This window comes from Stenotrophomonas sp. YJH_SMC_133, from assembly GCF_059370655.1.
Genome location: NZ_JCAFTW010000008.1, coordinates 1 through 57,671, shown reverse-complemented (window position 1 = coordinate 57,671; position 57,671 = coordinate 1). Strand labels below are relative to the sequence as shown.

Sequence of the window (57,671 nt, the reverse complement as noted above, 5' to 3'; positions counted from 1 at the left end):
GCCGCCGATCTGTTCGAAACCTACGCGGTGACCGTCATCGCAACGATGCTGCTGGGCAGCCTGATGCTGGCCGAAGCCGGAACCAATGCGGTGCTGTATCCGCTGGTGCTGGGCGGCGTATCGATCATCGCCTCGATCATCGGCGCGCTGTTCGTCAAAGTGAAGCCTGGCGGCTCGATCATGGGCGCGCTGTACAAGGGCGTGATCGTCTCCGGCGTGCTGGCCGCCATCGCCTTCTACCCGATCACTACCGGCCTGATGGGTGACAACGTGCACGGGCCGATGGCCCTGTACGGCTGCGCGTTGATCGGCCTGGTCCTGACCGGGCTGATCGTGTGGATCACCGAGTACTACACCGGCACCCAGTACAAGCCGGTGCAGCACGTGGCGCAGGCCTCGACCACCGGCCACGGCACCAACATCATCGCCGGCCTCGGCATCTCGATGAAGTCCACCGCGCTGCCGGTGGTGGCCGTGTGTGCGGCGATCTGGGGCGCGTTCGCGCTGGGTGGGCTGTACGGCATCGCCATCGCCGCCACCGCGATGCTGTCGATGGCCGGCATGATCGTCGCTCTTGATGCCTACGGGCCGATCACCGACAACGCCGGTGGGATTGCCGAGATGGCCGAGCTGCCCTCGGAGATCCGCGACATCACCGATCCACTGGATGCGGTTGGCAACACCACCAAGGCGGTGACCAAGGGCTATGCGATCGGTTCGGCCGCACTGGCCGCATTGGTGCTGTTCGCGGACTACACGCACAACCTGCAGGCTGCACATCCCGGGCAGGAATTCCGCTTCGACCTCAGCGACCACACGGTGATCATCGGCCTGCTGATCGGCGGCCTGATTCCCTACCTGTTCGGTGCGATGGCGATGGAAGCGGTCGGCCGCGCGGCGGGTGCGGTGGTGGAGGAAGTACGTCGCCAGTTCCGCGAGATCCCCGGCATCATGCAGGGCACCGGCAAGCCGCAGTACGACAAGGCGGTGGACATGCTGACCCGCTCGGCGATCCGCGAAATGATCGTGCCCTCGCTGCTGCCGGTGGCGGTGCCGGTGGTGGTCGGCCTGCTGCTGGGGCCACGCGCACTGGGTGGCCTGCTGATCGGCACGATCGTGACCGGCCTGTTCGTGGCCATTTCGATGACCACCGGCGGTGGCGCCTGGGACAACGCCAAGAAGTACATCGAAGATGGCCACTTCGGCGGCAAGGGCAGCGAGGCGCACAAGGCTGCGGTGACCGGCGATACCGTCGGTGACCCGTACAAGGACACGGCCGGCCCGGCGATCAATCCGCTGATCAAGATCATCAACATCGTCGCGCTGCTGCTGGTGCCGTTGCTGTAGATCCACGCCATGCGTGGATGACGGCCTCGATGGGGTCAGAGCCCTTTCCCAGAAAAGGGATCCGACCCCACCGTCAATCACCGCCCGCGCAGGAAGAACGACACCGGCACCATCACGTCCACCGGGTCGCCGGCCACTTCGGCCGGCGGCGCCGGTACCGGGCTGGCGCGCTGCACGGTGTCCAGCGTCTCCTGGTCAAGCAGCGCGAAGCCACTGCTGCGGCCCAGCTTCAACCCCGAGACCGCGCCATCGCGGGCCACGGCAAAGCGCACGTAGACCACGCCCTGCTGGCGCAGCCGCTCGGCCTGGCGCGGATAGCGGCGATGCTTCTGCAGGTGCCCCAGCAAGCGACCTTCCCAGCTTGCCTCGGCGCGACTGCGCTCACCCGCCGTGGTCTGCGGTGCGGTGTAGCGCGCGGCGGCGTCAGCGGCCACCTGTGGCGGTGCGCTGGTCTGCGCGACATTGGCGTCGGCGACATCCGGCGAGGGCGTCGGCTCCGGTGTACGCGGCGGTGGCAGGTCACCCTGCGGCTGCACCGGCGCCTTCGGTTGCTCGCGCAGGGCCGGCTTCGGCGCCTGCCGCTGCTGTTGCTGCTGCAGTGGACCGGTGGCGACCTCGCGCGGCGGCACCGGCGGTGCCTGCACCATCGGTGCCAGTTCCAGCATCAGCGCGGCGGGCGGCGCCGTCGCAGCCAGTACCGGTGCGCGCGTCGCCCACCAGCAGGCCGCGCCGATCAGCAGCGCGTGCACCAGCAGCACGATCGCCAGGCTGGTCGCCCAGCGTCGCAATCCGCTCATCGCGCGCCCTGCTCCAGTCCAACCAGTGCCACCTTCAAGTAGCCTGCGCCACGCAGCGCGTCCAGCGTCGCCATCAGTTCACCGTAAGGCACGCGGGTATCGGCACGCAGGAAGATGCGCTGCGCGGTGTCGCCGTGGGTGGCCGCCTGCAATGCAGCCGCCAGCCCGTCACGCGCCACCGCCTGCTCGCCCACGCGCAGCGACAGATCGGCCTGCACGGTCACATACACCGGCGCCTGTTCGGGCGGCGTGGCACTGGCGCTGCTGGCCGGCAGCTGCACCGGCACTGATACGGTAGCCAGCGGTGCGGCTAGCATGAAGATGATCAACAGCACCAGCATCACGTCGATGAAGGGCGTGACGTTGATCTCGTGTGCTTCTTCCGGTGCGTCGTCGCGGTCGGACGCGGTCCTGATCGCCATCGGCGCGCCTCAGTGCACCGCGCGCAGCGGTGCCGCTGCGGTACGCGGCACGGCACGATCAAGATCGCGCGAGACCAGCTGCTGCACGGCCGCCGACAGATCGCCGAGCAGGCCCCGCAGGCCGGCCAGCACGCGGCTGAAATGGTTGTAGACCAGTACCGCGGGAATCGCCGCGACCAGGCCGAGTGCGGTCGCCAGCAGGGCCTCGGCGATGCCGGGCGCAACCACCGCCAGGTTGGTAGTGTTGCTGTGTGCGATGCCGATGAAACTGTTCATGATGCCCCACACCGTGCCGAACAGGCCGACGAAGGGCGCCACCGCGCCGATGCTGGCGAGCACACCGATGCCGCGCCGCTGCACGCGCGCGGTCTCCAGTTCGATGCGGTCCAGGCGCGAAGCGATGCGTTCCTTGATGCCGTCGCGACTATCCAGATCCTGCGACAGACGCAGCTCGGTGCGGGCGGCGTCCAGCATCGCCAGCGCGGTGCCCTGCTGCAGACTTGCCTCTTCGCTCTGCGGCGGCAGCTGCGCGGACTGCAGCAACAGCGCGCGCGCCGCACGCAACTGCCGGGCCTGGCGGGCCAGTTCCCAACCCTTGGCCAGCAGTATGGTCCAGGTGGCCAGCGACGCCAGTGCCAGCGCGATCATCACGGCCTTCACCACCACGTCGGCGGCCAGGTACATGCCCCACGGGGTCAATGCGGGGGCGGCCACGGGGGCCAGGTCAGCAGGCAGCATCGTCTCGGTTTCCATCAGCATCAGGGGTCGCTGCGCGACGACGGGCCGCGCGCGGATCATTGGCGTCGTCCACTTCCACGACCGGATGGGGCTCCAGCCGCGGTGCCGGTCGGCTCAGCACGTAGCCGGCGCTGACCGCGAAGAACAGGCCCACGCCCAACAGCAGGCGCCAGGACGGATGCGCGCCCCAGCAGAACAGGGCAAAGCCCAGCGCCATGCCGGCACTGGCAAACGCCTTGCCCTTGCGCGATACCGCGCCCTGCTCGCGCCACAACCGCAGCGACGGGCCGTAGCGCGGATGCGCCAACAGGCGCTGCTCGAACTTCGGCGAGCTGCGCGCGAAGCAGCCCACGGCCAGGATCAGGAAGATGGTGGTCGGCATCACCGGCAGCAACGCGCCGATCACCCCGAGTCCGACCATCAGCCAGCCCAGCGCGAACCAGAGCCAGCGCATCAGCGCTGCACCTGTGGGCGCGCGCCGTGCATCAGGCGAATTCCACTTCGACGTGGCCGTGCACGCTGCGGAACGCAGCGTCGGCTGCATCGATCACCTGCTGCTCCTGCTCGACACTCAGCGGTACCGCGTCCAGCGCAGCGGTGAACTCACGCCAGTGGCGCGCCGCGCCATCCGGATGCGCGGCCAGGTGGCGGGCGCCAAAATCACGGTCCAGGCCGAGCTTGGCAGCCATCTTGTACAGAATGGTGCCGCCCAGGTTGGAGCCTTCAGCCACGTACAGCCACCCCAACGCGGCGGGCAGTTCCAGATCGGACGGCAACGCCGCGATGTCAGCCCCCGGCAGGGTCTGCTCCAGGTCCTGCAGGTCGCGCGCGACCTGGGTCAGGCGGCGGCGCTCGCCCAGGTCCGGCAGCAGTGCGTCCAGCGCAGGGTTGGCATACAGCGCATCGATGCTGCGGTGGAAGCGATACTGCACGCGCAGGAAACGGGCGAAATTGCTGCGGTCGGCGAAGATGTCGCCGGCCATGATGCGCTTGTCCAGGGCACCGTGGCTGTCGCGGGTGGCGGCCTTGAGCCGGAGGCTGCGGCTGTCTTCAGGGGCGATGTGTGCGTTCATGGGGGAATGCCAAGGGGGTCGTCGTGCTGTAGACGTCTGCCACGGGGCTTTCCCCAAGGCCGTCTACACCGATAATGGGCCATCCCCTTGTCCATCCGGAACCGACGATGATCACCACCGAACCGCGCATGACCAACCTGTTCCTGCAACTGGGCCTGGATGCCAGCGTAGAGGGCATCGCCCGCTTCATCCGCGAGCACCAGCTGGCCACCGATGTCGAAGTGGTCGAAGCACCGTACTGGAACGATGCCCAGCGCCAGTTCCTGTCCGAATCACTGCAGGCCGATGCGGCATGGACCACGGTGGTGGATGAGCTGAACGAGTCGCTGCACGAAGATGCGGTGAAGGCTTCGAGCGGGCTGTAAATAGACGCCGGGCATGGCCCGGCGCTGTCGATTGCACGGCAGAAGCGGTGCGGACCAAGGTCCGCGCCCACCGAGGGCGGTTGGGGCTCGCTGGGGTCAGAGCCCTTTCCGCAGGAAAGGGATCCGACCCCACCACTCATCCGCGACCGATCAGTACTTCCAGGTCAACGCCAGTCGCGCGGTGCGGCCCGGGGCCGGCATCACGCCCAGGGCCAGCGGGTCCAGGTAGTAGCGGTCGGTCAGGTTGTCCACGCCGGCTTCCACCGACAGCTGGTCGTTGAAGCTCCAGCTGGCGAACAGGTCCACCAGCGTGGTTGGCCGGTACAGCTGCTGGATCGCCGACAGGCCCACGTTCCAGTCCTTGTCCAGCTTGCTGATCGGGCCGGCGTTGTGGACCACGCGGGTGCCGAAGGTCAGGCGCTCGTCGAACAGGCGCGAGCCCAGGGTCAGGTTGACCATGTAGCGCGGTGGGTTCTGGGTATTGGTGTACGAGCCCTCGAAGCCGCCGTCCACGCAGTCGGGCGTGTTGGCCAGCTCGCCGTTCCTGCGCTGCGCCCCATAGGCACGGCGCTCGGCGGCGATGTCCGGCGCGCAGGTCTTGGCCTTGAAGTAATAGTGCGCGGACAGATCGGCAAATACCTTGCCGCTGTCATAGCTGGACTGGAACTCCATGCCGGAGACCTTGAACTGGTCGACATTGCGGATCAGGCCCGCCGACAGCGTGCGGTAGTCACGGGTGATCAGGTCGTCGATGCGGGTATCGAAGTACGCCAGCTTCAGCGCCAGGCGGTCACCGGCGGTGAACAGGTCGTAGCGGAGGGTGCTGGCACCGATTTCCCAGCTGCGCGCACGCTCCGGCTTCAACTCGCCCACCGGCTTGGCAGCGGTGAACAGGCCCAGCGTGGTCTCGAACAGGCTCGGCAGCTTGGTGCCTTCGGCGTACTTCACGTAGACCATGATGTCTTCGCTGAAGCGGTAGGCCACGCTGGCGGTCGGCGAGAACGCGGTGTCACGACGGCGGATCGGCTGCGACCAGGTCCAGCTGACCGGCACTTCCAGGTCCTGCGCCTTGCCGGCGTCGTAGAAGTTCCAGCCACCGATGTCGCCCACCGTGCCCTTCTTGTACGGTGAGGCCAGCAGCGATTCCTGGGTGAAGTTGCCGTTGGCATCCGGATACCAGTTCAGCAGCGCGATGCGCTTGGCCCGCCACGACGGCAGCGCCGGGTTGCCATTGAGCAGTTCGGTGTAGCGGTACTGGCCCTGCACCTCATAGGCATCGGGCGTGGCCAGGCGGTTGCGGTCATGCACATCCACGCGGTTCCAGCGGCCGCCGGCCAGCAGTTCCCAGTGCTCATCGGGCTGCCACTTCAGCGAGGCCACGGCGCTGTATTCCTTGCGCTCGGCGTTGCGCAGGAAACGGTTGTTGACCAGATCGTCGTGCATGACCGGGCCCGAGCTGCCCGGTGCGATGTCTTCGTCACTGTAGGACAGGCCGTAGTCGAGGGTGAACGCACCGGCGCGGGTATCGAACTTCGAGGTGTTGCTGGCATCCAGTCCGAAGCGCTTCTGTCGCAGCGGATTGCGGTAGGCATCCTTGTAGCCGGGGTCGCCACTGAAGCTGGGCGCGTCGTACCACTCGGTGCGGCGATCGAAGTACCAGGGGGTGATGCCGGTCAGGCTGTTGTACATCACGCTGTCGGTGTCGGTGTACGCGGCGTTGACGCGCAGGTCGACCAGCTCGCTGTCCGGGTTGAAGCGATAGCGCAGGGTGTAGCTGTCCATGTCGACGTGGCCCGGATCCCATTGCGGAATGCGGTCGCGATCGACGCGGATGATCTGCGAGGCCATGATCTCGCCGGCGGTGCCTTCGTAGCGGCGGTAGCCCGCTTCCAGGGTCTGTGCATCGTCGATACGCCAGGTGCCCTTGAGCAGCGCCGACTTCGAGCGCGACGAGGTGTTGAACACTTCGGTACGCGGCGGATTCAGCGGTGCCAGCGTGCGACGGGTCTGTGGGAAATCATCGTAACCGTGCTTGCCGGAGAAGTAGTTGCCATTGTCGCGGTAGGCGTAGGCGGCGACCAGATCGAAGCGATCCCAGTGTCCCGCAGCGGCCACGTTGAAGAACTGGCTGCCGGTGGCGCTGCGATCGTTGCGCGGCGCGGCACTGTAGGAAGGCAGGTTGTTGGCGCTGTTGTTGGCCAGGCCGCCACGCACGCGCACGCCGAAGTCGCGCTCTTCGCGCAGCACGTCGCCGATCTTCAGCGTCTCCATCTCGACCACGCCGCCGATGCCGCCAGAGGCGTTGGCCTGCAGGCTCGGGCCCTTGGTGATGGTCAGGCTGGAGATCAGGTCCGGGTCGAGGTAGGTACGCTGCGATTGACCGGCATAGCCACGGTAGGTATCCATGCTGGACTGGCCACCGTCGATGATCACCGGCACGCGGCCCTGGCCCTGGATGCCGCGGATGTTGACGTCGAAGCCATTGCCAACGCGTGGGTCACCGGCAGTGACGCCGGCCACGCCCTTGACGATGTCGCCGTTGGACGTACCGCGGAAACGCTCCAGGTGCGTGCGGTTGAGCGTGGTGGTGGAACCGACGCTGCGATAGCTGTCGAGCAGGCGCGCCTCGTCGCTGGTCGCGCCACTGTCGACGCGGTCGCCGGCCACGCTGAGCGTGTCGGTGACGATCACGCCGCTGTCGACCTGCGCCGGCGTTGCCGCTTCCAGCGTGACTGCATCTGCGCTGACCCGGCGCACCGCCAGGCCACTGCCCTGCAGCAGCTGCTGCAGCGCCTCGTTGGCCGGCAGGCTGCCATTGACCGCACGCGAGCTCACCCCGTGGGCCGGGATGGCCGGATACACGACCTGCACGCCGGACTGGCGCATGTAGCTGCGCAGCGCATCGTCCAGGGGCTGCGCTGGAATGTCGAAGCGCTGTACGGCGGCGTGATCGCCACGGGCGTTCTGTGCCAGCACGGATGGCGTGGCACTGGCCAGGCCGGCAGCCAGCAATGCAATGCACAGGCGGGACGGGCGCGGCGCGCGGCCCGGACGGTGGGAGTCGAACATGGGGAACCTGTCAGGTAATCGGTGCCGCAGGCGCGGCGTCATCCGCAACACAGGCGGACACGGCGACGTACGTGGCGGCGGCGGGTACGTTCGCGGGGTAAGACGGCTGGGCGCGCGGCAACCCCAAGGGCGATTTGCGGTCGCGGTGGGTGCCGACCGTTGGCCGGCACATCGGGAACATCATCCACGCATGGCGTGGATCTACTGATGGATGATGGCGACGCCGAGCGGCAGGCGGGTGACCTGCAGACCTGCCGTCGCCGCCAACGCGTCCAGCGCCTGTTCCGGGCGATCGATGCGCAGCGCCGCACTGATCGCCGGCAGTCGCGACAGATCACCGCGCACGAACGTCGGGCCGGCACGATAGCGCCCCACCCATTGCACGGCGTCGGCGACGCTGGCCTGCTCCAGCAGCAGCTCGCCCTGGCGCCATGCACCCACGCTGTCGGCCGCCACATCCTGCAGGCGCGTCACGCCGCTGCGCTCGCCATAGACGGCGCGCTGGCCCACCTGCAGGTAGGTCCAGCCACCGTCGGCCGGGCTGGCCACACGCACCCTGCCTTGCCCGACCTGGGTTTCCACCCGGTCATCGCCACGCGCGACGGTGAACGCGGTCGAGATGTCCTCAACCACGCCATTGCCGGCACGCACGCTGAAACGCCGCTGCGCATCCGGGCTGACCTCGAACCAGACGCGCCCGCGCAGCAGCTCGACCTCGCGTGCGTGCGCATCGAAGCGCACGGCGATCGCGCTGTCCGCATCCAGCACTGCGCGGCTGCCATCGGGCAGCGTTACGTTCTGCACGACGTGCGAGCTGCAATGGTCGGCCTGCAGCCGCAACCAGGCCTCCGGCCATGCCACCAGCATCGCCAGCACAGCTGCAGCGGCCATCGCCCAGCGCATTCGATGCGGGCGGCGGCGTTCGGCACACCGGGCCAGCGGGCGTGGCCCGACACTGCGCCACAGCGTGCGCTCGTGCTCGAAGGCCCGGCGGTGCCCCGGCTCTGCCAGCCAGCGCTCGAACTCGTGCATGCGTCCCTCGCCGATGTCACCCGAGGCCAGCCACGCAATCCAGCCCCGGGCCTGTTCGGCCAGGGCATCGTCATTGGCGGCGGGCAGCGTGTTCGGCGGGCTCATCGGCTGGCGGACAGGCGCATTCAAGCGCGGGCGGGGGAACTAGACCGCATCCACGGTCCAGTGATCAAGACGTTTCAGCGAGGGCCAGGCCCAAGCCGGAGCGATCATCGGCCGCTGCGCGCCCAGGCCAGGCGTTGCAACGCGGTGCGCACATGGTTCTCGACGGTGGTCACCGACACCCCGAGGCGGCGGGCGATCTCGGCCTGGGTCAGGCCCTGCAGGCGGTTGAGCCGGAAGATGGTGCGGGTCGGCTCCGGCAGGTGTCCGGCAGCATCCAGCACACGCTGCAGCTCGTCCTGGGCCATGGCCTGTTCCTCGGTCGAGATGACCTCGTCCGGCCCCCACAGGTAGTGGTCGGCCAGCAGGCGGTTGCGCCGGGTCGATTCGCGGCCGTGGTCGGTGGCCAGGTTGGCGGCCAGCCGGTACAGATAGGCACTCGGATTGTCGATGGCCTGGCTGTCATCGACGCCACGCGCCTTGAACCACACCGCCTGGATCACGTCCTCTGCGCCGTTGTCGCCCCCCAGGATGCGCTGCACCCGGCGCAGCAGCGCAGGCCGCTCGCGGATCAGCAGTTCGGTGAGGGAGGCGGCATTGGAGGACATGCGCGGAACCGGGACGTCAGACGGAAGGCGCCGCGCATGCTACTCCGTTAATGAGAATCAGTCACGTTCGCATCAATGGATGCACCCGGTCAGCCCGTCATAGACGCTCTGCGAGGTCCCCGGCAACGGGTCATGCAGTGGATTGCGGGCGGCGAGCGCGGCATGGAAGGCTTCCACCGGTGTGCCAGGCTCCAGCGGCAGGCGGCACAGCCAGGTCGGTTGCCGGGCGACGATCGCACCGTCTTGCCGCGACACAGCCAGGTCACTGGCGGCAAATGCCCACAGGCACTCATGCACCGTGCCGCGCACCGCGTCCACCGAGCAGCGCAGGCGCAGGGCGCGGATATCGCTGTACTCGCCTTCGCAGAATGTATCGCCGCAGATCGCGTCGAACCCGTAATGCAGACGTCCCTCCAGGGCAAAGAAGCGGTCCCAGTTGGCTTCCTGCCGCGGGTAGTCGATCAGGTCGACGTAAGGAGAGGCCTGGGCCAACGGCGCAACCAGCAGCATGCAGAACAGGGCGAACGGCAGGGCAGACACTTTCATCGGCGGACTCCTTGGCAAGGTCGATCCAGCCTGCGCCCCCGCACCGGCCGGCCCTATCAGCCAACCCCGGCCTGCCGCGTGGGTCCCTGCCCCACGCAGCGGTCAGCCCCTCCCTCTGCACAGCGCCCGGCAAAGGCATAAAATGGGGGGCTATCCGTCTATATCCCCCACCTGGAGCACGACCATGGGTCTGGAACTCGTCTCGCCCGGCAAGAACCCGCCGGAAGAAATCAACGTCATCATCGAGATCCCGAAGGACTCGGAGCCGGTGAAGTACGAAGTGGACAAGGAAACCGGCGCGATCTTTGTCGACCGCATCCTGTCCACCCCGATGCGTTACCCCTGCAACTACGGCTACGTGCCGAGCACCCTGTGCGGCGACGGCGATCCGGCCGACGTGCTGGTGGTGCTGCCGCTGCCGCTGGTGCCGGGCTCGGTCGTGCGCTGCCGTCCGGTCGGCGTGCTGAAGATGAGCGATGAGGCGGGCAGCGACGAGAAGATCCTGGCCGTGCCGGTCTCGAAGATCTTCAGTGGCTACGCCCACGTTGAAGACATCGCCCAGGTCTCGAGCCACTGGCTGGAGCGCATCGGCCACTTCTTCGAGCACTACAAGGACCTGGAGAAGGGCAAGTGGGTCAAGCTGGACGGTTGGGGCGGCGCCGCTGAGGCCAAGCAGATCCTGATCGAGGCGCACCAGCGCCACCTCGACAGCAAGGCCTGAGCCTGAACCGGATCGCTCCGGCGGTACCCTGCCGGAGCGATGCGGGTCACGTTTCATGATGACGGCACATCACTCTTGCTGCCGTATTAGGTAAATTGCGTCACTTCACACGTCATCGACATCCATCGTCGAGACAGCCAGGGGAATGTGTCGTGCGTATTCTGCTTGTTGGGGATGCAGCCAGCCTGCCGGCTGAGCTGACCGAATTCATTGCCGATCTTGGGGAAGACTGGCAGCCGCTGACCGCCACCGATGGCCAGACCGCGATGACCGCGGTTGCCACCCAGGGCGTGGACGCGGTGATTGTCTGCCCGCAGCTGCCGGACCTCAATGCCACCACGCTGCTCGGCCAGATCAGGACCCTGCGTCCGGAAACCATCCGCATCGCGCTGGTGGACGCACAGCATGGCAACCGGCCGCCGCCGGCACGCCTGATCGGTGTCGCTCACCGTTTCCTGCCGTTGCCACTGGCACCGGAAGTACTGCTGGAAGCGCTGACCAGCCTGGAAGAGCTGCGCGAAGTGCTGGACAGCCCGCGCCTGCGCGATGCCATCGGCCGCATCGAGAAACTGCCGTCGCCGCCGCACCTGTACCTGAGCCTGACCCAGGCGCTGGAGCATGATGACGACGCCGACAGCGCCGACGTGGCCAAGCTGGTGGCCGCCGATCCGGCCATCGCCGCCAAGGTGCTGCAGTTGTCGAACTCGGCGTTCTTCAGCCAGGGCCGCACCATTGCCGACCTGCGTACTGCAGTCACCCGGCTGGGCCTGGCCACGCTGCGTGACCTGGTGCTGGCCAGTGAAGTGTTCTCGGCGCCGACGCTGTCGACTGCCGAACGCAACTCGCTGCAGCAGCGCGCCCTGCTCGCCTCGCGCCTGGCCGCACGCCTGCTGCCCGAGTCCAGTGCCGAACTGGGCGCAACTGCGGCACTGCTGGCCGACATCGGCCTGCTGCTGCCCGGCGTACGCAACGAGCGCACCGAGCCGTCGCTGGCCGGTGATACCCGCCCGGGCCATGCCGAAGCCGGTGCCTACCTGCTGGGGCTGTGGGGCCTGCCGATGCCGATCATCGAAGCGGTGGCATTCCACCTGCAGCCGCAGCGCGCCAACACCCGCAGCTTCTGGGTGACCGGTGCGGTGCACGTGGCCCTGGCGCTGGTCAACGGCGACCCGGTGGATGAGGACTATCTGCAGCGCGCGGGCGTGCTCAACAAACTGCCGCAGTGGCGCGAACATGCCAACAGCCTGATGGGGCTTACGCCGAGCGAAGCCTGAGTTCCGCCGGCAATCCACACGATGAAGGCGCGTCCGCAGGGACGCGCCTTCGTTGCATCAGGGCTGCGCGCAGTGGTCGTACACGCAGCGCTCGAACAGGAACTGGCAGTACGCCGCATCCTCACCGGCCTTGATGCAGTTGCTGCGCACCTCCGCGCAATAACGGCCATTGGCACACACCAGCGGACCGGCCGACACACTGCCGGCCAGGCTCAGGACGGCGAGAACTGCAGCAGCAAACATACGTGGCATCGCGTTGTTCATTTCGCGCTCTCCTCGGTCCGGAATGGACCTCTGCGAACCTACCAGCGGTCCAGTTGCGACAAGCGTGACCTTTGTCGCTGAACTGCCCTATTCAGAATTTCCCGACCCGGCTCTGCCAAACGCAAAGAGGGCGGGCCTTGCGGCCCGCCCTCCTCGTCTTGCCTTCAGGCTTCGATGGATCAGAAGCGCTGGTTGTACTGGATGAACAGGAAGCGGTCGTAATCCAGCATCGGGTCCAGCTGCACGGCACTGGCGTTGGTCACCGCGTAGGTGATCGGCGGGGTCTTGCCGAACACGTTGCGGGCACCGACGGTCACGCTGCCGTTCCACGGGGCCTGCCAGGTGGCCGAGATGTCGTGATAGACGATCGCGCCCTTCTTGTTGGCACCCAGGCCACCGCTCCAGCCACCGTTCTCGGTGTAGTAATCGGGCTGGTTGCACTCCAGGCCATTTTCCTGGTCGTAGCAGAAGTCGCGGAAGCCGCCGTAGTAACGCATGGTCCAGGTGGCCGACAGGTCGCCCTTGGTCCAGGTGCTGGCCAGGGTGCCGCGGACACGCGGGTAGTTCCAGTAGCCTGCGTAGTCATCCCATGCAGCACCCTTGGTGGCCTGCTGACGGAAGCTGGTCAGGTAGTTGGTGTCCAGGTTGAACGACAGGGTACCGAAGCTGTATTCCGGCATGCGGTAGCGGACGCCGAAGTTGTAGCCTTCGGTTTCCAGCGAGCCCAGGTTCGCGTTGCCTCGGCTCAGGCCGGTGACCTGCTGGCCGTTGGCGACGTCGCCACGGCTGTACTGGTCACAGAAGGCCTGCACACCGTTCTGGTAGCACTGGTTCAGCACGTAGTTCGCCGACAGCGCGGTGATCACGTTGTCGACAGTGATCTTGTACCAGTCCAGCGAGACGTTCAGGCCGCTGACGAAGCTCGGGCTCCAGACCAGGCCCGCGGTGCGGGTCTTGCTGGTTTCCGGCTGCAGCTTGTCGTTGCCCACACCCGAGTTGAACGGGTTGTTACCCTGGGTGTCACGGGCACTGATCGGACGACCGGCAGCGTCGGTCTGACGGAAGTCGGACGCCAGGCCTTCAGCACCGCAACGGGCTGCAACGGCCGGGTTGCTGCGCTGGCCGAACACGGCATCACACGGATCGGTGAACTTGTCGAAGGTCTGCGAACCACCACCGAACGTGTCGTCCAGGGTCGGGGCACGGAAGCCCTCGCCGTAGGTCGCACGCACCAGCAGGTCGTCGATCGGCTTCCAGGTCACGCTGAACTTGCTGTTGACCGTGTTGCCGAACTTGTCGTAGTCCGAGTAGCGGCTGGCGATATCCAGCGACAGCTCCTTGGCACCCGGCAGGTCACGCAGCAGCGGCACCATCAGTTCCAGGTAGAACTCGTTGGTCTTGTACTTGCCTTCGGTCGGCTGCGCGGCCAGCTCGGTGGTGTAACCCGAGGAGGACAGTGCGTCCGGGTGATCGTAGCCCGACACTTCGCGATGCTCGTAACCGGCAGCGAAGGCGAACTCGCCCGCATCGCCCGGCATGTCGAACAGCGAACCGGTGATGTTGGCGAAGTACTGCTTGCTCTTGCTCTGGCCGGTCGAGTTCAGCAGGGTGTTGATGTACTTCAGCGCATCCGGGGTCGCGGCGCTGGCGCCGCCCAGCAGGTCGAACGGGACGCAGCTGCCCGGGCTGGTGCCCAGCGCGATCGGGTTGGCAGCGGTGCCGCACTGGGCGACGCCGTTGGCGTTGATGAACGACGGGCCGAGGGCGTTCTTCAGGGCCAGCAGGTTGATGTTGCCCGAGCTGGTCTGGGTCACGTCGAACTGGTTGTAGTTGATGCCCACATCCCAGTCGAACGGACGGTTGTTGAAGTCGAAGTTGCCTTCCAGGGCCGCGTCGAAGTGCAGCGACTTGACGTTGTTCTGGGTGATGCGCGGCAGTTCGAAGATACGACGGCCCCAGCCACCGATGTCAACGCCGGCGCCCGGGTTGGCCCAGTTGCCCAGCGGGTTGTAGATGCTGTCCTTGCTGATCGCCACCGGGAACTGCGGCTGCGAGGTGCCGGTCAGCGGGTAGCCGGCGATCTGGCGCTTGGAATCGCGCTCGGAGTACATCGCCGTCGACTTCAGACGCAGGTTGTCGTTGATGTCGTAGCTGGCCGAGGTGAACATGGTCTTCGACTCAGCGCCCTGGTTCAGCATCATCTGCTGCGAGGCGTTGTAGTAGTCGTCCAGACCAATCAGGTGGTAGTTGTTGAAGTTGTTCGACGGCTGGCCAACGCCGACCGGGGTGTCCCAGGAACCGGTGTGGTTGACCACCCAGGTGTTCGGGACCCACTTGCCAGCCTTGTTGTATTCGCCAGCACCGGCGGTGCCTTCGGCACGCGGATCGGTGAAACGACCCCACGGGCCAGCCGGGCTCAGACCGTCTTCCTTGTGGCCCTGGCCATAGGAGTACTTGGTCAGGCCACGATCCTTGGCCCACACCGGATCTTCCTTGATGTAGTTCGCGCCGAACACGATCGAGGAGCGCTCGCCGCTGGCACCCAGGGTCAGGCTGTACTGGGTCTTGGAACCGTCGCCGTGGCTGTTCTGGCCATAGTAGGCACTGGCCTCGGCGCCATCGAAGTTCTTGCGCAGGATGATGTTGACCACGCCGGAGATGGCGTCGGAACCGTAGATCGCCGAGGCGCCGTCCTTCAGGACTTCAATGCGCTCGATCAGCGAGGTCGGGATGGTCGACATGTCGGTGAAGCCGGCCAGGCTGGTGCTCCAGCGCTTGCCGTTGACCAGCACCAGCGTGCGCTGCTCACCCAGGTTGTACAGGCTGACGTACTGGCCGCCCTGTTCCGGGTTGGACGCCAGCACGGCCGCCTTGCTGAAGGTCTGGGTGCCCGCCACGGACAGGTTCTGCAGCAGGTCGCCGACGCTGACCAGGCCCGAACGCTGGATGTCCTCATGGCTTACGGTGAGGACCGGCTGGGAGGTTTCCACATCCACCGAGCGGATGCGGGAGCCGGTGACTTCCAGGCGATCAAGGGTGGTCGGGGCACTGGCTTCCTGTGCGGAAGCAAATGCCGGTGCCAGCGCCAGCGCGATGCCGGCGGGCAGCAGGCCCAGCCGCACGGCAGGGGTGCGAACGTTCATCAATCTCTCCAAGGTACGTGTTAGTAGCGTGTTAAAACGCTCCAGCACGTTACGATTGCGTTGCGATGCTGTATTTGCGCGACCCAACCGTAGACTTTGCAGAGTGTGGCGGGAGCAAGCCGCCGTTTTCCCTGAACCGGGAAGCAGACTGCCCGTAACGGGCGCGGAAGGCCCGCGCGAAGCTGCAGCAGTTGTCGAATCCGCTGGCCGCGGCGACCTCGCCCACCATCATGTCGGTGTCGCGCAGCAGATCTGCGGCCCGCTCCAGGCGCAACCGTGCCGAAAGCGACTGGGGGCTCTCTTCATACAGGCTCTGGAAGGTCTTGGAGAGATACCAGCTGGAGAAGTTGGTCAGCTCGGCCAGTTCGCCGATCCGCACCACGCGGTGGCTGTTGCCCTCCAGATAGAGACGGGCGCGCTGCATGCGGCCGAACACCTGGCGCTTGCGGCTGCGTGAGCGACCGGGGCAGCGCTGTACGTTGTCGGCTAGGTCACGCTGCAGGCCGGCCAGATGCAACAACAGCGGGCGCAGCGCCTGCGCTGGCAGGCCGCTGTCGAGCGCATCGCGCCACAGGCGCAGGGCAACGCGGGCGTCGCCGCGGCTCATGCGACCACGACCGGCATACAGGCCGCAGTCGGCCATCTCGGACAGCACCCGCATCGCCTCCGCAGTCAGGCTGAGGCCCACGCACAGTCCGTTACGGCCGGCCTGCACCAACGGGCGCGACTCCTTCTCGAAGGCAATCCACTCGCCATGGCGCAGGCGGAAACGCCCTTCCTTGGCTTCCACCCAGGAACTGCCCCGCACCTGCAGCCAGACAGTGAAGCTTGACCCTGCCGTCTGCAGGCTGCCGAGCCGGGCCACGCCCATGCAGGTCGGCGCGAGATCGTCCAGCGCCTTGTCGAGGGAGACGGTTTGGCCACGATCGGCCAGCGAGAGTTGACGCATGGGGCACCACGGGTTTGCCTGATACAGGCTTCCGTTTTGCCTAATCAGGCGTCAGCCCGTCAGGAAAATCCGCCGAGATCGCCACGAATTCGCGGCGAGAACTCCACGAAAAAATCACGAAGAGATATTTTTCTTCAGGATCAATGACTTGAGAAAGGCCGGGAACAGTGCCGGCGTCGACTGGGGCAGCTGCATGACGCCGATGTCGGCACCATCGCTGACCGCCAGGGCGACGTACAGGTCCCGGCCATCGGCGCTGGCACTGATGCCGTTGCCCGCGCTGAGCCGCTGCCGGTCCAGGCAGCGCTCGGGAGCTTCGGTCCCGGCCTGGATATGGATCAAGGTCGTACCGCATTCGGTCGAGTTGCCGAGATACCCGATGCCACCGGTGCCCGCCACCGTCCAGGTGCGATAGCGCCATCGGCTGGGCCGGTCTTCACTGACCTGCTGCACGCTGGCCGGGGACAGTGCCGCATCCACCGACCACAAGCCGCCGGACGCCAGGCGTGTGAACAGCACGCGGCCATCGCCGCGATCGAAACGCGCCTGGGAGACGCCGTCGATACTGGCCAGGCGGCGCCAGGGGGTCACGCTGCGATCGAACAGGCTCAACCGGGTGCGTTGCTCCGCATCGCGCTCGACTACCAGCAGCTGCTCCGGGGTTGCCCCGTACAGGGCCTGCAGCGGCTGATCCACCGGAACCGGCAGCGGTTGCAGGTGCTCGTCGCGCGGGGCGATCTCGTAGACAACGGTACGCCCATGCTCGTCACGCCCGACCACCAGCAGCTGGCGGCTGTCGGCCGACCAGTCCGGCGCCTGCCGCCCCTCCGGACGCAGGCCCTCGATCGGCCGCAGTGAGTCGGGCCGCTGCATGTCCGCCCACCACAGCGCGAAACTGCCGGAACGATCGGAGGTGAAGACCAGCTGGCGACCGTCGGGCGCCGCCATCGGCTGCCCGTCGCGCCCACTGGACGCGAACAGGCGCTCGGCGCTGCCGCCGGCCATCGGCACCTTGAACACGCCGAACTGGGCACGGCGGTGAACGAAGGCCAGCACGTCGCCGTGGCGGGACACCGCAGGCCATTGTGCGTCGTCGAGGCCGGCATCACGCAAGGTGCGGCGCTCCACGTCCAGGTAGTACAACCGCACCTCGCTGTCCACGCGCCGGCCGAACACGATGCTGCGCCCATCGCCCAGCCAGGCCCAGCCACGCTGTTCGGCGGATTCGTTGGTCAACTGCTCCAGCTCACCGCCTTCGGCCGGCATCCGCCACAGGTCGCCCATCTGTGGATTGCGCACGAACACCAGCCACTTGCCGTCGGGCGAATAGCGTGGCGCGTAGTCAAAATCATCCTGATCGACCGCGTAGTCCAACGCCCGCCACTGGCCGCTGGCCAGGTCGAGCACACGGATGCCGCGATGGGCATAGCGGCCCACCATGCTGCCAAAGACCAGGCCGCGGCCATCCGGTGTCCAGTCGAAGCTGAGCAGCTCGGTTCCATCGCAACGGGTCGCCTGGCGCACGCCGCCGCCAGTGGCGCTGGCGATCAGCACCTGGCAACCGCCGTCGGCTCCAAAGCGGGCAAAAGCGATCTCGCGCCCGTCCGGTGACCAGCTCGGGAAACGGTCACTGGCCCCCTTCGGCGGCAGCGCCAGCTGCCGGGCCGGCGCATTGCCCGAGGTCTGCACCTTGATCACACCACCTCCGGCGCCATCCTCGTTGGCGCCTTCGTAGGCAACCTGGGAGCCGTCCGGCGAAAGTGTGGGATAGGTTTCAAAACCACTGGTAGCGGTGATCAGGCGATAGGGACGCTGCGGGCTGCCGATCACCCGCACGCCGTTCTCGACCGCTGCATCCACCGGTGAACTCGGCTCCGGCCCGCGCCGCAGCAACAATGTAGCCATGACCAGCAGCGCGGCCAGCATCATCACGCCCAGCACCCACAACAGCTGGCGGCGCAGCTGGCGCCAGCCACGCCGGCGTGAAGCCGCTGCCGGCACGGCCAGCGCCGGAATCATGCCGGCACCGTCCGGCGACGGCATCACATCCGCAATGGCCAGCGCGTCCACTTCCGCCACCGGCTCGAAGTCGTCCAGCGCCTGCACCGGTACCAGCAGCCGATAGCCGCTCTTGGCGATGGTCTCGATGTAGGCCTGGCCATTGTCATCGTCGTTGGCGAACGCCTTGCGCAGCTGGGTGACGGCCTGGGTCAGCACGTCATTGGTCGGCAACGTATCGGGCCAGACCTCGGCAAACAGCTCTTCACGGGTGACCACGCGCCCAGGCTGCCGCATCAACACGCGAAGTACGCCCAGCGCTTTCGGCGTCAGCCGCCGCGGACGGCGCGCGCCTTCAACCTCGACCTCACGCGAGGACAAGGTAATGACACAGTCGCCGACCTGCACGCGGTCGGCGTCAATGGGCGTGAGTTCGCTGCTGTTCATTTTCCGCTATACAGTAGGGACGGGACCTGGGCAGGGCTCACCAGCAATACCGTCCCCACCGTCCCTGGACAGGGCCATCGAAAAGCCAGATTCCGCACAAAGCATCGGCGCATACCGCAAAAACAATAACGCCCCCGGATATTAGCCTAAGCCGGTTACCCCGCCTATGACGGGGTCGACACTCAGGCTCTCTCTCGCCGACGCATTCACATAATCTGCATCACCATTCGCGCCCTTATGGGCGCGAAATTTTTATCTGGCGTTCATTTTCACATGCGCCGAAGCATGGTCAATCCGACCAGACGCGACACCACAAGGCCGATATACATGACGCCTGCGAACTGTTCGAGCATCACCAGGGCCCGTGCCTGCGGGTGCAACGGCACGACGTCACTCAATCCAACTCCGGACAACAAGCTGAAGCTCAGATAAAGCAGCTCCATCCAGCTGCGCTCGGGGCCAGCCGTCGCGCCCTGGAAACTGCCTGGATACCACTGTTGGCACACCGCGAATGCAAAGGCGAACCCCCAGGCCAGCAGGGTGAAGGTTGCCCCGGCCGCGAACAGTTCGTCGCGTGTTACTCGATGGTCCTGCAGCATGTAGGCGATCAATGCCCCGGCCGTATAGAAGTACAGCAGGCTTTCCAGCAGCTGCGCGGTGGTCAGCAGCGCGCTGCGGTCCAGCAGGGCGCCAGCCAGCGAGAACACCACCGATGGAATGGCCAGCAGCAATGCCAGCCAGGTTCCCAGCGGACTGCGCTGGACCACCCACAGCGCCAGGCCGAGTACCGCCATGCCGAACATGCCCAGCGCCGCCCGGCCAGCGGCGGTGTCATCGAGGGCGGGATACAGCAGCACCGCGATCAACTGGGCGGCCAGGAGCCAGGCCGAAGGATGGCGGCGGGCGATGGCCAGCCAGCGGGTGGTCGTGGCAACGGGCATGGCGTCCTTTCCCCTGGGCGATGCGCGGAGGATAGCCGGGCGCGGCGTGATGAACGGTAGTGCCGGCCATTGGCCAGCACTCTCCCCGGTCCCGTGCACGACGGAATGCCGGCCGGCGGCCGGCACTACCCGTTACCCGTCACCCCTGGCGGTAGACCTCGGCCCCGCCAGCACGGAACTCCTGCGACTTCTCCTTCATGCCGGCCTCGGCGTAGTCGCGCACGTCCTGGGTGATCTTCATCGAACAGAAGTGCGGTCCGCACATCGAGCAGAAGTGGGCCAGCTTGTGCGCGTCCTTCGGCAGCGTCTCGTCGTGGAATTCCTTGGCCTTTTCCGGATCCAGGCCCAGGTGGAACTGGTCCTCCCAGCGGAACTCGAAGCGCGCCTTGCTCAGCGCGTTGTCGCGTACCTGTGCGCCCGGATGCCCCTTGGCCAGGTCGGCCGCGTGCGCGGCAATGCGGTAAGCCATGATGCCGTCGCGCACGTCCTGGCGGTTGGGCAGGCCCAGGTGTTCCTTCGGCGTCACGTAGCAGAGCATGGCCGTGCCAAACCAGCCGATCATCGCCGCGCCGATCGCACTGGTGATGTGGTCGTAGCCCGGCGCGATGTCGGTCGTCAGCGGGCCCAGCGTGTAGAACGGCGCTTCGCCGCATTCGCGCAGCTGCTTGTCCATGTTTTCCTTGATCAGCTGCATCGGCACGTGGCCGGGGCCTTCGATCATGGTCTGCACATCGTGTTTCCAGGCGATCTTCGTCAGTTCACCCAGCGTTTCCAGTTCGCCGAACTGCGCCGCGTCGTTGGCATCAGCGATGCAACCCGGGCGCAGGCCGTCGCCCAGCGAGAAGGTCACGTCGTAGGCCTTCATGATTTCGCAGATGTCTTCGAAATGCGTGTAGAGGAAGTTCTCCTTGTGGTGCGCCAGGCACCACTTGGCCATGATCGAGCCGCCGCGGCTGACGATGCCGGTAACACGCTTGGCGGTAAGCGGCACGTAGCGCAGCAGCACGCCGGCGTGGATGGTGAAGTAGTCCACGCCCTGCTCGGCCTGCTCGATCAGGGTGTCGCGGAAGATCTCCCAGGTCAGTGCCTCGGCGCGGCCGTCAACCTTCTCCAGGGCCTGGTAGATCGGCACGGTACCGATCGCCACCGGCGAGTTGCGGATGATCCATTCGCGCGTCTCGTGGATGTGCTTGCCGGTGGACAGGTCCATCACCGTGTCACCGCCCCAGCGGATCGCCCACACCAGCTTCTCCACTTCCTCGGCGATGCCGGAAGACACCGCGCTGTTGCCGATGTTGGCGTTGATCTTGGTCAGGAAATTGCGGCCGATGATCATCGGCTCGCTTTCCGGGTGGTTGATGTTGTTGGGCAGCACCGCACGGCCACGGGCGATTTCGTCGCGCACGAACTCCGGGGTGATGACTTTCTGGATCGACGCACCGAAGGCCTCGCCCGGGTGCTGCTGCAGCAGGCCGGCATCGCGGATCGCGTCCAGGCGCTGGTTCTCGCGGATGGCGACGAATTCCATTTCCGGCGTGATGATGCCGCGGCGCGCGTAATGCATCTGGGTGACGTTGGCACCGGCACGTGCGCGGCGTGGCAGGCTGCGCGCGGGGAAACGCACCGCGTCAAGCTTCGGGTCATGCTCGCGATCGCGACCGAACGAAGAACTCAGTCCTTCAAGCTGCTCGGTATCACCGCGCTCTTCCACCCAGCCGCGACGCAGTGCCGGCAAACCGGCGGACAGATCGATGCGCACCTCCGGGTCGGTGTACGGGCCCGACGTGTCGTAAACGGTCACCGGCGCATTCTCTTCGCCGCCGAACAGCGTCGGCGTACGGGTCAGCGCGATCTCGCGCATCGGCACCTGCAGATCCGGGCGTGAACCGGGCACGTGGATCTTGCGCGAGCCGGGAATGGGCCGGGTCACGGATGCGGAGAGTTGCTGGGCCTGTTGCTGCAGGGCGGAGAGCTGTGCGTTCATCGGGCGTCGTCCAGGAAGGTCAGGGACGAAGCGGCGGCGCACGGCACCCGCGCACGGACGGTCCTTGGGCGGAGTCCGGGCACAGCTGCATTGCAAAGCTTCCCTACGCCGGTATGAGCCGGATCAGGTTCCAAGGGACTGTCTCAACCGTGGCCACATGGCCCGGTACCCCCGCTTCTTGGTGCGCATTAGAGCATAGACCGCCCGCCTCCGGGATCAGATCGCCATTCGTTAACGGAACCATGACGTCGCGTTCAGTAACGTGCACGCCATCGCGTTGCTGAGATCGATGCGTTCCCCGCCGCCTTCGCGGCCCCTGCCCGGTCCGTGCTGCATGCCGCCGGCCCTTCGCCGCAAGCTCTGCTCGCTCCCCTCAATCCCCCTTGATCGGAGAAGCTCCTTCATGGTGTTTCGCGTTTCCATCGCACTGGTTCTGCTGCTGGTGCTGCTCGCCGGTATCGCCCCCGGCCCCTTCAACACCGTGGTCCAGTCGATGCTGGCAGAAGTCATCCGCAGTGTCGGCTGGCTGTACCTGCTGGTGGTGTTCCTGGCGCTGGTGTTCCTGATGTACCTGGCGTTCGGCCGCTTCGGCAATCTGCGCATCGGCGGCGAGGACGCCGAACCCGAGTTCTCGCGTGCCAGCTGGATGTCGATGCTGTTCGCCGCCGGCATGGGCATCGGCCTGGTGTTCTGGGGTGCGGCCGAGCCCATCTCGCATTTCAGCAAGCCGCCGGAAGGCCTGGCGCCGCAAAGCCTGGATGCGGCGCGCGCATCGATGCGCTATGCGTTCTTCCACTGGGGCCTGCACCCGTGGGCGATCTACGCACTGATCGGCCTGGCGATGGCCTGGTTCCAGTTCAACCGCAATGGACGCGGCCTGGTCAGCGACATGCTGCAGCCGATCATCGGCCGCCACCATCGCGGCTGGATCGGTCGGGTGGTCAACATCGCCGCCGTAGTTGCCACCGCGATCGGTGTCGCCACCACGCTCGGCTTCGGCACCATCCAGATTGCTGCCGGTATCGAACGCGTCTTCAGCGTGCAGGCTACCGTCGCCGTGCAGATGACCATCATTGCCGTCGCCTTCGTGCTGTACATGGCCTCCACCGCCAGTGGCGTGGAGCGAGGTGTGAAGTGGCTGTCCAACTTCAACCTGGCGTTGGCTGCCCTGCTGGCAGCCATCCTGCTGGTGCTGGGGCCGACCGGCTTCATCTTCGATACGTTCACCACCACGCTGGGCTCCTACCTCAACCAGTTGGTGACGATGAGCCTGCGCATGTCACCGTTCTCCGGCAGCACCTGGGTGGCGGACTGGACGATCTTCTACTGGGCCTGGTGGATCTCGTGGGCGCCGTTCGTGGGATCGTTCATTGCGCGCATCTCGCGCGGCCGCAGCGTGCGCGAGTTCGTGATCGGCGTCGTGCTCGCACCGACGCTGCTGGGCTTCTTCTGGTTCGCGGTGTTCGGCGGCACTGCGTTGTGGGCACAGATCTTCGGCCACGCCGATCTGGTGCAGGCGCTTGGCAATGGCTACGAGACGGTGTTGTTCACACTGTTCGACAGCATGCCGCTACCGTTGTTGCTGTCGTGCATCGCGCTGGTGCTGCTGATGATCTTCTTCGTGACCTCGGCCGATTCGGCGGTCCTGGTGCTGGCCAGCATGTCCACCGACGAGGCTGGCGACCCACCGTTGAAGCGCAAGCTGGCCTGGGGCATTGCGGTGGCACTGATCGCAGCGGCGTTGCTGCTGGCCGGAGGCCTGGACGCGCTGCAGGGCATGATCACGATCGCGGCATTGCCATTCGCGCTGCTGATGGTGCTGGTGATGGTGTCGCTGTACCGGGTGCTGGACCAGGAGTACACGCGCGAGCGGCGGCAGGCGCAGCGCCAGCGGCACATGATTGATGCGTGGATCGCACGCGAGATGGCGGCGCAGGAGGAGACGCAGGCCGAGGCAGCGCGCGCGCACGATCAGGATTGAGGGTGTTTTGCAGCCTGCGGCTGCACCGCTTTTCTCAAGCAACGACAACAGCAACCTCAAAAGCAGCTCTGGGTTGCTGCTGGTTGGGCGGGGCGGTGTGGGCTGGCAGGACACGCCGTAAACCCATCCCTGGGGGCTCGATGGCGCCATCCATGGCGCCAACGGTCCTGCCAGCCCACGCCGCCCCACCCCCGACAGTTTCCGTGTGACGGTGGGTTTTCCACGCTATGCGTGGAAGAGGTGTATCGGAAAACAAGAAGGGGTCGGATCCGTTTTCCTGCGGAAAACGGATCCGGCCCCAATACACAGCGCGCGGCTGTTGCCGTTGCCTTTGCTCTTGCTCTTCTTTTTTTCTTTTCCTGCGGTGACGGCCACGGAAACTGTCCGTGGCCGGGCGGGTGGGTTGGCTGGGGGCGTGAGCCGCATGGATGCGGCGACCGAGCTTACATGGACGTACTTGCAGCGGCCCCCAGACAATCCACCCGCCCGGCCAAGCCCCGTATCACTGCCATCACCGCAGAGGGGGCTCAGCCCGTTGGCCGGGAAACTCAGTACCCCGCCGCCTGCCCATCCTTGCGACTCTCCGAAGCTCCGTAATAAACCCCGCTCTCGGGATCGCGCATGATCGCCTGGTACCCGCCATAAGGCCCATCGGCGAACACGATGCGATGCCCCTTGCGCATCAGCGCACGCACCGTCTCGTACGGGAAGCCGGTTTCCAGATTCACTTCGCCGCCATCGGTCATCGCCGTGGCCTGACCCGTCGGTTCAGTCGAGCCTTCGTGCTGGATGCGCGGCGCATCACCGGCTTCCTGCAGGTTCATCCCGAAATCCACCAGGTTCATCACGATCTGCGCATGGCCCTGCGGCTGCATCGCGCCGCCCATCACGCCGAAGCTGGCATACGGCTTGCCGCCCTTGGTGATGAACCCCGGAATGATGGTCTGGAATGGACGCTTGCCCGGCGCGTAGCCGTTGGGATGGTTCTTCTGCAGCACGAACATCTCGCCACGGTCCTGCAGGATGAAACCCAGACCGGGCGGTGCCATGCCGCTGCCCATGCCACGGTAGTTGGACTGGATCAGCGAAACCATCATGCCGTCGGCGTCGGCCACGGTCATGTAGATCGTGTCGCCCTCCTCCAGCTGCTTCGGCGTGCCCGGCTGCACTTCCTTCAACGCCTTGTCCATCGAAATCAGCGCGCGGCGCTGCGCGGCGTACTCCTTGGAGATGAGCTTCTGCACCGGCGCCGGCTGGAACGCCATGTCGGCGTAGAAGCGTGCACGGTCGGCGAAGGCCAGCTTCTTCGCTTCGACAAACAGGTGCACGTGTTCCGGTGAACCGAACGGGATCTTCGAGAAGTCGTAGCCTTCCAGCACATTGAGGATCTGCAGCGCGGCGATGCCCTGGCTGTTCGGCGGCAGTTCCCAGACGTCGTAGCCGCGGTAGTTGCTGCTGACCGGTTCGACCCACTCGCCATGATGGTCAGCCATGTCCTGGTAGCTCAGGTAGCCACCGTTGGCCTTGAAGTAGTCGCCGATGGTGTGGGCGATCTCGCCCTTGTAGAAGGCGTCGCGGCCACCGTCGGCGATCTTCTGCAGGGTGCTGGCCAGGTTCGGGTTCTTCCACATCTCGCCCTTGCGCGGAGCGTGGCCGTTGATCGTGAACTGCTCCTTGAAGCCCGGGTACTGCGACAACTTGGGCACCGAGCGGTCCCAGTAGTAGGCGATCACCTCGGCCACCGGGTGACCCTCGCGGGCGTAGCGGATGGCCGGCGCCAGGTTGTCGGCCATCGGCTTGCGACCGAAGCGGTCGTGCAGCGCGAACCAGCCGTCGACGGCACCCGGCACCGACACCGGCAGTGGACCGGTGGCCGGGATGTCCTTCAGGCCACGGCGCTGGAATTCGGCCAGGGTGAGCGATTTCGGCGAGCGGCCCGAGCCGTTGTAGCCGTAGAGCTTCTGCGTCTTCGGGTCCCACACGATGGCGAAAAGGTCGCCGCCGATGCCGTTGCCGGTCGGCTCCATCAGGCCGAGCGCGGCGTTGGCGGCAATCGCCGCGTCCACTGCCGAACCGCCGCCCTTCATCACGTCCAGCGCGATCTGGGTGGCCAGTGGTTGCGAGGTCGCGGCCATCGCATGCGGGGCGATCACCTCCGAACGGGTGGCGAAGGTCTGGCCGGTGATGCGGTCGGCGCCGAAGGACAGCGCGGGTACGGCAGCCAGTACGGCGGCGGCGAGCAGGGAACGGGCAAGGCGTCGGGACACGGTCGGGTTCCGATGGACGGGTGGTTCCCCGATCTTCGCCGCTGCGGCCTTCACGCGGTATCGGACAGACGTCATGGACGTTGATCCTTGGGCGGAAAAATCCACCGGATTCCGCGCAAAAACCGCCCCGAAAGGAGTGAATTCGGGTTCACCGAAACACTTTCAGCAGCAACCATCCTTGTGCCGCAAGCGATTGCGCTGGGTGCAGCGGAAACCGATAGAAAATCCGTCGCGAGGGTTGACACCGCCGAAATGGCTGTGTTTCTCTCGATCACATGTTGCATCACAACACGCCACCGCGAACCCACATCGAAGCCGCCGACACCGGCGCCGCCTCGCTGCATTCGATTCTTGTGCTCGTACTTATTACCCAACCAACAGGTGCGGGACGAGCCAGCGTGTAAGCAACACACACACCGGAACTCTTCAAAAACCCGCACCCGCCCCGGTGCGGGTTTTTTCATTTCAGAACCTGGTTTCAGACGCAACCACCATGACCAACGCTCATCGCACAACCCGGACCTGCACCACCACGCCTTGTGGTGGCTGCGCCTGTGCGATGCGCGGCGCCTCCTCCACCGCTTTCCCCTGACCGGCCGGCACGTCACCTCGACGACCGGCCGTTCTTTTTTCTTCCCACCGCAAGGAACCTCCCCCATGAGCACCAACGACCTGCCCCAGACCAAGATCGCCGTCATCGGCTACGGCAGCCAGGGCCGCGCCCACGCACTGAACCTGCGCGAATCCGGCTTCGACGTGGTGGTAGGCCTGCGTCCGGGCGGGCCGACCGAAGCCAAGGCGCAGGCCGATGGCTTCACCGTGATCGCGCCCGCCGAGGCCGTGAAGGACGCCGACCTGGTTGCCGTGCTGACCCCGGACATGGTGCAGAAGAAGCTCTACAACGACGTGCTGGCGCCGAACATGAAACAGGGTGCATGCCTGCTGTTCGCGCATGGCCTGAACGTGCATTACGGGATGATCGAGCCGCGTGCCGACCTGGACGTGGTGCTGGTCGCGCCGAAGGGCCCCGGCGCGCTGGTGCGCCGTGAGTACGAGATCGGCCGTGGCGTGCCGTGCATCTGGGCGGTCTACCAGGACATCAGCGGCAAGGCCGCGCAGCATGCGCAGGCCTATGCGGCCGGCCTCGGCGGTGCGCGCGCCAACCTGATCCAGACCACCTTCAAGGAAGAGACCGAGACCGATCTGTTCGGTGAGCAGGCGGTGCTGTGCGGCGGTGCCTCAGCGCTGGTGCAGGCCGGTTTCGAGACCCTGGTCGAAGCCGGCTACCAGCCGGAGATCGCCTATTACGAAGTGCTGCACGAACTGAAGCTGATCGTGGACCTGTTCTATGAAGGCGGTATCTCGCGCATGTTGGAGTTCATCTCCGAGACCGCGCAGTACGGCGACTACGTCAGCGGCCCGCGCGTGATCGATGCCGGCACCAAGGAACGCATGAAGGAGGTGCTGAAGGACATCCAGGACGGCACCTTCACCAAGAACTGGGTGGCCGAGTACGAAGCGGGCCTGCCGAACTACAACAGGTTCAAGCAGGCCGACCTGGAGCACCCGATCGAGAAGGTGGGCAAGGAACTGCGCGCCAAGATGGTCTGGTTGCAAGGACAGGCCGCGTAACCACGCGGCCCTCCCCCACCCGCTTTGCAAGGTTCCCCCATGAACTCTTCGACACATCGCAGCGCGCCGCCCAACGGCGCGCGCTGGCTGACCCAGGCGCTGGAGGCCGAAGGCGTCCGCACGCTGTTCGGCTATCCCGGTGGCACCATCATGCCGTTCTACGACGCGCTGGTGGATTCGTCGCTGAAGCACATCCTGGTACGCCATGAGCAGGGCGCGGCGCTGGCCGCCAACGGCTTCGCCCGCGCCAGCAACCAGGTGGGCGTCTGCGTGGCCACCTCCGGCCCGGGCGCCTCGAACCTGGTGACCGGCATTGCCGATGCGATGCTGGATTCGGTACCGATGGTCTGCATCACCGGCCAGGTCGGCACGCCGCTGCTGGGCACCGACGCCTTCCAGGAACTGGATGTGTTCGGCCTGACGATGCCGATCGTCAAGCACAGCTGGCTGGTGCGCAGCGTCGATGACCTGCCGCGTGTGGTGGCCGATGCGTTCCGCATTGCCCGTGAGGGTCGCCCCGGCCCGGTGCTGATCGACCTGCCCAAGGATGTGCAGCTGGCCGATGCCAGCCATCTGCCGGCGCATGTGCCCAGCAGCGTCGAACCGCCGCCGGCGCCGGCCGAGGCCGCCATCGCCGAGGCCATCGCCGCGCTGGCGGCGGCCGAAAAGCCGGTGGTCTACGCAGGTGGCGGCATCGCCCTGGGTGATGCCGTGCAGGACCTGCGCGACTTCGTCGAGGCCAGTGCCATCCCCACCGTGATGACCCTGCGCGGCCTCGGTGCACTGCCGGCCCACCATCCGCAGTCGCTGGGCATGCTGGGCATGCACGGCACCCGCGCGGCCAACATGGCGGTGCAGGAAAGCGACCTGTTGCTGGTGCTGGGCGCGCGCTTCGACGACCGCGCGACCGGCAAGCTGGCCGAGTTCGCGCCATTTGCCCGCGTCGTCCACATCGATGCGGACGCCTACGAGATCTCCAAGCTGCGCAGTGCCGACGTCGCCGTGCCTGGCAATGTCGGTCACGCCATCCGCGCCCTGCGTGCGGCCTTCCCCTCCCCCAAGGCCCACCAGGATGCATGGCGCAAGCGCTGTGCGCAGCACCGCGATCGCTTCGCCGCCCGCTACGACGCACCGGGCCAGCACATCTACGCCCCGGCGCTGCTGAAGCGACTGAGCGAGCTGGCCCCGGCCGATGCGGTGATCGCCTGCGATGTCGGCCAGCACCAGATGTGGGTGGCCCAGCACTGCCGCTTCAACCATCCCCGCAACCACCTGACCAGTGGCGCACTGGGCACGATGGGCTTCGGCCTGCCAGCGGCGATGGGTGCGCAGTTCGCCTGCCCCGAGCGCACCGTGGTACTGGTGTCCGGCGACGGCAGCTTCATGATGAACGTGCAGGAGCTGGCGACCATCGCCCGCTGCCGCCTGCCGGTGAAGATCGTGCTGCTGGACAACAGTTCGCTGGGCATGGTGCGGCAGTGGCAGGAACTGTTCTTCGCCGAGCGTTACAGCGAGATCGACCTGTCCGACAACCCGGACTTCGTAGCCCTGTCGCAGGTGTTCGGCATTGCCGCCACCCGCATCGACAACCGCGACGACGTGGAAGGCGGCCTGGCCGCGCTGCTGGCCGAGCCCGGCCCGGCGCTGCTGCACGTGGCCATCGATGCACGCGCCAACGTGTGGCCGCTGGTGCCGCCGAACACCGCCAACAGCACGATGCTGGAAAGCAACCCCGCCCATGCCCGCCAGGAGACCCCCAATGCAATACCGGCTTGACCTGGTGCTGCACCCGGCCGAGGGCGCGCTGCTGCGCGTGATCGGCATGGCAGAACGCCGTGGCTTTGCGCCGCGTGCGATCAGCGGCGCACCGGTGGCCGCCGACGATGGCCGCTGGCACCTGCAGCTGGTCGTCGATGGCCAGCGCCCGGCGGAAACGCTGTGCCGGCAGATCGAGAAGATCTACGACTGCGTGTCCGTGCAGGTCACCGCCGTGGAAGGAGTATCGCCATGAACACCCGTACCGTAGCGACCACGGTGCCGGTACGGAGGCGTCTTCTTCGCCGCCCGTGCCCGCATGCGGCGGTCTTCCGCACCGCGCCGGTGGCCCATGCCGGCCGCTGACACCAGCCAGGAAAGCGATGTCGGCGACGTAAGCGTCGCCGACGTCCTGGCAGCGCAGGCCCGCCTGCGCCGCTTCCTGCCGCCCACCCCGCTGCACCACGCCGAACGCTTCGGTACCTGGCTGAAGCTGGAGAACCTGCAGCGCACCGGTTCCTACAAGGTGCGCGGCGCATTGAATGCACTGCTGGCCGGCCGCGAACGCGGCGACACCCGGCCGGTGATCTGCGCCTCGGCCGGCAACCACGCCCAGGGCGTGGCCTGGGCCGCCTATCGCCTGGATGTGCCGGCCATCACTGTGATGCCGCATGGTGCACCCGCCACCAAGATCGCCGGCGTCGCCCACTGGGGCGCGACCGTGCGCCAGCACGGCAACAGCTATGACGAAGCCTACGCCTTCGCGGTCGAACTGGCACAACGCCACGGCTACCGCTTCCTGTCCGCGTTCGACGATGCCGACGTGATCGCCGGCCAGGGCACGGTCGGCATCGAGCTGGCCGCGCATGCCCCGGACGTGGTGATCGTGCCGATCGGTGGCGGTGGCCTGGCTTCCGGCGTGGCCCTGGCGCTGAAATCACAGGGCGTGCGCGTGGTCGGCGCGCAGGTGGAAGGCGTTGATTCGATGGCACGCGCGATCCGCGGCGACGTGCGCGAGATCGCACCCGTCGCCTCGCTGGCCGACGGCGTGCGGGTGAAGATCCCCGGCTTCCTGACCCGTCGCCTATGCACCTCGCTGCTGGACGATGTGGTGATCGTGCGCGAAGCCGAACTGCGCGAAACCCTGGTCCGGCTGGCACTGGAAGAACACATCATTGCCGAGGGTGCCGGCGCGCTGGCGCTGGCCGCTGGCCGCCGCGTCGCGGGCCGCCGCAAGTGCGCGGTGGTCTCCGGCGGGAACATCGATGCCGGTGTGCTGGCCGGCCTGCTAACCGACATCCGACCGCGCCCGCCGCGCAAGCCACGGCGACGGCGCAGCGAAACACCCCGCTCGCCCGCCAAGGCCAGCGCGCCGCCCTCCCCCATGCCTTCCCCTTCCCACCTGCAAGCCGCAACGCCCGCTGTCGAGGAGATTTCCCTGTGACCACCATCGAACGAATTACCACCCCGCGCATCCGCATCTTCGACACCACCCTGCGTGACGGCGAGCAGTCCCCCGGCTGCAGCATGAGCCCGCCGCAGAAGCTGGTGATGGCGCGTGCGCTGGACGAACTGGGCGTGGACATCATCGAGACCGGCTTCCCGGCCAGCTCGCAGTCCGACCGCGAAGCGATGGCACTGATCGGCCGCGAACTGCGCCGCCCGAGCCTGAGCCTGGCGGTGCTGTCGCGCTGCCTGCAGGCCGATATCGAAACCTCGGCACGCGCACTGGAAGCCGCGGCCAACCCGCGCCTGCACGTGTTCCTGTCGACCAGCCCGCTGCACCGCGAGCACAAGCTGCGCATGACCCGCGAACAGGTACTGGAGTCGGTACGCAAGCATGTATCGCTGGCCCGCTCCTACATCGACGATGTCGAGTTCTCGGCCGAGGATGCCACCCGTACCGAGCTGGATTACCTGATCGAAGTCGCGCGCGTGGCGATCGCCGCCGGTGCCACCACCATCAACCTGCCCGACACCGTCGGCTTCACCACGCCCGAAGAGATCCGCGCGATGTTCCAGCAGGTCATCGCCGGCGTCGCCGACGTGCCGAACGCGGCCAACGTGATCTTCAGCGCGCACTGCCACAACGACCTGGGCCTGGCCGTGGCCAACTCGCTGGCCGCCATCGAAGGCGGCGCGCGCCAGGTCGAGTGCACCATCAACGGCATCGGCGAACGCGCCGGCAACTGTTCGCTGGAAGAGATCGCGATGGTGCTGAAGGTGCGCCAGGCCTTCTACGAGCAGGACAGTTCGATCAACACCCCGCGCATCGTCGGCACCTCGCAGTTGCTGCAGCGCCTGGTCGGCATGCCGGTACAGCGCAACAAGGCCATCGTCGGCGCCAATGCGTTCGCCCACGAATCGGGCATCCACCAGCACGGCATGCTGCGCCATCGCGGTACCTACGAAATCATGCGCCCGGAAGACGTGGGCTGGGAGGATTCGCAGATGGTGCTGGGCCGCCACAGTGGCCGTGCCGCCGTTGAAGCGCGCCTGCGTGCGCTGGGCTTCTGGCTGGACGAAGACGAACTGAAGCTGGTGTTCGAGCAGTTCAAGGGCCTGTGCGAACAGCAGCGCGTGGTCACCGATGCCGATCTGCAGACGCTGATGCAGGGCGGTTCCAACGCACAGGGCTACCGCCTGGCCTCGATGACCATCAGCGATGTCGGCAGCCGCGCCAACGCACTGGTCGAACTGTCCGATCCGGATGGCAACCGCGTGGCCGAGACCGCGCAGGGCGACGGCCCGGTCGATGCGCTGTTCGGCGCACTGTCGGCCGCCACCGGCGTGCAGCTGATGCTGGACAGCTACCACGTGCACAGCGTCGGCATCGGCGCCGATGCACGCGGCGAAGCCAACCTGAGCGTGCGCCACGAGGGCGTGGAGTACGACGGCACCGGCACCAGCAAGGACATCATCGAAGCGTCCGCGCTGGCCTGGCTGGATGTTGCCAACCGCCTGCTGCGCCAGCGCCAGGCCGCCGCCCACAGCAGCACCGACGTTCCCACCCCCGCCACCGCCTGAGGAACCCGAGATGAGCGCCTTCGACACCCCCACCCCGACCAGCGCCGCTGGCCAGCAGTGGAACGCCCAGGACTATGCGATCGACGCCGGCTTCGTCCCGCTGCTCGGCGGCGCGGTATCGCGCCTGCTCGACCCGCGCGCCGGTGAGCGCATCCTCGACCTGGGCTGTGGCGATGGCGTACTCAGTACCGAGCTGGCGCTGAGCGGCGCACGCATCCACGGCGTGGATGCTTCGCCGGAACTGGTGGTCGCCGCCCGCGCACGCGGTGTCGACGCGCAGGTGATGGACGGCCACGCGCTGTCGTTCGACAGCGAGTTCGATGCAGTGTTCAGCAATGCCGCACTGCATTGGATGACGACTCCGGACCGCGTGCTGGAAGGCGTGCGCCGCGCCCTGCGCCCCGGCGGCCGCTTTGTCGCCGAATTCGGTGGCCACGGCAACGTGGCCACGATCATCGCGGCGGTACAGGCCGCGCGCGTGGCCCACGGCCATGGCGCCAGCACCTTCCAGTGGTATTTCCCGACGGCCGATGCCTACGCCGACCGCCTGCGCCAGCATGGCTTCCAGGTGCAACTGATCGAGTGCACGCCGCGCCCGACCGCACTGCCGACCGGCGTGGCCGGCTGGCTGCGGGTCTTCGCCGCACCACTGCTGGACGACCTGCCGGCCGAGGCCCGCGCTACCGTGCGCGAGGCCGCCACCGCGTTGCTGGCCGAGCTGCCGCGCAATGCCGCCGGCCAGCCGCTGGCCGACTACGTGCGCCTGCGCGTGCTCGCCCGCCGTCGCTGACTTGACCGTTCCGTTTCCTTTACTGATGTTCGCTATTTCGTACTTCTGCCAGGCATACGCATGACTTCCGCACCCCGCACCCTGTACGACAAACTGTGGGACGCCCACGTGGTGGTTCCCGGAACCGACAGCGCCCCCGCCGTGCTGTACATCGACCTGCACCTGATCCACGAGGTGACCTCGCCGCAGGCGTTCACCGAACTGCGCGAGCGTGGCCTGTCGCCGCGCCGCCCGGACCGCACCAAGGCGACGATGGACCACTCCACACCGACCCTGCCGGCCGCTGCTGACGGCACGCTGCCCTACGCCAGCGCCGCCTCCGAAGCGCAGGTCGCCACGCTGGCGCGCAACTGCGCCGAGCACGGTATCGAACTGTTCGACATGGCCTCGGACAATCGCGGCATCGTCCACGTGATCGCGCCGGAACAGGGCTTCACCCAGCCGGGCATGACCATCGTCTGCGGCGACAGCCATACCTCCACCCACGGGGCCTTCGGTTCGCTGGCGTTCGGCATCGGCACCAGCGAAGTCGGCCACGTGCTGGCCACGCAGTGCCTGCTGCAGCGAAAGGCCAAGACCCTGGCCATCACCGTCGATGGCCCGCTGGCGCCCGGCGTTGGCGCCAAGGACGTGGTCCTGCACATCATCGGCGTGATCGGCGTCAACGGCGGCACCGGCCACGTGATCGAATTCCGTGGCAGCACCATCGAAGCGATGGACATGGAACAGCGCATGACCCTGTGCAACATGTCGATCGAAGCGGGTGCGCGTGCCGGCATGGTGGCGCCGGACCAGGTTACCTTCGACTTCGTCGCCGCTACGCCGCGCGGGCCGAAGGGCGCCGATTTCGACGCCGCCGTGGCGCGCTGGCAGCAGCTGCGCAGCGATGAGGGCGCGCGTTTCGACAGCGAAGTGCACATTGACGCCGCCGACATCCGCCCGACCCTGACCTGGGGCACGCATCCGGGCACCGCGATCGCGGTGGATGCACCGATTCCCGCCGCCAACGATGCCGCCGCACAGAAGGGCCTGGACTACATGCATTTCCAGGCCGGCAAGGCGCTGGCCGGAACGCCGGTGGACGTGGTGTTCGTCGGTTCGTGCACCAACGGTCGGCTGAGCGACATGCGCGAAGTGGCGCAGGTGCTGCGGGGCCGTCGTGTCGCCGATCGGGTGCGCATGCTGGTGGTGCCGGGCTCGGAGATCGTCAAGCGCGAGGCCGAGGCCGAAGGCATCCACGAGATCGTGCGCGCGGCCGGTGCCGAGTGGCGCGAGCCGGGCTGCTCGATGTGCATCGCCATGAACGGCGATCTGGTCGCGCCCGGGCAGCTGGCCGTCAGCACCAGCAACCGCAATTTCGAAGGCCGCCAGGGCCCTGGTTCGCGCACGCTGCTGGCCTCACCGATGAGCGCGGCGTGGGCCGCGGTGAACGGGCACGTCGCCGATACCCGCGAACTGTTCGCACAGGAGGTGGCGTGATGGCCGGTTTCCGTACCCTGACCTCGGCCAGCGTGGTGCTGCGCCAGACCAACATCGACACCGACCAGATCATTCCGGCGCGGTTCCTGTCCACCACCGAACGCGCCGGCCTGGGCCGCAACGCGTTCAATGACTGGCGCTGGCAGGCCGACGGTTCGCCGGTGGCCGACTTCGCCTTCAACCAGCCGCACAACGCCGGCCGCAGCATCCTGCTGGCGGGCCGCAACTTCGGCTGCGGCTCATCGCGCGAGCATGCACCGTGGGCACTGACCGACCTCGGCCTGCGTGCCATCGTCAGCAGCGAGATCGCCGATATCTTCCGCGGCAACTCGCTGAAGAACGGCCTGCTGCCGATCGTGCTGGACGAAGCCGACGTGCAGGCGCTGATGCAGCGCCCTGACGACGAGCTGACCATCGACGTGGCCGCGCGCGAGCTGCGCACGCCTGACGGCCGCGTCTATTCCTTCCCGCTGGATGGCTTCTCGCAGACCTGCCTGCTGGAAGGTGTCGACCAGTTGGGGTACCTGTTGGGCCGTGTCCCTGAAATCGAACGTTACGAGAGTGAGCATGCACGCTGAAATTGTTGTCCTGCCCGGTGATGGCATCGGCCCGGAAGTGGCCGCCGCGGCAGTCGCCGTCCTGAAGTCTGTCGCCACGCGCTTCAACCACACCTTCACCTTCAGCGAGCACGACATCGGTGGCATCGCCATCGACCGCCACGGCGAGCCGCTGCCGGCCTCTACGTTGACTGCCTGCCAGGCCGCCAACGCGGTGCTGCTGGGTGCGGTCGGCGGCCCGAAGTGGTCCGATCCCAACGCCAAGGTGCGCCCGGAACAGGGCCTGCTGGCGATCCGCAAGGCGCTGGGCCTGTATGCCAACCTGCGCCCGGTGCGTACCCATGAGGCCGCGCTGCACGCCTCGCCGATCAAGGCCGAGCTGCTGCAGGGCGTGGACTTCGTGGTGGTACGCGAGCTGACCGGCGGCATCTACTTCGGCGACAAGACCCGCGACGCCGACAGCGCCAGCGACCTGTGCCGCTACACCGTGGCCGAGATCGAACGCGTGCTGCGCAGTGCCTTCCGCCTGGCCCGGCAGCGCCGCGGCAAGGTCACCTCGGTGGACAAGGCCAACGTTCTGGAGACCTCGCGCCTGTGGCGTGACGTGGCCGCGCGCATCGGCCGCGAGGAATTCCCGGACGTTGCACTGGAGCACCAGCTGGTCGATTCCATGGCCATGCACCTGCTGGCCAAGCCGCGCGAGTACGACGTGATCGTGACCGAGAACATGTTCGGCGACATCCTCACCGATGAGGCCTCGATGCTGGCCGGCTCGCTCGGCCTGCTGCCGTCGGCCTCGCTGGGCGAACCCGGTGCAGTCGGCATCTACGAGCCCATCCATGGTTCGGCCCCGGACATCGCTGGCAAGGGCATCGCCAATCCGTACGCGACGATCTTCAGCGCCGCGATGCTGCTGCGCCATTCGCTGGGGTTGGAAACGGAAGCCGCTGCGGTGGAAGCCGCCGTGCATGCCGTGCTGGATGACGGCGTGTTCACCGCCGATCTGGCCGCCAAGGGCCAGGCGGTGAGCACGGCAGCCGCCACCGACGCGGTGCTGGCCAAACTCAACTGATCCGATAGCGCCACGCCACGCGTGGCGCCTCTCCCTTCGCACAGTGCGGGCAGCCACCCATGGGGTGGCTCTACTGTAGAGCCACGCCATGCGTGGCTGCTTTACTTGGTGGTGTACCCACCATTGACCAGGATGGTCTGCCCGGTCATCCACCAGCCATCGGTGACCAGGAAGCGGATCCACGGCACGATGTCGGCGATGTCGGTCAGTCCGGTACGGGTGAACGCCGAGAGCGCGGCCGCGGTCTTGTGGTACGCCTGCGCATCGGCACTCTCGGCCGGATAGAAGAACGGCGTGTCCATTGGACCGGGGCCGATCGCCGTGACCGAGATGCCGCGCTCACCGAACTCCTTCGACGCCGCACGGGTGAAATGCTCGACCGGCGCCTTGGTGCCGGCGTAGCTGGAGTAGAACGGCGTGAACGCACCCAGCAGCGAGGTGACCAGGGTGCAGATCCGGCCGCCGTCGTTGACGTGACGTCCCGCCTCCTTGAGGAAGAAGAACGCGGCCTTGGCGTTGACCGCGCTCATCTCGTCGTACTCGGCTTCGCTGATCTCCAGCAGCGGCTTCTTCAGCACCTTGCCGACCGTATTGATGGCGATGTCGGGACGGCCGACTGCGGCCACGGCATCGGCGAACAAGCGCTCCATCGCTGCCGCCGACGTCAGGTCGCCCTGCAGGGCAACCGCCTTGCTGCCAGCGGCCTGCACGGCGGCGACGGTCGCCTCTGCATCGGCCTGGGTGGCGGCGCTGTTGTAGTGGATGACGATGGCTTTGGCGCCCTGGCTGGCGAAGTCGCGGGCGATCAGTCCGCCCAGGTTCTTGGCGCCACCGGCGATCAGCACGGTCTTGCCCTTGAGGGAATGGTCGGTCATGGCCTCGGTCTCGGAAGTGGGCTGCCCGGGGTGGCAACCCTGTCCTGACGACGATATCGTGCAGAAAATGCGGATAAAGCCCGCCGCATTGACTTAACCTTCCAGAGCCAGCGAACAATGGATCGGATCGATCGCTTCCGCATCTTCACCCGGGTGGTGGAGTGCGCCAGCTTCACCCGCGCCGCCGACCAGCTCGGCCTGCCCCGCTCCACCGTCTCGGCAGCCATTGCGGAGCTGGAGCAGCGGCTCGGTACCCGCCTGCTGCAGCGTTCGACCCGCAGGGTGTCGACCACCCACGACGGCGACGTGTTCCATGCCCGCTGCCTGCGCCTGATCGCCGAGGTTGAAGACGCCGAATCGCTGTTCCGGCAGGACGATGCGCAGCCGGTGGGTCTGCTGAAGATCGACGTGCCCAGTCGCATCGGCCGCCGCATCATCGCCCCGGCGCTGCCCGACTTCTTCGCGCGCCATCCGCAGGTGGAAGTCGACCTGGGCATGACCGACCGCGCGGTGAACCTGATCGAAGACGGCTGCGATGCCGTGCTGCGGGTCGGGCAGCTGGGCGATTCCAGCCTGGTCGCGCGCACGCTGGGCCAGCTCGACTTCGTCAACGTTGCCGCGCCAGCCTACCTGCGCGAGTACGGTGTGCCGCAGCAACCTGCCGACCTGCAGCAGCACCGGGCGGTGAACTACGCGTCGCCGACCACGGCGCGGGTGGAACCGTGGGAGTGGCAGGAGGGTACGCAGCTACGCACATTGCCGATGCCCGGCTGGGTGCGGGTCAACAGTGCAGAAGCGTCGATCGCGTGCTGCGTGGCGGGGCTGGGGCTGCTGCAGATTCCGCGCTACGACGTGCAGGCCGAACTGCAATCCGGTGCGCTGGTGGAAGTGATGCCGCAGCATGTGGCGCAGCCGTTACCGGTGACCCTGCTGCAGCCGCACCGGCAGCACCGCGCGCAACGCGTGCAGGTGTTCATCGAATGGCTGCTGCCGGTGCTACGGAGCGGCCTGCAGCTACAGTAGATCCACGCCATGCGTGGATGTGCACAAGGTGGATGGGGTCAGAGCCCATTCCCAGCGGGAAAGGGATCCGACCCCGGCCGCAGAACCCGGGGCATTACGCCCCGGATTCGTCCGGCTTCACCCGGAACCATGCCGCGTACAACGCCGGCAGGAACACCAGGGTCAGCACCGTGCCCACGATCAGGCCGCCCATGATCGAGATCGCCATCGAGCCATAGAACGCGCTGCGCGACAGCGGAATCATCGCCAGCACGGCCGCCAGCGCGGTCAGTACGATCGGGCGGAAGCGGCGCACCGTCGCATCGATGATCGAATGCCAGCGGTCATGCCCGGCATCGATGTCCTGCTGGATCTGGTCGATCAGGATCACCGAGTTGCGCATGATCATGCCGGCCAGCGCGATCGTGCCCAGCAGTGCCACGAAGCCGAACGGCGCGCGGAACAGCAGCAGGAACAACGTCGCGCCGATGATGCCCAGCGGCGCGGTCACCAGCACCATCGCCGCACGCGAGAAGCTGCGCAGCTGCAGCATCAGCAGCGTGGCCACCACCACCAGGAACAGCGGCATGCCGGCCTTGATCGAGTTCTGGCCACGTGCCGAATCCTCCACGGTACCGCCTGTTTCCAGCAGGTAGCCATTCGGCAGCTCGGCACGGATGCCGTCCAGCGTCGGCAGGATCTGGTGCACCACGTCCAGCGGCTGCATGCCATCGCTGATGTCGGCACGCACGGTCACCGTCGGCAGGCGATTGCGGTGCCAGATGATGCCGTCCTCGAAGCCGTACTCCATCGTCGCCACCTGCGACAGCGTGATGCTGCCACCGTTGGCGGTCGGCATCGACAGGCTGGACAGCAGCTCCAGCTGGTTGCGCTCATCGGCCGGCCCGCGCAGCAGCATCTCGATCTGGCGATTGCCTTCGCGGTACACGCTCACCGACTGCCCGGCCAGTGAACTGGACAGGAACTGGCTGACCTGGGCACTGCTCACGCCCAGCGCGCGGGCACGCTCCTGGTCGATCACCAGCCGCACTACCTTGCTCGGCTCGCTCCAGTCCAGGTTGACGTTCATCACGTGCGGGTTCTCACGCACCTTGGCTTCGACCTGGCGCGCGATCGCCTGCACCTTCTCGATGTGCTCGCCGGAAATACGCATCTGCACCGGATAGCCGACCGGCGGGCCGTTCTCCAGGCGGGTCACGCGCATCTGCACGTCCGGGAACTTCGGAATCACCTCGTGCAGCAGCCAGTCACGGGTGCTTTCGCGCGATTTGATGTCCTTGGCCAACACCACGAACTGGGCGAAGTTGGTGGCCGGCAGCTGCTGGTCCAACGGCAGGTAGAAGCGCGGCGAACCGGTGCCCACGTAGGACACGTAGTTGGCGATGCCCTCGCGGCTGGACAGCAGCTTCTCCAGCTTCTCGGCCTGGGCCTGGGTCGAACGCAGCGACGCGCCCTCGGCCAGTTCGATGTCCACCATCAGTTCCGGCCGGGTCGAATCCGGGAAGAACTGCTGCGGTACAAAGCGGAACATCATCAGCGAGAACACGAACAGGGCGATGGTCGCAGCGATCACCCACCAGCGGTGACGCAGGCAGCCATCGAGGAAGCGGCGGAAGCTGCGATAGAACGGGCGCTGGTACGGATCATGGTCGTGCCCATGCTGCGGCGGCGCGATCAGGTTGGCCAGCGCCGGATAGCGGTCGGCCCACTGCTGGCGCTTGGCGTGCCAGCGCGCGGACAGGCTGCCCGGCTTCGGCGGCTGCGGATTGAACAGGTCCGGCAGCATCTTGTCGCCCAGGTACGGGATGAACAGCACCGCCGCGATCCACGACACCACCAGCGCGATGGTCACCACCTGGAACAGCGAGCGGGTGTACTCACCGGTGCTCGATGCCGCGGTAGCGATCGGCAGGAAGCCGGCCGCGGTGATCAGCGTACCGGTCAGCATCGGGAACGCGGTCGACTCCCAGGCGAAACTGGCCGCGCGCAGGCGGTCGTAACCCTGCTCCATCTTGGTGGCCATCATCTCCACCGCGATGATCGCATCGTCCACCAGCAGGCCCAGCGCCAGCACCAGCGCGCCCAGCGAGATCTTGTGCAGGCCGATGTCGAAGTAGTGCATGACGAAGAAGGTCATCGCCAGCACCAGCGGAATGGTCACGCCCACCACCAGGCCGGTGCGCAGGCCCAGCGAGAAGAAGCTGACCAGCAGCACGATCACCACCGCTTCGGTCAGCACCTGCACGAACTCGCCGACCGACTCTTCCACCGACTGCGGCTGGTCGGACACCTTGCGCAGCTGCATGCCCGCCGGCAGGGTCTTCTGCAGGCGCTCGAACTCGGCATCGAGATTGGCGCCGAGCTTGAGGATGTCACCGCCATCCTTCATCGCCACTGCCAGGCCGATGGCCTCTTCACCCATGAAGCGCATCTTCGGCGACGCCGGATCGGCGAAGCCACGCTTGACCTCGGCGATGTCGCCCAGGTGCACGGTGCGGTCACCGGCGCGGATCGGGAACTGGCGGATCGCTTCGATGTCGTTGAACTGGCCGGTCACGCGCAGCTGCACGCGGTCGGTGGCGGTCTCGAAGAAGCTGGTGCCGGTGACCGCATTCTGGTCGGCCAGCGCCTGCTGTACCTGCTGCATCGACACACCGAGCGTGGCCAGGCGGGTGTTGGACAGCTCGATCCACACCTTCTCGTCCTGCAGGCCGACCAGGTCGATCTTGCCGACATCGGGCACGCGCTGCAGTTCCAGCTGGATGCGGTCGGCGTAGTCGCGCATCACCGCGTAGTCGAAGCCCTTGCCGGTCAACGCATAGATGTTGCCGTAGGTGTCGCCGAACTCATCGTTGAAGAACGGACCGACGATCTCGCGCGGCAGCGTCGCACGGATGTCGCCCACGCGCTTGCGCACCTGGTACCACAGGTCCGGGATCTGCCTGGAACGCAGGCTGTCGCGGGCCATGAAGATGACCTGCGATTCGCCGGGGCGCGAATAGGAGCGGATGAACTCGTACTCGCCGGTGTTCATCAGCGCCTTCTCGATCGGCTCGGTCACCTGCCGCGAGACCTGTTCGGCGGTGGCGCCCGGCCACAGCGTGCGCACCACCATCGCCTTGAAGGTGAATGGTGGATCCTCGGACTGGCCCAGGTGCTTGTACGACCACGCGCCGATCAGCGCGAAGGCCAGCATCGCGAACAGCACCAGCGGGCGGTTGGCCAGCGCCCACTCGGAAAGATTGAAGCGGCGCACCGGCTTACTCCTTGGCCTTGGCGGCAGCGGCCGGCGCGGCCGGCTTCAGCACCGGGCGGTTCTGCCGGTCCACGGCGATCACCGGCTGGCCCGCTCGCAGCAGGTGGCCACCGGCGGCAACCACCCAGTCACCCGCGTTCACGCCGGACAGCACCGGCACGGTCTCGCTGCCAAACGCACCGGTGGTGACCGAGGCGGCCTTCAGCGTGCTGTTGGCCGGATCGACCACCCACACGCTGGCGGCACCGTTGGCGCCGCGCTGCAGCGCGCCCAGCGGCAGCTGCAGGGTGCCGTGGCGACCGGCGCTGCTGTAGACGCGTGCGCTCTGGCCCAGTTCGACATCGGCCAGCGCATTGGCGGCCAGGCTGACGCGGGTGGCATAGGTGCGTGCCTGCGGATCGGCGGCGGCGGCGATCTCGCGGATCGTACCGGGCAGGCGCTGGCCCGGGCGGTTCCACAGTTCCACCTCGACCGGCTGGCCGACCGCGTAGTCGCGGATGGTCGCCTCGGGCAGGTCGATCAGCACTTCGCGGCCGCCATCGGCGGCCAGGTTGAAGATGGTCTGGCCGGCGGACACCACCTGCCCGGCTTCGGCCTCGCGGCTGGCGATCACGCCATCGGCCGGCGCTCGCAGCTGCGCGTAGTCAGCCTGGTTGCGCAGCACATCGAGGTTGGCGCGGGCCGCATTGGCCTGGCCCTGCGCGGCCTTGAACGCCGCGGACTGCTGGTCCAGCTGCGAGCGGCTGACCAGTTGCTGGTCGGCCAGCACCTGGTAGCGCTTCAGGTCATCGCGGGCACGCACCAGGTCGGCCTCGGCCGCAGCCAGCTGCGCCTGCGAGGCACGGGCCTGCAGCGCGAAGTCAGCCACGTCCAGTTCGGCCAGCACGTCGCTCTTCTTCACCCGCTGGCCGGCATCGACGTGGCGCTTGACCAGGTTGCCTCCGACGCGGAACGACAGCGGGCTTTCCTGACGGGCACGCACCGTGCCCGGGAATGCCGCCGGCGCCTGTCCGGCCTGTTCGCCGGGGTGAACCACCAGTACCGGCACGGCCGCCTGCGGCGCCTGTTCCTGTCCCGAACAGGCTGCCAGCGCAGCCACCCACACCATACCGCCCATCCAGCGCACGATCTTCATCGGTCAACGTCCTGAAAACGCAGGGTTGCAACAAGGGGGAGCCGCGACTGCCGGCCCAATTTAATAAACCGGCCGGTATAGTATAAATATCGAACCGCTTGGTCTAGTATTGTTGCGATGAGTTCTTCCACTTCCCGCAAGCCGTCGGCCAAGCCCGCTGCCAAGGCCGCCGGACCCGGGCGCCCCAAGGATCTGGGCAAGCGCGCGGCGATCCTTGAAGCAGCCAAGGTACTGTTCATCGAACAGGGGTATACCGGCGTGAGCATGGACGCCATTGCCGCCCAGGCCGGCGTCTCGAAGCTGACCGTGTACAGCCACTTCGGCGACAAGGAGACCCTGTTCTCCGAGGCCGTGCAGTCAAAGTGCATTGAAATGCTGCCCGATGCCCTGTTCGTGGCCGACGCGGACGGCCCGCTGCGCGACCAGCTGATCGGCATCGGCCTGGCCTTCTTCGAACTGATCACTTCCGATGCGGCGATCTCGATCCAGCGCATGATGATGGCGCCGGAGACCGACGAACGCCTGCGCGAGCTGTTCTGGAAGGCAGGACCGGAACGTACCTGCGAGGCCCTGGCTGACTTCCTGCGGGCACGCGCCGAGCGCGGCGAGCTGGAAATCACCGACTATTCGCTGGCTGGCGAGCAGTTCCTGACCCTGGTCAAGGGCGAAGTGCACATGCATATGATGTGCGGCATGCCACTGTCACCGGTGGAGTGCGACCCTCTTGCCCACGTGACCGCCAGCATCGACTTCTTCCTGCGCGCCTATGCGCCGCGAGGGGCCGAGACGGCTGAATAACCAAAACTGAACGAACCGGAGGTCGCGATGACTTCCGGCACTGCGACCCCGGCCACCCGGCAGCTGATGCTCTGGGCGCGCCGCCGGCCTCCGGCACCGGTAAAATGGCCGGCCCACTGCGCTGGATTTGAACCTCATGACGATTGATTACGCCCACGCCCGCGAACTGATGGTGGAACAGCAGATCCGTCCCTGGGACGTGCTGGACATCAAGGTGCTCGACGTCCTGGCCCGCCTGCCGCGCGAGGCTTTTGTCGCCGATGCACACCGGGCACTGGCCTACGCCGATGTCGAACTGCCGATCGGCCACGGCCAGAAGATGATGAAGCCGGTCATCGAGGGCCGTACCCTGCAGGCACTGGATCTGCAGCCGGGTGACGAAGTGCTGGAAATCGGCACCGGCAGCGGCTTCCTGTCCGCCTGCATCGGCGCGCTGGCGCGCGACGTGCTGAGCCTGGAGATCGACCCGGAGCTGGCCGCCGCCGCGCGTGCCCACCTGGACGCCTCCGGCCTGGGCACCAACGTCCGCGTGGAAGTGGCTGACGCCCTGTCCTGGCAGACCGAACGCCGCTTTGACGTGATCTGTGTCACTGGTGCGGTCGACGTGGTGCCGTCACAGTTCGCCTCGTGGCTGCGTCCGGGTGGTCGCCTGTTCGTGATCCACGGCCGCTCGCCGGCGATGGAGGCCCTGCTGGTCAAGGCCGACGGCAGCACCGAGTCCCTGTTCGAGACCGATATCGATTACCTGCGCGGTGCCGCCCCGGCACCCCAGTTCCACCTCTGAGTCCAAGGAAGCCGCAATGATCCGCCGATCCCTCGCTGTTGCGCTGGCCACTGCCCTGCTGCCGTTGTCTGCCCATGCCGCCGACCTGCTGCAGGTCTACGAAATGGCGCGCAACGGCGATCCGCAGCTGTCCGCCGCCGAATCGACCCGGCTGGTCGACAAGGAAGGCGCCGTGCAGGCGCGCGCCGCCCTGCTGCCGCAGATCAACGGCCAGGCCACGCTGAACCGCACGCGCAGCGAGCCGAACGCCGACATCAACTCCGGCTCGTTCACCAACAAGCGCCGCAATTACACGATCGATGGCAGCCAGACGCTGTTCAACTGGACCCAGATCAACAACCTGCGTTCGCAGCGTGAGCTGAGCAAGGCGGCGGACTTCACCCTCGAATCTGCCAACGACAGCCTGATCGTGCGCACCTCGGCGGCCTACTTCAACGTGCTGGTGGCGATCGAATCGCTGAACGCCGCACAGACCAATGAAGCGGCTGCGAAGAAGCAGTTCGACTTCGCCGACAAGCGCCTGGAAGTGGGCCTGGCGCCGATCACCGACGTGCACGAAGCACGCGCCCAGTACGACCAGGCGCGTGCCAACACCATCGTTGCGCAGAACACCCTGGCCGATAACTACCAGGCCCTGACCGAACTGACCGGCCAGCCGGTGGTCAACCTGCGCGGCCTGCCGGCCGACTTCCGTCCGGAAGTGCCGGCCAACCGTGGCAACATCGATGAGCTGGTGCACCAGGCCACCACCCAGAATCCGGCGCTGAAGGCGCAGGAACTGAAGGTGAGCGCCGCCGAAGCCGGCGTGCAGGCCGCGCGTGGTGGTCACTACCCGACCCTGTCGCTGGGCGGCAGCTGGGGCAAGACCGCGACCTGGGGCGACAGCACCGGCTCCGGCTCGCTGTCCCCCGACGCCCGCACCAACAGCATCGGCCTGACCCTGAACGTGCCGATCTTCGCCGGCGGCGCTACCCAGTCCGGCGTGCGCCAGGCGCTGGCCCAGCGTGACATTGCCCAGGACGGCTACGAGCAGCAGAAGCGTGCCCTGGACCGCAACACCCGCAATGCCTACCAGACCCTGGTACAGGGCATCAGCGAAGTGGAAGCCCGCCGCCTGGCGGTGGTCTCGGCACAGAGCGCCTATGACGCCTCGCAGGTCGGCCTGGAAGTCGGTACCCGTACCGTGCTGGACGTGATCCAGAACCAGCGCATCCTGTTCTCGGCGCAGCTGGACTACGCCCAGGCCCGTTACACCTTCCTGCAGAACCGCCTGCTGCTGAGCCAGTCGCTGGGTGCGCTGGACGTGGCCGAGCTGCAGGACGTCAACCGCCTGCTGACCCAGGACGCGGGCAACCCGGCAACCACCACGCACTAAGTCGTCAGCCTGCCGGTCACGAAGAAGCCACCCGCGAGGGTGGCTTTTTTGTTGGTCGCGCGGACGGAGGCATGCACCCACCGACCGTCAGCCGGGCCAGACCCGCATCCGTTCGACTGCGGCCAGCAGACACAGTGCGATGGCGACGGGAGCCAGCACCGGCAGGGCGCGTGACCGCTGTGCCCGTCCGCGCAGCACGGCCACGCACACGGCCCCCATCACCAACAGGGTTGCCGGACCAGGCAGTACCGGCAGGCTGCCCATGGGCGCCCACAACGCCAGCAATGCCGCCGGCAGGACGACGGCAACCGGCACCAGTCTCTCCCGGAACTCCAGGGATCGGTCACCTGCCGTCGGCCACAGCTGCATCGCCACCTGCGCAGCCAACATCAGCAGCACCAGGATGAGCGCCACCAACCCTGCCACTCCCGCCAGCGGCAGCAAGAGCATCACCCAGTACAACTGCGGGTGATGCTGCAGGGCGACCGACAAAGGCCGCGTGCTGGCCAGGGCCGGAAATTCGACCAGGCCCGCCTGCAACGCGGCCAGTACGATCAGCAGCACCATGGCCAGCAGCACGCACGCCGGCAGCAGCGGCGGCCGTGCCCTCGCCTGCCTGCCGATGCCAGGAAATCCCAGCGCCAGGCCAACGGTGGCGAACACACCGTACAGCGGCACGCTCGCCGCCAGTACACCGCCGATCCCGAAGCGATAGGGTGCCGTTGCCGGCGGCAGCCATGGAATCCAGTTCGCGTAGTGCACATGGCGGGCTGCCAGCACCAGCAACAGCAGGCCGGCGCCGATCTTCACCGTCAGCAGCACGCAGGCAACCAGCACCACACGGTGTGGCCGCAGCAATCCGACCACTGCAAGCAACAGCAGGCTGGCAGCAGCCACCAGTTGACCCGGCATCCCGTTGCTGGCCTCGATTCCACAACCAGCCAGCAGTACATGCAGATGGTTGGCGACGGACTGCGCAACGCCAGCGGCAGTCACCACCAGTTCCAGCAGCAGCGCGCCACCGAGCAGAACGGCCGGCACGCCTCCCCAGCATTCCCGCACCACGCCATGCAGGCCATCGGCAGCGGGCCTTTGCTGGTTCAGAACGTGCAGGCAGTACAGCAGCGGCCCTGTGCCCAGCGCGGCCAGCAGCAGGCTCAGGACGATGGCCGGGCCTGCCTGGCCTGCGGTGTGCTGGCCGACCAGCGCGACCACGCCGCCTCCCAGCAGCAAGGTCAGTGCCACCACCACAAGGCGATCGCCGTACCCGGGCTCATCGATGCCGGGGCTGCTGTCGCTGTCCATCGCAAGTTCCCTTGATATCCGCCCAAGCGCGGTCGACAGCAGACTGACAGCCTGTGCCGGGAGGCGGTATCGGAATACGCGCCATGCGCATCACGATGTGACGGCAGGCACGTTGGCAAGGAAGCTCCCGGTCCCGCTACGACAGATTCCAGGTCGCTAAGCAGAATTGACGCGGTCTTTCACGACAGTCACGTCGCGTGCGCCGGCCCTTCGGACTCAGCGGCAAGGCGGCGGCAGGTGCGGTCCGACCAGCGCCAGCGTACGCTGCAGGGCACCGCGTCCGTTGCTGATCAGCGTGCAGCCTGCCCGCGCCATGTCCTCGCGTGCCTGTGGATCTTCGAGCAGGTGCTGCAGCAGTTCGCCGACCGCCTGCACGTCTTCGCCGATCAACAGCGCGCCCGCCTCGCGCATCCGACGGGAAATCTCCGAGAAGTTGTGCAGGTGCGGGCCCGTCACCGCAGCGGTGCCCATCGCCGCCGGCTCCAGCAGGTTGTGGCCACCGATCGGCTGCAGGCTTCCACCGACAAACGCCACCTGCGCGCAGGCATAGAACGGCATCAGCTCGCCCAGGGTATCGATGACGAACACATCGGTTCCAACCTCCGGCCACTGCTTCGCGCGCCGGGTTGCCACGTTCCAGCCCTGCTCCCGCGCCAGCGCCTCCACCTTCGGGAAGCGCTCGGGATGCCGGGGCGCCCACAGCAGCAACAGGTCGGGGTGCTGCCGGCGCAGGCGACGATGCAGATCGATCACCGCCTGTTCTTCACCATCATGGGTACTGGCGGCGATCCACACCGGCCGCCGGGCCGGCACGCGGGCATGGAACTGCTCGACGAAGCCCTGCACGTCCGGCGTAGTGATGTCGAACTTCAGGTTGCCCAGCGCCTGCACCTGCTCCGGCGCGGCACCCAGCTGCACGAAACGCTCGGCATCGTCCTGCGACTGCGCGGCCACGCAGGTGACCGTGCGCAGCGCGCGGCGGATCAACGCCGCCAGCAGCCGGTAGCCCCGCAGCGAACGCGCCGAGAGGCGCGCGTTGAGGATGTAGACCGGAATGCCACGGTCACGGCAGCCGAACAGCATGTTCGGCCACAGTTCGGTTTCCAGGATCAGCGCCAGGCTGGGCTGGAAGTGGCCGAGGAAGCGGTTGACGCTGCCGGGCACGTCATACGGCAGGTAGACGTGGTCCAGGGCGTCGCCCCACAGCGCACGCACGCGCTCGGAGCCGGTCGGGGTGATGGTGGTGATGACCCAGCGGATGTCCGGGCGCTCCTTGCGCAGCGCGTTCACCAGCGGCGCAGCGGCATTGACTTCGCCCACCGAGACCGCGTGCAGCCAGACCCGCGGTTGGCCGGTGGGCTGCGGATAGGAGGCATAGCGCTCATCCCAGCGCCGGAAGTATTCACGGACCCGGAAGCCGCGCCAGACCAGGTGGTACACGGTGATCGGCAGCAGGATGTAGAGCACGACCGAGTACAGGCCGCGCAGGATCCATTCGACAGGGTCTTTAAGCATGCGGCAAGGATACGGGAGCCCCCCGGGAAAGACACGCGGCCGCCTTGGTAGAATGGGCCAATGTCCGATGCCACCACCGCCGTCCGCCCGTCGCTGCGCGATCCCCGCAACTGGCCGATGTTCGCCGCCATGCTGGGCGCCTTCGCCATCGCCCGCCTGCCGTGGATGCTGCAGCGTGCGCTGGGCCGGGGCGTCGGCTGGATCACCTGGCGCCTGCTGGGCAGCCGTCGCCGCGCCGCCGAGGTCAACCTGCAGCTGTGCTTCCCCGAGAAGGACGAGGCCTGGCGCCAGCGCCTGGTGCGCGACAGCTTCGATGCCCTGGGTGTGGGCGTGTTCGAGTGCATCCGCGCCTGGTGGGGCAGCATCGACAGCATCCGCCCGCAGGTGCAGATCGAAGGACTGGAACATCTGCGGCAGATGCAGGCGGAAGGTCGTGGCGTGCTGCTGGTGTCCGGCCATTTCATGACCCTGGAAATGTGCGGGCGCCTGCTGTGCGACTACGTTGATCTTTCAGGCATGTACCGCAAGCACAAGAACCCGGTGTACGAGTGGGCGGTGAAGTTCGGCCGCCTGCGCTACGCCAAGGCAATGTTCGCCAATGAGGACATCCGCGCCACCGTGCGCCACCTGAAGAAGGGCGGCTTCCTCTGGTACGCGCCCGACCAGGACATGCGCGGCAAGGACACCGTGTTCGTGCCGTTCTTCGGCCACACCGCTTCGACCATCACCGCCACCCACCAGCTGGCGCGGATGACCGGCTGTGCGGTGATCCCGTATTTCCATCGCCGCGAAGGCGGGAAGTACTTCCTGAAGATCGGCGCGCCACTGGAGAATTTCCCCAGCGACGACGTGGAAGCCGATACCACGCGGGTCAACCAGGCCATCGAAGAGATGGTGCGCGAGGCGCCCGACCAGTACCTGTGGATCCACCGCCGCTTCAAGCGCCAGCCGGGTGGGCGGAGTGATTTCTACAAGTAGATCCACGCCATGCGTGGATGCTCTTCGATTCCGTGCCGGGATTCACAACGGCCAGCGGCACCAGGCGTACGGGTACTCCACCACCACGCACGCCAAGCCCGCACAGACCGGATTGGCCAGGATGTACATCGCCTTCTCGTGAAGTGATTCGTCGGTCCGCACTGCATGGTCGTGATAGCCGCGCTGCCACTGCGCAGTTCCATCAGCCAGTGCAGATGGTCGGGCATCACCACCCAGGCGAGACTGTGGCTGAAGCCCCTACGCTCGACGAAGCGCAGGGTGTCGATCAGGATCGCCATGTTCGCCGCATCGGCGAACAACGGTTCACGGCCAAGGGTTGCCGTGGTCAATGAGTACACGTTGCCGGATCGGGAATATCGACCGTAGCGGAGTCTTGGGCTTGGCCATGCCTCGAGCGTGCGATACCCATGGAAACACCGGTAGGGGTGGGTTACCTGTGTTTGCGTCGGGAAAGCTCCATCCACGCATGGCGTGGATCCACCACAGCAATCTCCGTTCGGTACGCGCAGTAGAGCCACGCCAGGCTGGATGGACGATCACACCGCCGTCGGCGTGTCGTCCGCGTCGCGCGCCAGCAGGCTGCCGGCGAACAGCGCGGCCAGCAATACGGTCAGGCCACCCCAGAAGGCCGAATAGAACGCCAGATGGGTGTTCAGCGGGAACACGGTCACCGCCAGCGCCAGCATCGCCGGACGCGCGCGTTCGCGGGCCATTGCCGGCGCGTAGCGCCATGCGCGCCAGGCCTGGGCCACCGCCGCCAGCCACAGCAACAGACCAATCACTCCAGTCTCTGCGAGGATTTCCAGCACGATCTGATGGGCATGAAGCGCCGGGGCATTGCCCCACACGGCCGGCCCTTCCTCCGCCACGCAAGCGGGATAGGCATCGCGGAAACCACGTGCACCCACGCCATTGATCGGGTGCTCTTCAATCATGCAGGCGGCGGCTTCCCAGATCCGCGCGCGCCCTGACAGGGCCTCGTCGACACCACGCTCGCCCCCATCCAGGGCCATGGCCGTACGCGCGAAGCGCTCGCGCAGCTGCGGCACGCTGGCGGTCAGCGCACCGGCGCCGAGCACCGCCACCAGCGCCAGCGCGGCCAGCCGTTTCCAGCCGAACTGGCGCACGCCGCTGTAGGCCAGCACCAGCGCGAAGGTGATCCACGAGGCGCGCGAACCGGCCAACAGCAGCACACTGCCCAGCGCTGCAGCAGCCAGCAGCCAGCCCGTATTGCCAAAGCGCCGCGCGGCGGGCAGCAGCAGGAACGGCGACAGGCTGGCCAGCACCTGGCCGAACTTCAGGTTGCACGGTCCCAGTGCGCCACTGAGGCGATCTGCCAGTGCGGCCTCGTCGGCCGGGCACAGTGCGTGGCCACTGACCGCCAGCTTCAGGTGTTCCAGCGACCAGAACCATGGGCTGGTGCCGGCCACCGCCTGCACCAGCGCATCCAGCGTCCATGCGCCGGTGATCAGTGCCAGCCCCGCGAAGGTCAGCCGCCGCCGCTCCGGCGTAGCCACTGCGATCGCCACCAGCCACATGAAGGGCAGATAGCGCAGGCCCGCAGCAGCCTTGGTCCACGAGGCCGCCGGATCGATCGCATCGAATGCGGAGAATGCCTGCGGCAGCCAGTAACCAAGGAACAGGATCGAAGTCAGTGCCCAGGCCGCCGTGCTCAACAGATGCGGGCGGCGCTGCAGGCGTCGCGTCACCATGCGCGCCGCCGCGTACAGCGCGCCCAGGCCCAACACGGTTTCGGCGATGCCTGGCAACGGCCACATCGCCACGTACGCCAGCACCCACCAGGGCGCCCAGCGCCCGGCGCGGTCGTCGCGCACGATGACGGCGGGGTCAGCCGGCGAGGTCGGCATAGAGGCGGAGGGTATCGCGCTGCATGGCCTGCAGGGTAAACGGGATGCGGGTCGGCAAGGACGGGGGCTGGGCCAGCAGGGCCAGCGCACGTTCACCCAATGCCCGCGCATCGCCGAGCGGCACGGCACCTGCGGGTTGCAGCTGCCGAAGCAGCTCACCGACGCCGCCATGGTCCCAACCCAGCACCGGCCGGCCCACCGACAACGCCTCGACCACGGTGCGGCCGAACGCTTCGGGCTTGTCCGACAGCTGCAGTACCAGGTCGCTGGCCGCGTAGGCCTGGGCGATGCGTGCGGTCGGCGTGCTGATGTGCACGGCCTCGGCCACGCCGAGCGCGGCCGCCTGCCGGCGCAGGTCGGCCACGTAGGCTTCACGTCCGGGCTCATCGGTGCCCAGCATCCACAACTGTGCCGGCACGCCGGCGGCGCGCACATCCGCCAGCAGCTGCAATGCGTGTGCGTGGCCCTTCAGGCGGGTGCCACGCCCCGGCAACAGCAGCAAGGGGCCTTCAACCTGCGCCAGCCATGGGTACTCTGTCGCAAGCGCCATCCGCGGACGGCGATCGGCACGCGCCACGCGCGGGAACTGGGCCACATCGACGCCACGCGGAATCACCTGCAATGCCTGTTCGGGCACGGTCGGGTAGTGCCGCTGCACGTAATCGCGCACGGTGTTGGACACGCAGATCACGCGTTCGCCGCTGGTCATCACCGCGCTGTAGCGGCTGGGCGAATTCAGCCCATGCACGGTGGTCACCCAGTGCGGGCGTTGCGCGGCAGGCAGGGCACGGATTGCATACAGACCCAGCCAGGCCGGCAGCCGCGAGCGGGCATGCACGATGTCCGCACCAATCTCGGCAAACAAGCGGCGCAGGGTCGGCAAGTGGCGCAGGGTCAGCAGCGACTTGCGGCCGATGTCCAGGGTGAGGTGCTCGGCACCGCTGTCGAGCAGCGGCTGCACCAGGCGGCCACCGGCGGAAACCACCAGCGCGCGATGGCCGGCGGCGACCAGGGCCGCAGCGATTTCCAGGGTCGAGCGCTCGACGCCGCCGGAGTGCAGCGCCGGCAGCAACTGCACCACGGTCAATCGGCGCATCGAAGGGGCGGCCGCTTAGTCGGCCAGCACGAACACGGAACCGCAGTACGGGCACTGCGCTTCGCCATTGGGCTCGTCTTCGATCGGCAGGTACACGCGCGGATGCGAGTTCCACAGCGCCATTTCCGGGGTCGGGCAGCTCAGCGGCAGATCGCTGCGGTGCACGGTGTAGCGCTTCTCGGCGTTGGCGGGCGCAGTGGCGGTATGGCTCATGGCGGATGTCGATGAACGGGTTGCGAGGCCTGTGATTCTAGCATCCAGGCCGCCCCGACATTGCGCCGCAACGGGTCTTTGCGCGTACCGGGCCGATTCCCTGCGACCTTGCATGCCACTTCGGGATGAGGTGCCGGTGGGAATTCCCGGCCGATCCTGCAGATCCACCCCGGGAAACCACCGACAACGATATTTACCGCATTTGGATCGAACTAAATGGCACTTGTCAGGTTGCCACGGCTGTTGCAGGATCGGGCCAGGTCGTGAACCGGCCTATCCCAATCCGACCCGATCGCATGGCCCGCCCCCACCGGACCGGCATCGCCTCTTCCACTGCCATCGCGGCGGGCGGAGCGATGCTGTCCGTGGTGTCCGCCGATGCGGGTTCTGCCCGCCGCCAGCCCTTCCGGGAGACCCCTGCATGACCCTGTCCGATCCACGCCGCGCCCTGCTTCCGCTCGCCCTGGCCCTGGCCTGTGCGACTACCGCGATGCCGGTGCTGGCACAGGGACTGCAGAGCTCGTTCGAGCCGGGCCAGCCGGCTCCGGAACCGGCCGCAGGCGCATTGCAGGTCACGATCGGCAATGGCCCCGCGGCGCCCTACGCCGCCAAGCGCAATGTCGGCTACAGCGGCCTGCACGCACTGCGCTACAGCAGTGGAGGTGGCAATGCGCGGCGCGAACTGTTCAAGGCGGACGTGACCATCGAGGCCGATACCACCCTGTCGTGGTTGGTGCTGCCGGAGATCGTCGGCAAGGACACCGTGGCTTCGACCTATGTGTCTCTGGACCTGCTGCTGGACGATGGCAGTCGGGTTTCGGCCGGCGCTGCGCGTGACCAGCATGGGGTGGCCCTCGGCGCCCGCGCGCAGGGCGACTCGAAGACGCTGTACCCGCAGCAATGGGCGCGCAAGGCGGTGCGGCTGGGCGATGTGCCCGCGCTGAAGGGCCGCCGCGTGGTGGCGATCGAACTGGAGGTGGCCAGTGCCGACGGCGCACCGGTCTCCGGCTGGATTGATGACGTTCGCCTGGACACCGTGCCACGGCAGCAGCCAGCGCGCGTCTCCGACTGGGTACTGACCACCCGCGGTACCCAGGCCAACGGCACCTTCTCGCGTGGCAACAATTTCCCGGCCACGGCGGTGCCGCACGGGTTCAACTTCTGGACCCCGGTCACCGATGCCGGTGCGCTGAACTGGCTGTACCGCTGGAACGAGCAGAACGACGCGCAGAACCGTCCTCAGCTGCAGGCGCTTGCGCTGAGCCACCAACCCAGCCCGTGGATGGGCGACCGCCAGACCTTCCAGGTGATGCCATCGGCCAGTCGTGGCGTGCCGGAGGCTGACCGCCGCAAGCGTGCCCTGTCGTTCGACCGCAGCCATGAAAGCGCCCGCCCTTACCGCTACGACGTGCGCTTCGACAACGGCGTCGCGGCATCGATCGCGCCGACCGACCATGCCGCGCTGTTCCGCTTTGACTTCCCGGAGGACGGCGACGCCAACCTGCTGTTCGACAATGTCGATGCACGCGGTGGCCTGACTCTGGACGCCGCCACGCAGACGCTGTCCGGCTACACCGACACGCGCAGCGGCCTGTCCAACGGCGCCAGCCGCATGTACGTGGTGGCCCGCTTCGACAAGCCGTGGCGCAGCAGTGGGCGCCTCGACACCGGCCGACCGACCGGCTACATCAAGTTCGATGCCGGCAGCGAACGACGGGTGACCATGCGCATCGCCACTTCGCTGATCTCGGTGGAGCAGGCACGACACAACCTGGCGCTGGAAATCGCCGCCACCGATACGCTGGAGAGCGTGGCCGGCCGTGCGCAGGATGCATGGGACGCACGCCTGGCCCGCTTCGACATCGGCGATGCCAGCGACGACCAGAAGACCACGCTGTATTCCAGCCTGTACCGGCTGTTCCTGTACCCGAATTCCGGCCATGAAAACGTGGGCAGCACCGCCGCACCGGAGTGGCGCTACGCCAACCAGGCCAGCGCCAGCGATGACAACACCGATGGCAGCGCGACCCGCACCTTTGCCGCCGTGCGCGATGGCAAGGTGTTCGTCAACAATGGCTTCTGGGACACCTTCCGCACCACCTGGCCGGCCTACGCGCTGTTCACGCCCGACGATGCCGGGCAGATGGTGCAGGGTTTCATCGAGCAGTACCGCGCTGGCGGCTGGATCGCGCGCTGGTCATCGCCGGGCTACGCGGACCTGATGGTCGGCACCAGCTCGGACGTGGCCTTCGCCGATGCGTGGCTGAAGGGCGTCGGCGGCTTCGATCCGGGCGAGGCCTACGCCGCCGCGCTGAAGAACGCGACCGTGGTACCACCCGACCGCCATGTCGGCCGCAAGGGCATGGACCGTTCGACCTTCCGGGGCTACGCCAGCGCCGACGTGCATGAGGGCATGTCGTGGACGATGGAAGGCGCACTCAATGACTTCGGCATCGCCAACATGGCCGATGCGCTGGCCAAGCGCGCGACCGCACCCGCCGCACGCGAGCGCTACAGCACCGAAGCCGACTACTTCCGCCACCGCGCTGCCAGCTACGCGACGATGTTCGACCCTGCCGCCGGCTTCTTCCAGGGCCGCAGGGCCGATGGCCGCTGGCGCGTGGACGCCAAGGACTACGACCCGCGCGTGTGGGGCCACGATTACACCGAATCCAACGGCTGGACCTTCGCCTTCACTGCCGCCCATGACGGCGAAGGCTTGGCCGCGCTGTACGGTGGCCGCGACAAGCTGGCGGCGAAGCTGGATACCTTCTTCGCCACGCCGGAAACCGCAGACCCGGCACTGGCCGGCTCCTACGGCGGCACCATCCACGAGATGACCGAAGCGCGCGACGTACGCATGGGCATGTACGCGCACAGCAACCAGCCGGCGCACCACATCCCGTGGATGTACCTGTATGCCGGGCAGCCGTGGAAGACCCAGCAGCACGTGCGCGAGATCCTGTCGCGGCTGTACGTCGGCAGCGAGATCGGCCAGGGCTATCCGGGCGATGAGGACAACGGCGAAACTTCGGCATGGTACGTGCTGGCCTCGCTGGGCCTGTACCCGCTGCGCATGGGCGCCCCGGAGTACGTGATCGGCTCGCCGGCCTTCGAGCATGCACGCGTGGAGCTGCAGGGTGGCGCGGTGCTGACCGTGAACGCGGCCAACAACTCGCGCGAGAACGTCTACGTGCAGTCGCTGAAGATCAACGGCAAGCCGTGGACGAAGACCTGGGTGCCACACGACCTGATCGCCAAGGGCGCGACCCTCGACTTCGTGATGGGACCCCGTCCCTCGCGCTGGGGCAGCGGCGTGGACGATGTGCCGCGCTCGTTGACCGCGCGCGGCCAGCGCCCGCAGCTGCTGCACGACCTGCTCGGCAGCGGCGCGAAGGCGACGCTGGCCGATGGCCGCGCCCTGCCCGCACTGGTCGATGACGATGCGAGCACCACCGTGGGCCTGGGCGGCGGCGCAACCATCGCGCTGACCGGACTGAGCGACGGCACGCCGACGATGTACACGCTCACCAGCGGCGACGGCCGCATCCAGGGCGGTGAGTGGACGCTGGAGGCGCGCAACGGCGGCGGCAGCTGGACCGTGCTCGACCAGCGCAGCGGCGAAGACTTCGAATCCGCCCGCCAGACCCGTCCGTTCCGCATCGCCAGACCCGGCCGCTACAGCGAATACCGCCTGCGCCTGGCGGCACCGGCACGGCTGCCACTGGCGGAGATCGAACTGCTGGCGGCCGGCACCGTACAATGAGCGGCATGCGCTACCGTCTTCTGCCTCTGGCCCTTGTTGCCCTGTCCTTCTCAAGTTTCGGCCAGACCCAGGCGTTCGATACGCAGCTGACCCGCGACGGCGTGACGCTGAACTACCAGGACGCCCGTGGCGCCCTGGCCGCGCCGCAGCGCAAGCGGGTAATCGATACGTTCTTCTTCGCCTACCTGCGCGAACGCGCGGACTTCCACCCGGCCGCGCCGGCGATGGTGCGCATCGTGATCGATCCGGCCTACACCGGCATCGCCTTCGTCGGCGACAAGGACCAGGCAGCGACGATCACCATCAACCCAGGCTGGTTGGCGCAGCACCCGAACGACATCGATCTGGTCACCCATGAGGCGATGCACATCGTGCAGGGCTATCCAGGTTACGGCGATGCACGGGTGCCGGGCTGGCTGGTGGAAGGCATCGCCGACTACGCACGCGACCGCTACGGCATGGACAATGCCGCCGCAGGCTGGGTACTGCCGGGCAAGGTCGAGAAGGGGCAGAATTTCGACAGCGGCTACCGGGTGACCGGTGCGTTCCTGAAATGGGCCGAGGCCGAGTATCCCGGCCTGGTGCTGGCGCTGGACAAGGCCCTGCGCGACGGCCGCTATACGCCGGCGCTGTGGCAGAAGCACACCGGCAAGGCACTGCCGGCGCTGTGGACGCAGTACGCCAAGCCGCGTTCGGATGCACCGCCGCCGGCACCAGCGCGCCGCGGCAAGCGGCGCTGACTGGGCGATCAACTGGGTATTGCGGCGACTGGGTATTGCGGCGACTGGGTAGAGTCGACTGTTAGTCGACTGCCTTTCGTACAGCCCCCGAAAACCCCGCGCTTCGCGCGATAGTCGACCAACGGTCGACTCTACCTCGCTGCCTTCTACGCCTCAGCGCGACTGCACGAAGCCGGCGTACAGCGCGAACAGCTGCTGGAAGTACCGCCGCGTCACTCGATTGCGCATGACACCCTCGCCCATGGAAAGTTGGTCGGGCCCAGGGTGGGAAGGCCGGTCCGGTCCCTTCCCACGGCCGGGCCGCGTGGACGTATTGAGCCGCAACGGCGTTGCAGGGACATGACCGGGTTGCGTAGCGCGTGTGGCAGCGGTGGGATCGGCGTTGGGACCGGCATCGGGACCGGTAGAGTCGACTGTTAGTTGTGTAAACCCACCACGTTGTTCAGCAGGACTCTGGAAATAGGTGGCTGGCCACCGATCCCCATGTGAGGGCGGTGCCAGTTGTAGTGGTGCAGCCATTGGGTCAGCACGGAATTGCGCTGG

The 57,671-nt window shown here is 67.1% G+C and carries 46 protein-coding genes, 1 pseudogene and 1 riboswitch (1 of these 48 running past the window's edge); of the genes and pseudogenes, 21 read left to right on the top strand and 26 right to left on the bottom strand.

Going from position 1 to position 57,671, the window contains the following annotated elements; genetic code table 11:
* Positions 1-1,347, top strand: partial view of a sodium-translocating pyrophosphatase gene (locus AC5P78_RS12835; protein ID WP_059035334.1) — the 3' portion only. Its footprint begins 681 nt before the window's first position; 1,347 of the gene's 2,028 nt are visible here — the last part of the coding sequence; the start codon falls outside the window, past its left edge; it ends in the stop codon at positions 1,345-1,347.
* A gap of 77 nt (positions 1,348-1,424) precedes the next feature.
* On the opposite strand, the gene AC5P78_RS12830 is transcribed toward AC5P78_RS12835, so the two are convergent.
* The 5 genes from AC5P78_RS12830 to AC5P78_RS12810 are packed head-to-tail and all read right to left on the bottom strand — an operon-like array spanning position 1,425 to position 4,377.
* Positions 1,425-2,144, bottom strand: coding sequence for an energy transducer TonB (locus tag AC5P78_RS12830; RefSeq protein ID WP_049396197.1), 720 nt, complete (start codon positions 2,142-2,144; stop codon positions 1,425-1,427).
* Positions 2,141-2,566, bottom strand: a complete 426-nt coding sequence (exbD, locus tag AC5P78_RS12825; RefSeq protein ID WP_057497603.1) for a TonB system transport protein ExbD — start codon at positions 2,564-2,566, stop codon at positions 2,141-2,143. The genes AC5P78_RS12830 and exbD overlap by 4 nt, the downstream gene beginning before the upstream one ends.
* A 9-nt stretch (positions 2,567-2,575) precedes the next feature.
* Positions 2,576-3,304 (bottom strand): tonB-system energizer ExbB, encoded by a 729-nt coding sequence (exbB, locus tag AC5P78_RS12820; protein ID WP_111687642.1) that lies wholly within the window; start codon positions 3,302-3,304, stop codon positions 2,576-2,578.
* Positions 3,291-3,758 carry a YbaN family protein gene (locus tag AC5P78_RS12815; RefSeq protein ID WP_005410928.1) on the bottom strand — a complete coding sequence of 156 codons (468 nt, stop codon included), beginning with the start codon at positions 3,756-3,758 and terminating at the stop codon, positions 3,291-3,293. Before AC5P78_RS12815 ends, exbB begins: the two co-directional genes overlap by 14 nt.
* A gap of 31 nt (positions 3,759-3,789) precedes the next feature.
* Positions 3,790-4,377 carry a biliverdin-producing heme oxygenase gene (locus tag AC5P78_RS12810; RefSeq protein ID WP_111687643.1) on the bottom strand — a complete coding sequence of 196 codons (588 nt, stop codon included), beginning with the start codon at positions 4,375-4,377 and terminating at the stop codon, positions 3,790-3,792.
* A 107-nt stretch (positions 4,378-4,484) separates the two neighbouring features.
* Here AC5P78_RS12810 and AC5P78_RS12805 point away from each other — a divergent pair, with 107 nt between their 5' ends.
* Positions 4,485-4,742: a DUF2789 domain-containing protein gene (locus tag AC5P78_RS12805; RefSeq protein ID WP_099527279.1), complete on the top strand. Its 258-nt coding sequence runs from the start codon at positions 4,485-4,487 to the stop codon at positions 4,740-4,742.
* Between the two features lie 150 nt (positions 4,743-4,892).
* Here AC5P78_RS12805 and AC5P78_RS12800 read toward each other — a convergent pair whose 3' ends face one another.
* The 4 genes from AC5P78_RS12800 to AC5P78_RS12785 all read right to left on the bottom strand — a co-directional run bounded on the left by AC5P78_RS12800 (position 4,893) and on the right by AC5P78_RS12785 (position 10,099).
* Positions 4,893-7,811, bottom strand: a complete 2,919-nt coding sequence (locus AC5P78_RS12800) for a TonB-dependent receptor (RefSeq protein WP_138969846.1) — start codon at positions 7,809-7,811, stop codon at positions 4,893-4,895.
* 201 nt (positions 7,812-8,012) lie between these two features.
* Positions 8,013-8,948: a FecR family protein gene (locus AC5P78_RS12795; RefSeq protein WP_049396200.1), complete on the bottom strand. Its 936-nt coding sequence runs from the start codon at positions 8,946-8,948 to the stop codon at positions 8,013-8,015.
* Between the two features lie 104 nt (positions 8,949-9,052).
* Positions 9,053-9,553 (bottom strand): RNA polymerase sigma factor, encoded by a 501-nt coding sequence (locus tag AC5P78_RS12790; RefSeq protein ID WP_495217218.1) that lies wholly within the window; start codon positions 9,551-9,553, stop codon positions 9,053-9,055.
* 72 nt (positions 9,554-9,625) lie between these two features.
* Positions 9,626-10,099: a hypothetical protein gene (locus AC5P78_RS12785; RefSeq protein WP_049396202.1), complete on the bottom strand. Its 474-nt coding sequence runs from the start codon at positions 10,097-10,099 to the stop codon at positions 9,626-9,628.
* Positions 10,100-10,283: 184 nt separating this feature from the next.
* Between AC5P78_RS12785 and ppa the strand changes: the two genes are divergently transcribed.
* Both ppa and AC5P78_RS12775 read left to right on the top strand, forming a co-directional pair.
* Positions 10,284-10,820, top strand: a complete 537-nt coding sequence (gene ppa / locus AC5P78_RS12780; RefSeq protein WP_005410935.1) for an inorganic diphosphatase — start codon at positions 10,284-10,286, stop codon at positions 10,818-10,820.
* 152 nt (positions 10,821-10,972) lie between these two features.
* Entirely contained in the window at positions 10,973-12,094 is a 1,122-nt protein-coding gene (locus tag AC5P78_RS12775; RefSeq protein WP_005410936.1) for an HDOD domain-containing protein, read from the top strand.
* 57 nt (positions 12,095-12,151) lie between these two features.
* Here AC5P78_RS12775 and AC5P78_RS12770 read toward each other — a convergent pair whose 3' ends face one another.
* The 6 genes from AC5P78_RS12770 to thiC form a co-directional block, all read right to left on the bottom strand.
* Positions 12,152-12,358: a hypothetical protein gene (locus AC5P78_RS12770; protein WP_005410937.1), complete on the bottom strand. Its 207-nt coding sequence runs from the start codon at positions 12,356-12,358 to the stop codon at positions 12,152-12,154.
* Between the two features lie 179 nt (positions 12,359-12,537).
* Positions 12,538-15,501 (bottom strand): TonB-dependent receptor plug domain-containing protein, encoded by a 2,964-nt coding sequence (locus AC5P78_RS12765; protein ID WP_005410938.1) that lies wholly within the window; start codon positions 15,499-15,501, stop codon positions 12,538-12,540.
* Between the two features lie 49 nt (positions 15,502-15,550).
* Positions 15,551-16,450, bottom strand: coding sequence for a helix-turn-helix transcriptional regulator (locus AC5P78_RS12760; RefSeq protein ID WP_005414398.1), 900 nt, complete (start codon positions 16,448-16,450; stop codon positions 15,551-15,553).
* Positions 16,451-16,564: 114 nt separating this feature from the next.
* Positions 16,565-18,895, bottom strand: coding sequence for a winged helix-turn-helix domain-containing protein (locus tag AC5P78_RS12755; RefSeq protein WP_049396204.1), 2,331 nt, complete (start codon positions 18,893-18,895; stop codon positions 16,565-16,567).
* Positions 18,896-19,164: 269 nt separating this feature from the next.
* Positions 19,165-19,836, bottom strand: a complete 672-nt coding sequence (locus AC5P78_RS12750; protein WP_005410941.1) for an ion channel — start codon at positions 19,834-19,836, stop codon at positions 19,165-19,167.
* A gap of 139 nt (positions 19,837-19,975) precedes the next feature.
* Positions 19,976-21,820, bottom strand: a complete 1,845-nt coding sequence (thiC, locus tag AC5P78_RS12745) for a phosphomethylpyrimidine synthase ThiC (RefSeq protein WP_012481195.1) — start codon at positions 21,818-21,820, stop codon at positions 19,976-19,978.
* Positions 21,821-21,902: 82 nt separating this feature from the next.
* A riboswitch (TPP riboswitch) is annotated at positions 21,903-22,003 on the bottom strand.
* Between the two features lie 220 nt (positions 22,004-22,223).
* Here thiC and AC5P78_RS12740 point away from each other — a divergent pair.
* Complete coding sequence (locus AC5P78_RS12740) at positions 22,224-23,801, top strand: BCCT family transporter (RefSeq protein ID WP_005410943.1); 1,578 nt, start codon at positions 22,224-22,226, stop codon at positions 23,799-23,801.
* 548 nt (positions 23,802-24,349) lie between these two features.
* Here AC5P78_RS12740 and ggt read toward each other — a convergent pair.
* The gene (gene ggt / locus AC5P78_RS12735) at positions 24,350-26,068 is read right to left on the bottom strand and encodes a gamma-glutamyltransferase (protein ID WP_100443453.1); all 1,719 of its coding nucleotides are present in this window, start codon (positions 26,066-26,068) and stop codon (positions 24,350-24,352) included.
* A gap of 657 nt (positions 26,069-26,725) precedes the next feature.
* Between ggt and ilvC the strand changes: the two genes are divergently transcribed.
* The 9 genes from ilvC (at position 26,726) to leuB (ending at position 36,380) form a co-directional block, all read left to right on the top strand.
* On the top strand, positions 26,726-27,700 hold the full coding sequence (gene ilvC, locus AC5P78_RS12730) for a ketol-acid reductoisomerase (protein WP_005410945.1): 975 nt from the start codon (positions 26,726-26,728) through the stop codon (positions 27,698-27,700).
* Between the two features lie 39 nt (positions 27,701-27,739).
* Positions 27,740-29,476: an acetolactate synthase 2 catalytic subunit gene (ilvG, locus tag AC5P78_RS12725; RefSeq protein WP_012481199.1), complete on the top strand. Its 1,737-nt coding sequence runs from the start codon at positions 27,740-27,742 to the stop codon at positions 29,474-29,476.
* Positions 29,460-29,711 (top strand): ACT domain-containing protein, encoded by a 252-nt coding sequence (locus AC5P78_RS12720; protein ID WP_005410947.1) that lies wholly within the window; start codon positions 29,460-29,462, stop codon positions 29,709-29,711. The genes ilvG and AC5P78_RS12720 overlap by 17 nt, the downstream gene beginning before the upstream one ends.
* A gap of 96 nt (positions 29,712-29,807) precedes the next feature.
* The gene (locus AC5P78_RS12715) at positions 29,808-30,899 is read left to right on the top strand and encodes a threonine dehydratase (protein WP_033835631.1); all 1,092 of its coding nucleotides are present in this window, start codon (positions 29,808-29,810) and stop codon (positions 30,897-30,899) included.
* The gene (locus AC5P78_RS12710) at positions 30,896-32,482 is read left to right on the top strand and encodes a 2-isopropylmalate synthase (protein WP_099474258.1); all 1,587 of its coding nucleotides are present in this window, start codon (positions 30,896-30,898) and stop codon (positions 32,480-32,482) included. The genes AC5P78_RS12715 and AC5P78_RS12710 overlap by 4 nt, the downstream gene beginning before the upstream one ends.
* 10 nt (positions 32,483-32,492) lie before the next feature.
* On the top strand, positions 32,493-33,272 hold the full coding sequence (locus AC5P78_RS12705; RefSeq protein ID WP_076739909.1) for a class I SAM-dependent methyltransferase: 780 nt from the start codon (positions 32,493-32,495) through the stop codon (positions 33,270-33,272).
* A gap of 60 nt (positions 33,273-33,332) precedes the next feature.
* A complete protein-coding gene (gene leuC / locus AC5P78_RS12700) occupies positions 33,333-34,751 on the top strand; it encodes a 3-isopropylmalate dehydratase large subunit (protein ID WP_414498554.1) in 1,419 nt (472 codons plus the stop codon).
* Positions 34,751-35,329, top strand: coding sequence for a 3-isopropylmalate dehydratase small subunit (leuD, locus tag AC5P78_RS12695; protein WP_005410953.1), 579 nt, complete (start codon positions 34,751-34,753; stop codon positions 35,327-35,329). The genes leuC and leuD overlap by 1 nt, the downstream gene beginning before the upstream one ends.
* On the top strand, positions 35,319-36,380 hold the full coding sequence (leuB, locus tag AC5P78_RS12690) for a 3-isopropylmalate dehydrogenase (protein ID WP_005410954.1): 1,062 nt from the start codon (positions 35,319-35,321) through the stop codon (positions 36,378-36,380). Before leuD ends, leuB begins: the two co-directional genes overlap by 11 nt.
* A gap of 101 nt (positions 36,381-36,481) precedes the next feature.
* Here leuB and AC5P78_RS12685 read toward each other — a convergent pair whose 3' ends face one another.
* Positions 36,482-37,255, bottom strand: a complete 774-nt coding sequence (locus AC5P78_RS12685; RefSeq protein ID WP_005414410.1) for an SDR family oxidoreductase — start codon at positions 37,253-37,255, stop codon at positions 36,482-36,484.
* Between the two features lie 117 nt (positions 37,256-37,372).
* On the opposite strand from AC5P78_RS12685, the gene AC5P78_RS12680 reads away from it, so the two are divergent.
* Complete coding sequence (locus tag AC5P78_RS12680) at positions 37,373-38,278, top strand: LysR family transcriptional regulator (RefSeq protein WP_065183159.1); 906 nt, start codon at positions 37,373-37,375, stop codon at positions 38,276-38,278.
* 94 nt (positions 38,279-38,372) lie between these two features.
* Here the strand turns inward: AC5P78_RS12680 and AC5P78_RS12675 are convergent, their stop codons facing one another.
* A complete protein-coding gene (locus AC5P78_RS12675) occupies positions 38,373-41,534 on the bottom strand; it encodes an efflux RND transporter permease subunit (protein ID WP_049396206.1) in 3,162 nt (1,053 codons plus the stop codon).
* Positions 41,535-41,538: 4 nt separating this feature from the next.
* Positions 41,539-42,669, bottom strand: coding sequence for an efflux RND transporter periplasmic adaptor subunit (locus AC5P78_RS12670; protein ID WP_414498556.1), 1,131 nt, complete (start codon positions 42,667-42,669; stop codon positions 41,539-41,541).
* Positions 42,670-42,786: 117 nt separating this feature from the next.
* On the opposite strand from AC5P78_RS12670, the gene AC5P78_RS12665 reads away from it, so the two are divergent.
* From AC5P78_RS12665 to AC5P78_RS12655, 3 genes are all read left to right on the top strand, one after another.
* A complete protein-coding gene (locus tag AC5P78_RS12665) occupies positions 42,787-43,467 on the top strand; it encodes a TetR/AcrR family transcriptional regulator (protein WP_065183160.1) in 681 nt (226 codons plus the stop codon).
* A gap of 136 nt (positions 43,468-43,603) precedes the next feature.
* Positions 43,604-44,251 (top strand): protein-L-isoaspartate O-methyltransferase family protein, encoded by a 648-nt coding sequence (locus tag AC5P78_RS12660; RefSeq protein ID WP_065183162.1) that lies wholly within the window; start codon positions 43,604-43,606, stop codon positions 44,249-44,251.
* A gap of 16 nt (positions 44,252-44,267) precedes the next feature.
* Positions 44,268-45,626, top strand: a complete 1,359-nt coding sequence (locus AC5P78_RS12655; RefSeq protein ID WP_005410961.1) for a TolC family outer membrane protein — start codon at positions 44,268-44,270, stop codon at positions 45,624-45,626.
* An 87-nt stretch (positions 45,627-45,713) separates the two neighbouring features.
* Here the strand turns inward: AC5P78_RS12655 and AC5P78_RS12650 are convergent, their stop codons facing one another.
* Positions 45,714-46,931 carry an amino acid transporter gene (locus AC5P78_RS12650; RefSeq protein ID WP_138969848.1) on the bottom strand — a complete coding sequence of 406 codons (1,218 nt, stop codon included), beginning with the start codon at positions 46,929-46,931 and terminating at the stop codon, positions 45,714-45,716.
* 216 nt (positions 46,932-47,147) lie between these two features.
* On the bottom strand, positions 47,148-48,446 hold the full coding sequence (gene waaA / locus AC5P78_RS12645; RefSeq protein ID WP_138969849.1) for a lipid IV(A) 3-deoxy-D-manno-octulosonic acid transferase: 1,299 nt from the start codon (positions 48,444-48,446) through the stop codon (positions 47,148-47,150).
* Between the two features lie 60 nt (positions 48,447-48,506).
* On the opposite strand from waaA, the gene AC5P78_RS12640 reads away from it, so the two are divergent.
* Positions 48,507-49,424: an LpxL/LpxP family Kdo(2)-lipid IV(A) lauroyl/palmitoleoyl acyltransferase gene (locus AC5P78_RS12640; RefSeq protein WP_005410964.1), complete on the top strand. Its 918-nt coding sequence runs from the start codon at positions 48,507-48,509 to the stop codon at positions 49,422-49,424.
* Between the two features lie 42 nt (positions 49,425-49,466).
* On the opposite strand, the pseudogene AC5P78_RS12635 reads toward AC5P78_RS12640, so the two are convergent.
* The 4 genes and pseudogenes from AC5P78_RS12635 to AC5P78_RS12620 form a co-directional block, all read right to left on the bottom strand.
* Positions 49,467-49,783: pseudogene (locus tag AC5P78_RS12635) on the bottom strand (transposase).
* A gap of 198 nt (positions 49,784-49,981) precedes the next feature.
* Positions 49,982-51,313, bottom strand: coding sequence for an O-antigen ligase family protein (locus AC5P78_RS12630; RefSeq protein WP_049396209.1), 1,332 nt, complete (start codon positions 51,311-51,313; stop codon positions 49,982-49,984).
* A complete protein-coding gene (locus tag AC5P78_RS12625) occupies positions 51,294-52,409 on the bottom strand; it encodes a glycosyltransferase (protein ID WP_138969850.1) in 1,116 nt (371 codons plus the stop codon). The genes AC5P78_RS12630 and AC5P78_RS12625 overlap by 20 nt, the downstream gene beginning before the upstream one ends.
* A 15-nt stretch (positions 52,410-52,424) precedes the next feature.
* Positions 52,425-52,622 carry a zinc-finger domain-containing protein gene (locus AC5P78_RS12620; protein WP_005410967.1) on the bottom strand — a complete coding sequence of 66 codons (198 nt, stop codon included), beginning with the start codon at positions 52,620-52,622 and terminating at the stop codon, positions 52,425-52,427.
* 421 nt (positions 52,623-53,043) lie between these two features.
* Between AC5P78_RS12620 and AC5P78_RS12615 the strand changes: the two genes are divergently transcribed.
* On the top strand, positions 53,044-56,388 hold the full coding sequence (locus tag AC5P78_RS12615) for a GH92 family glycosyl hydrolase (protein WP_099561389.1): 3,345 nt from the start codon (positions 53,044-53,046) through the stop codon (positions 56,386-56,388).
* Positions 56,385-57,128, top strand: a complete 744-nt coding sequence (locus AC5P78_RS12610) for a basic secretory protein-like protein (RefSeq protein WP_005410969.1) — start codon at positions 56,385-56,387, stop codon at positions 57,126-57,128. The genes AC5P78_RS12615 and AC5P78_RS12610 overlap by 4 nt, the downstream gene beginning before the upstream one ends.
* A 416-nt stretch (positions 57,129-57,544) precedes the next feature.
* Here the strand turns inward: AC5P78_RS12610 and AC5P78_RS12605 are convergent.
* A partial coding sequence (locus tag AC5P78_RS12605; protein WP_146257439.1) for an integrase core domain-containing protein occupies positions 57,545-57,671 on the bottom strand: 127 nt, incomplete at its 5' end.

Coding starts and splice junctions, on each gene's coding strand:
- AC5P78_RS12830 (WP_049396197.1), bottom strand. CDS start 2,144: ATGAGCGGATTGCGACGCTGGGCGACCAGCCTGGCGATCGTGCTGCTG.
- exbD (WP_057497603.1), bottom strand. CDS start 2,566: ATGGCGATCAGGACCGCGTCCGACCGCGACGACGCACCGGAAGAAGCA.
- exbB (WP_111687642.1), bottom strand. CDS start 3,304: ATGCTGCCTGCTGACCTGGCCCCCGTGGCCGCCCCCGCATTGACCCCG.
- AC5P78_RS12815 (WP_005410928.1), bottom strand. CDS start 3,758: ATGCGCTGGCTCTGGTTCGCGCTGGGCTGGCTGATGGTCGGACTCGGG.
- AC5P78_RS12810 (WP_111687643.1), bottom strand. CDS start 4,377: ATGAACGCACACATCGCCCCTGAAGACAGCCGCAGCCTCCGGCTCAAG.
- AC5P78_RS12805 (WP_099527279.1), top strand. CDS start 4,485: ATGATCACCACCGAACCGCGCATGACCAACCTGTTCCTGCAACTGGGC.
- AC5P78_RS12800 (WP_138969846.1), bottom strand. CDS start 7,811: ATGTTCGACTCCCACCGTCCGGGCCGCGCGCCGCGCCCGTCCCGCCTG.
- AC5P78_RS12795 (WP_049396200.1), bottom strand. CDS start 8,948: ATGAGCCCGCCGAACACGCTGCCCGCCGCCAATGACGATGCCCTGGCC.
- AC5P78_RS12790 (WP_495217218.1), bottom strand. CDS start 9,553: ATGTCCTCCAATGCCGCCTCCCTCACCGAACTGCTGATCCGCGAGCGG.
- AC5P78_RS12785 (WP_049396202.1), bottom strand. CDS start 10,099: ATGAAAGTGTCTGCCCTGCCGTTCGCCCTGTTCTGCATGCTGCTGGTT.
- ppa (WP_005410935.1), top strand. CDS start 10,284: ATGGGTCTGGAACTCGTCTCGCCCGGCAAGAACCCGCCGGAAGAAATC.
- AC5P78_RS12770 (WP_005410937.1), bottom strand. CDS start 12,358: ATGAACAACGCGATGCCACGTATGTTTGCTGCTGCAGTTCTCGCCGTC.
- AC5P78_RS12765 (WP_005410938.1), bottom strand. CDS start 15,501: ATGAACGTTCGCACCCCTGCCGTGCGGCTGGGCCTGCTGCCCGCCGGC.
- AC5P78_RS12760 (WP_005414398.1), bottom strand. CDS start 16,450: ATGCGTCAACTCTCGCTGGCCGATCGTGGCCAAACCGTCTCCCTCGAC.
- AC5P78_RS12755 (WP_049396204.1), bottom strand. CDS start 18,895: ATGAACAGCAGCGAACTCACGCCCATTGACGCCGACCGCGTGCAGGTC.
- AC5P78_RS12750 (WP_005410941.1), bottom strand. CDS start 19,836: ATGCCCGTTGCCACGACCACCCGCTGGCTGGCCATCGCCCGCCGCCAT.
- thiC (WP_012481195.1), bottom strand. CDS start 21,820: ATGAACGCACAGCTCTCCGCCCTGCAGCAACAGGCCCAGCAACTCTCC.
- AC5P78_RS12740 (WP_005410943.1), top strand. CDS start 22,224: ATGGTGTTTCGCGTTTCCATCGCACTGGTTCTGCTGCTGGTGCTGCTC.
- ilvC (WP_005410945.1), top strand. CDS start 26,726: ATGAGCACCAACGACCTGCCCCAGACCAAGATCGCCGTCATCGGCTAC.
- ilvG (WP_012481199.1), top strand. CDS start 27,740: ATGAACTCTTCGACACATCGCAGCGCGCCGCCCAACGGCGCGCGCTGG.
- AC5P78_RS12720 (WP_005410947.1), top strand. CDS start 29,460: ATGCAATACCGGCTTGACCTGGTGCTGCACCCGGCCGAGGGCGCGCTG.
- AC5P78_RS12715 (WP_033835631.1), top strand. CDS start 29,808: ATGCCGGCCGCTGACACCAGCCAGGAAAGCGATGTCGGCGACGTAAGC.
- AC5P78_RS12705 (WP_076739909.1), top strand. CDS start 32,493: ATGAGCGCCTTCGACACCCCCACCCCGACCAGCGCCGCTGGCCAGCAG.
- leuC (WP_414498554.1), top strand. CDS start 33,333: ATGACTTCCGCACCCCGCACCCTGTACGACAAACTGTGGGACGCCCAC.
- leuD (WP_005410953.1), top strand. CDS start 34,751: ATGGCCGGTTTCCGTACCCTGACCTCGGCCAGCGTGGTGCTGCGCCAG.
- leuB (WP_005410954.1), top strand. CDS start 35,319: ATGCACGCTGAAATTGTTGTCCTGCCCGGTGATGGCATCGGCCCGGAA.
- AC5P78_RS12685 (WP_005414410.1), bottom strand. CDS start 37,255: ATGACCGACCATTCCCTCAAGGGCAAGACCGTGCTGATCGCCGGTGGC.
- AC5P78_RS12680 (WP_065183159.1), top strand. CDS start 37,373: ATGGATCGGATCGATCGCTTCCGCATCTTCACCCGGGTGGTGGAGTGC.
- AC5P78_RS12670 (WP_414498556.1), bottom strand. CDS start 42,669: ATGAAGATCGTGCGCTGGATGGGCGGTATGGTGTGGGTGGCTGCGCTG.
- AC5P78_RS12665 (WP_065183160.1), top strand. CDS start 42,787: ATGAGTTCTTCCACTTCCCGCAAGCCGTCGGCCAAGCCCGCTGCCAAG.
- AC5P78_RS12660 (WP_065183162.1), top strand. CDS start 43,604: ATGACGATTGATTACGCCCACGCCCGCGAACTGATGGTGGAACAGCAG.
- AC5P78_RS12655 (WP_005410961.1), top strand. CDS start 44,268: ATGATCCGCCGATCCCTCGCTGTTGCGCTGGCCACTGCCCTGCTGCCG.
- AC5P78_RS12650 (WP_138969848.1), bottom strand. CDS start 46,931: ATGGACAGCGACAGCAGCCCCGGCATCGATGAGCCCGGGTACGGCGAT.
- waaA (WP_138969849.1), bottom strand. CDS start 48,446: ATGCTTAAAGACCCTGTCGAATGGATCCTGCGCGGCCTGTACTCGGTC.
- AC5P78_RS12640 (WP_005410964.1), top strand. CDS start 48,507: ATGTCCGATGCCACCACCGCCGTCCGCCCGTCGCTGCGCGATCCCCGC.
- AC5P78_RS12630 (WP_049396209.1), bottom strand. CDS start 51,313: ATGCCGACCTCGCCGGCTGACCCCGCCGTCATCGTGCGCGACGACCGC.
- AC5P78_RS12625 (WP_138969850.1), bottom strand. CDS start 52,409: ATGCGCCGATTGACCGTGGTGCAGTTGCTGCCGGCGCTGCACTCCGGC.
- AC5P78_RS12620 (WP_005410967.1), bottom strand. CDS start 52,622: ATGAGCCATACCGCCACTGCGCCCGCCAACGCCGAGAAGCGCTACACC.
- AC5P78_RS12615 (WP_099561389.1), top strand. CDS start 53,044: ATGACCCTGTCCGATCCACGCCGCGCCCTGCTTCCGCTCGCCCTGGCC.
- AC5P78_RS12610 (WP_005410969.1), top strand. CDS start 56,385: ATGAGCGGCATGCGCTACCGTCTTCTGCCTCTGGCCCTTGTTGCCCTG.